A 57671-nucleotide genomic window follows, 5' to 3' on the forward strand; every position below is an offset into this window, starting at 1 on the left:
TACTATTATCGTCAACACACTACCAGAATTTGGTACAATTTCTACGTTTATTCGATGTGAAAGTGATGGTAATCAATTCGCTGATTTTTTATTTTCAGAAAAAGACAATGAAATATTAAACGGACAGTTAGGAAAAGAGGTGTTGTATTTTGAAACTCAAAACGACGCTATAGCTAGAACTAATGCGATTAATAAAAATGAAGTATATACGAACACCTCTCAATCACAAACAATTTATGTTCGCGTTGAGAACACAACCGACAGCTCGTGTTATGGTGTATCGTCTTTTAACATAGAAGTCCACGCTTTACCGGTTTACAATACCCCATCAGATTTAAATCTATGCGACGATATTTCGAATGATGGCGTTGAGGAATTTTCATTATCTCAAGTTGTTAATGAAATTGCACTAAACATCGCAGACACTTTAAATATTAGCTTTCACCTCACTCAAGAAGATGCGGAAAACCAAGTAAACCCACTACCAAACACCTATACAAATACCGTTAATCCGCAAGAGATTTTTGTGAATATCGATAACAATTCTTACTGTAATGGAATCACTTCATTTACATTAAGCGTGATACAATCTCCTGAAATTAACACGGCATCAGATATGGTTGTATGTGACACAAACATGGATGGTATTTCTGTATTTGACTTAACACTAGCAGAACTTGAAGTACTTCAAATACGTCAACACAATACGGTCATATCCTATTATGAAAATACAACAGATCTAGAAAATAATACAAACCCAATTAGCGACCCTACACAGTATAGCAACACTTCGAATCCGCAAACGGTTTATATTGAAGTTACAAATACCATTTCTAATTGTTCGGTATCTGTACCTATAGAATTAATTGTTAATCTTCCGCCTACTATTGCTACATTACCAGTAATAGAAGCCTGTGAAAACTATTATAACGCCTTCGATTTAAACACGGTAATCCCAGATCTCATTGGAAACCAAGAAGGTGTTGACTTATCCTTTTATGCGACTCAAGAGGATGCTGTATTGGAAACTAACCCGTTAAGCAGTTACTATCAATATGAAACCAACTACGAAACGATATATGTTCGTGCAGAGTTTATGGATACACATTGTGTTTCTTTTAATAGTTTCAGTTTTAAAGTAAACCCTTTACCACAAGCTCAGACAGTTCCTGATCTTGAAGCCTGTGATGATGATTTTGATGGGTTTTTGGTCTTCGATTTGTCACAACAAACTGCACTAGTTTTAGGGAATTTAAACCCCAACAACTACACGGTAACTTATTTTGATACTGAAGAAGATGCAGAAAATGGTACAAACCCGATTACAGATACCATATATGCGGCAGCTCATAACCAAACCTTCTATATTCGGTTAGAAAACAATACAACACAGTGTTATACCATAACGACCTTTACTACCCGTGTGCATCAAAGACCTCAGGTAGACATTACAGATCAAGTGATTTGTTTAGACAATTTACCACTGACAGTTTCGGCAGACACAGGGTACAGTTCAGATACGTATTTATGGTCTACAGGAGAAACCTCAGCAGATATAATTATAGAACATATTGGAAGCTATTGGGTAACCGTAACAACAGCTTTTGGATGCAATGAAACCTCAACCTTTAATGTTCAAGAATCTGAGAGTGCCGAAATTCACTTTACAGAAACCATAGATTTTAGTAACCCTAATAATATAACTGTAAGCATTTCTGGGATTGGAAACTACCTTTACCAATTAAATGATGAAATACCTCAAGAATCTAACCTTTTCACCAACGTTCCATTGGGTCTTCATACCATTACAGTTATTGATTTGTATGGCTGCAACTCTACAACAAAAGAAGTTGCTATAATTGATGCTCCACAATTTATGACCCCAAATGGTGATGGCTATTTCGATACTTGGCATATCTCTGGTGTTAGTAGACTGCAAGGAACAGTCGTTAAAATATTTGATCGCTATGGTAAATTATTAAAAGTATTAAAGCACAATGACCGTGGTTGGGATGGTAATTACAATGGCCACGCTATGCCAGCAACAGATTATTGGTTCCTTGCAGACGTGTTGAAAGACGGGATTTCTTTTGAGGTGAAAGGCCATTTTGCGCTACGCCGCTAGACAATTGCTTTAACATATATTTAAAAAAAAATACTAAAGAGTTAACTATCTTTGCAGACTAATGCCTTGAGATGAATAAATTCTTTTTTATAATTTTGGTTTTACTAAGTGTTACAGTAAATTCCCAAAATATTACGGTCGATAGTCAAACCTATTCTCCACAACAGTTAATTGAAAATATTTTAATTGGAAACAGTTGTATTTCAAATGTTCAGGTCACTAATGCTGTCGGAGGAGATTTTAACGGCTCTGATCAAAGTTATGGCTATTTTGAGGGAAACAACTCGACATTTCCATTTCAAAACGGGATTGTTTTAAGTACTGGTAAGCTAGGTAATGTTCAAGGTCCAAACACGACATTGAGTGATGACAATGCGCCGAATTGGATTGGAGATACCGACTTAGAAAACATTTTACAAGAACCAAACACGACCAATGCGACTATCATTGAGTTTGATTTTACTTCTCCAGCAAGCCAAGTGAGTTTTAGGTATATTTTTGCTTCAGAAGAATATCAGGAAGGCGATTCAAGTACCTGCCAATACTCAGATCTATTTGGTTTTCTAATTCGCCCTACGGGATCTAACGAGCAATATACTAACATCGCTGTTGTTCCTAACACCCAAACCCCAGTAAAAGTGACTACGGTACACCCTGAAATTCCTGGTAGTTGCGAAGCGATAAACGAGGACTACTTTGATAGCTTTAATGATGCTACTGCACCGATTAATTTTAACGGACAAACAAAAATATTAACAGCAACCGCGACCACCATACCAAATCAAAGTTACCATGTAAAATTGGTTATTGCAGACGAGCATAATTACCGTTACGATTCTGCTGTTTTCCTAGAAGCCGGAAGTTTTGAATTAAACACCAATTTAGGACCTGATAAAGTATTAGTAAACAACAATCCGGCTTGTGAAAACGAAACGGTAATCCTTAATGCTTACGAATCTGGAACACCCACCTACAAATGGTTTAAAGATGGTGTAGAACTTACCACTGAGACTAACGCTACTTATGAAGTGACCACACCTGGAGTCTATAGTGTGGAAGTCACATTGGATACCGGATGTATTTCTACAGGATCCATTGAAATTGAATATGTCCCAAACCCTGTGGTTAACAACACAACGCTTATCGCATGTGATATTGATCAAAACGGATTAACAACTTATAATTTGTTTGACGCCAACCAAGGCATCACCAACAACGACCCAGAATTAAGCATCGATACATTTTACACATCGCTTACCGATGCTCAGGATGAAATAAATGCTATTCCAAACCCCGCATCGTACAATAATAATTCCCCACAACAAGTGGTATATGCTACGGTATACAGTCAGAACACATCGTGTAGCTCCATTGCTGAAGTAACATTAGACATCTCAACTAACACCTTAAATTTAAATGATTTTGACACCTGTGATGATGCTGTTATTGATGGATTTACGAGTTTCGATCTGGATGCTATTCGAAGTGAAATAGAACCATTAATACCAGCAAATTATACCATTTCATTTTATGAAAGCATAGAGGATGTGTTTTCAGGGGCAAATGAAATTATAAACAGCTATACGAATTTGACAGTTAATACCGATCAAATCTATGTTGAAGTGACTACGGATAGCGGACAATGTTATGCCATTTCCGAACTCACTTTAAACGTATTATACACACCGGCTGTAGCAGAAGACGAGACCTTTATTTACTGTTTAAACAGCTATCCAGAACCCCTTACATTATTAGGAGGTGTCTTAAACGACTCCCCTAGTAATTATTATTACCAATGGTTTTTAAACGGTGTAGATACAGGAGTAAACACAAGTTTTATTGATGCAAATGAAATTGGCGTTTATACGGTTATTATTACCGACCCTAATGGGTGTTCAAACACACGAGATATTACATTAATCCCGTCTGACGCTCCTGTTATAGAAACGGTAACCCACACAGAACTCACTACAAATAACACCGCGACGGTGACGGTTTCCGGTCCTGGAGACTACGAATATGCTATTAATAATGAATATGGCTATTACCAAGATAGTAATACTTTTGAAAATTTAGCTCCCGGATTCTATACGATTTATGTTAAAGATAAGAACGGGTGCGGTTCTAGTGAAACCCATTTTTCAATTTTAGGATTCCCTCAATTTTTTACCCCTAACGGTGATAGCTATAATGATTTTTGGAAACCCCAGGGTGCTAATGCAGAATTTAATGCTAAGCTAAAAATTCTTATTTTTAACCGTTACGGAAAACTCATCACGGAAACGACTCCTGTAAAAGGATGGGATGGTACTTTAAACGGAATGCCACTACCTAGCGACGACTATTGGTACCGTATCACACATCCTAATGGCACTGAATATCGAGGACATTTTTCATTAGTGAGATAGTTTAAAAGATTATGAAGTTTAAAATACAATCTGAATTTAGCCCAACGGGAGATCAACCATCAGCAATTAAACAACTTGCCGAAGGATTAGATGCCAAAGAAAAATACCAAACCTTACTAGGGGTTACTGGTTCGGGAAAAACCTTTACAGTAGCGAATGTTATTGAGGAGGTTCAAAAACCAACTTTGGTATTGGCACATAATAAAACCTTGGCCGCTCAATTGTATTCAGAATTTAAACAGTTCTTTCCTAACAATGCCGTAGAGTACTTTGTGTCTTACTACGACTACTACCAGCCAGAAGCATATATCCCTACCTCTGGCGTGTATATAGAAAAGGATTTATCTATAAACGAGGAAATAGAAAAAATGCGTTTAAGCACGACTTCTTCCTTATTATCTGGTCGTCGTGATGTTATTGTGATTGCTTCAGTATCTTGTTTATATGGTATTGGTAACCCTGTTGAGTTTCAGAAAAACGTGGTTACTTTAGAACGCGAGCAAGAAATTTCACGTACTGAATTATTACATCAGCTAGTTCAAAGTTTATACTCGAGAACAGAAGCTGATTTTAGACATGGAAACTTCAGGATTAAAGGTGATACCGTAGATATTTTTCCTAGCTATGCTGATGACGCTTTTCGCATTCACTTTTTTGGTGATGAAATTGAAGAAATCGAACAGTTTAATGTACAGACTAATGAGGTTTTAGACCAATATGACCGCCTTACGATCTATCCGGCAAATATGTTTGTTACTTCTCCTGACGTCTTACAAAATGCGATTAAAAGCATTCAGGACGATTTAATGAAGCAGCATGACTACTTTATTGAAATCGGAAAACATTTGGAAGCAAAGCGTTTAAAAGAACGTACGGAATTCGATTTAGAAATGATTCGGGAGTTAGGTTATTGCTCGGGTATTGAAAACTACTCGCGCTACTTAGATGGTCGTGATCCGGGGACACGTCCGTTCTGTTTGTTAGATTATTTTCCTGATGATTATTTAATGGTAGTCGACGAGAGTCACGTGACCATATCTCAAGTTCACGCCATGTATGGCGGCGATAGAAGTCGGAAAGAAAATTTAGTAGATTACGGATTTAGGTTACCAGCAGCTATGGATAACAGGCCTTTAAAATTCGAAGAATTTGAAGCCCTACAAAATCAAGTTATTTATGTTAGTGCGACACCTGCCGATTACGAATTACAAAAAACAGATGGTGTTTATGTGGAGCAGGTAATTCGACCAACAGGGCTTTTAGACCCTATAATCGAAGTGAGACCCAGCCTAAATCAAATCGATGATCTTATAGAAGAAATTCAAATTCGCGTAGAAAAAGACCAACGTACATTGGTGACAACACTTACCAAGCGTATGGCTGAGGAGTTGACTAAATACCTCTCGCGAATAGATATACGCGTACGCTATATACACAGTGATGTAGATACTTTAGAACGTGTTGAAATCATGCAAGATTTACGTAAAGGGATTTTTGATGTCTTGGTTGGAGTCAACTTATTACGTGAAGGATTAGACTTACCAGAAGTATCACTAGTAGCGATTTTAGATGCTGATAAAGAAGGCTTTTTACGTTCGGCAAGGTCTTTAACACAAACGGTAGGACGAGCTGCAAGACACCTTGAAGGTAAAGCCATTATGTATGCTGACAAAATTACGAAAAGTATGCAAAAAACCATGGATGAAACAGAATACCGAAGAGCCAAGCAAATTGCCTATAACACCAAACATAACTTAAAACCAAAAGCTTTAAATAAAAGTTTGGACAGTGCGCTTTCTAAAAACTCTGTTAGCACATACAGTTACGAATTGGAAGCGTTAAAAGCTGCAGAGCCTGAAAATGAATACTTATCAAAACCCGAATTAGAAGAAAAAATAAGAGAGAAAAGAAAGATAATGGAGCAAGCTGCAAAGGCTCTAGATTTTATAATCGCTGCTCAACTACGTGATGAGATTAAAGTGTATCAAGAGAAATTAGAAAAATTAAAAGTTTAATTATACTGTATTTTAATAGCATCAATTAGCACTTCTTTTGGCACTCGCCTATTCGGAAAGCTATCGATTAGATAGAGCACTTTAGTTAAGGATTCATAGCCAAGGGACATTTTTATCCCTAAGGTAAATAGTTTTTCCGGCTCCAAAAAAACAGACGCCCTAGGAAGCAAACATACTAAATTATAAAATTGAATAATACGATCGTTATAGTGACCAATATCTGTTCGAGAGATAGAATTAGATAAGGCATACTCAAAATCTTCGTTTGAAACCTTTAAAAGTTGCGCAATATCCACTATAAACCCATAATTTAAACAAGGCTTAGCCTTATCTGGCTTTAACAAAACCATCATATCGGATAGTAAACATATTTTCTCCCCTCTAATTGACATACAATCAGCAATTTAGCCAGAAAGTAAAGTTATGATAAATCATAAATATATAATCGTTGAAACCACGTAACTTGTCGAAAAATATGTAGATTTACATCGTATTTGACAGTTATTTCATGAATTAAAAGAAAAAAACACTCAGAAACATATTCATTATCAAACAGTTAACCAATGACAAACAACGATATTTTTAAAAAATTAAGAGTTGCACACCAACTAAGAGACGACGATATTATAAAAATTTTAGAACTGGTAGATTTTAGAATTTCTAAAAGTGAATTAGGTGCATTTTTTAGACGTGAAGACCACCCTAAATATATGGAATGTGGCGATCAGATTTTAAGAAACTTCTTAAATGGTTTAGTCATTCATCTTCGTGGACCAATGCCTCCAAAAAAGGGTAAAGCTAAACCGGCGGTTAAAAGTGACAACAAAACCAAACCAGACTCATAAAGTACAAACAAAAAAAGAGCAACTTAAAAGTTGCTCTTTTTTTTTGGTGTATAAATAATATACACTCTATATGATTTAAAGAATTAAGCTAATACAGCTTGAACTTTATCTGCAGCTTCTTGGAATTCAGTTGCACTCATAACATCTAATCCAGAATTATCGATTAAATCTTTAGCGATGTCTGCGTTTGTTCCTTGTAAACGTACAATAATTGGCACATTAATAGCATCTCCCATATTTTTGTAAGCATCTACAACACCTTGTGCCACACGGTCACAACGTACAATACCACCAAATATGTTAATTAAGATTGCTTTTACACCAGAATCTTTTAATATAATTCTAAAGGCAGCTTCTACACGAGCAGCATCAGCAGTACCTCCAACATCTAAAAAGTTTGCTGGCTCACCACCTGCTTGCTTAATTAAATCCATAGTTGCCATTGCTAAACCAGCACCATTAACCATACACCCAACGTTACCATCAAGATCTACATAGTTTAATCCTAGTTCACCAGCTTCAACTTCGATTGCGCTTTCTTCACGTAAATCTCTTAATGCAGCTAAATCTTTATGTCTGTATAATGCGTTTGCATCTAAAGTTACTTTAGCATCAACAGCCATTATTTTATCATCACTAGTTTTTAAAACTGGATTGATTTCAAATAAAGAAGAATCAGATTCTACGTAAGCTTTATATAAGTTAGTTACAAATTTTGTCATTTCTTTAAATGCCATTCCACTTAACCCTAAGTTAAAAGCGATACGACGTGCTTGAAATGGTAAAATTCCTGTTGAAGGATCAATTTCTTCAGTAAAAATTAAATGTGGTGTTTCTTCAGCAACTGTTTCGATATCCATTCCACCTTCAGTAGAATACATAATCATATTACGACCAGTACCACGATTTAATAAAACAGACATGTAATATTCTTCTGGTTCATTATCGCCAGGGTAGTAAACATCTTCAGCAACTAAAACTTGGTGTACACGCTTACCTTCAGCCGAAGTTTGAGGTGTTACCAAATCCATACCTATAATTTGTCCTGCAATTTCTTTAACTTGGTCTAAGTTTTTAGCTAACTTAACTCCACCACCTTTTCCGCGTCCTCCTGCGTGAACTTGTGCCTTAATAACGTGCCAGCCTGTTCCTGTATCTTCAGTTAATTTTTTTGCAGCAGCTACAGCTTCTTCTGCATTTTGGGCAACAATACCACGTTGGATACGTACTCCAAAGCTGCTTAATAGTTCCTTTCCTTGATATTCGTGTAAATTCATCTTTTAAGAATAAAAAATTAGTTGTTCTTCGTTATAATTTGGTGAAGAATTTTAATTCCACAAAAGTAATTAACATTAAGCTTTTTACCAATATTTTTTAGAGTTGTTTATCCACAGTCATACAGATTTAAGGAAAGTTTACTAATTTCAACAAATACAACCATATCAAAATAGAAGTGACCGACTGTTTTATCAGCTCAGACTTTAATAAAAACGACAACTACTCTTGTTAAATCTAAGTAGTTAAAGTAAGGCCAACGACTAAAAACGCCTACAATTACATATCAAAAGTACCGTTAGACTATTAATTATACATCATAAAGCTACTTGTACTAATATTAAGGTTGTATTACAATAACAAAGACTCGAAAAGTAACAACACAATATTTTGTAAATCTTAATAATAAACGATATATTCTATTATATAATTTTAAAACACTAAAAGTCATCCAATTATTTTTAGCTATTTTTGTTATCTTATTAAATAAACTCACAATTTTTTAGCACCTAAAAGGGGATTTACGAATGAAGAACGTAGACAAAAAAATATTTTCACTAGAGGACTCACCTAGTAGCTTTAGCGAAACTAACAGGTTTCTAAATGTTGTTCAAGACGCTATTGCTATAGGATCTTGGGAATTAGATTTAGTAAAAAAATCTCTGTATTGGAGTCCCGTGACTAAAAAAATTCATGAGGTTTCCCAAGATTACATGCCGAAATATGAAAAGGCCGTTGAGTTCTATACAGCTTTTAAGGAAAGAGAATTACTAGAAAAAGTAATAGAAAAAGCAATCGCTACAGGGGAAAAATACGATATCGAAATCCAATTATCCACAGCAAAAAACAATAAGAAATGGGTTCGTGCTATAGGCTATCCTGTGTTTAAGGCAGGAAAGTGTATAAAATTAATGGGGATTTTGCAAGATATTACCGCAAAAACGAATGTATATAACGAGACAGCCCTTAAAGAAAAACAAGTTCGAACTATTTTAGAACACGCTCCCAATGGAGTTGCTGTGGTAGATTTAAATGATGAGTTTTTATTTGTTAATAAAAGTTTTTGTGAGTTTTTAGGCTATACGGAAAAGGACTTTTTAGAATTAAAATATGAAGAGGTCATTATTCCTGAACTACGCAGTGAATGTAAAGATTTAACGCAGAAAATGGTAGACGGCACGCTTACTAATTTTCAAATGGAAAAACAGTATCTCCAAAAAAATGGGGACTCTGTTTACGGACTAACTTCTACCTCATTACTTCGAGATGAAAACAACGCCCCATTATACTTTATAAAAAATATAATAGATATAGGACCTACTAAAAAAGTAGAGAAAAGAATTCAGCAACTCCATGAAACTACTGAAGAACAAAACTTAAGACTTTTAAATTTTGCCCATATCGTTTCTCACAATTTAAGGTCGCATTCGGGTAATTTAACCATGCTTATTGACCTTATGCAAGAAGATATTCCCGCTGCAACCCAGAACGAATACTTCCCTTTTATACAAGAGGCTGTAAAAAACTTATCAGATACTATAGATAATTTACATGAAGTCTCTTTGATTAATAGCAATATAAATGTAAATTTAGAATCATTGAATTTGCTAGAATACACTAAAAAATCTCTAAATAGCAGTCGAGCACTCCTTTTAGAAACAGATGCTGAGGTTGATGTAAATATTGCAAGTGACCTTACCGTTTTAGCTATTCCCGCGTATTTAGATAGTATTTTGTTGAATATTATTACCAACGCTATAAAGTACAGACGAAAAGACAGTAAACCAAAAATAAAGATTACAGCTACCGCAGAAGAAAACCATATTAAATTAGATATTTCGGATAACGGACTGGGAATTGATTTAGGATTACACAAGGATAAAATGTTCGGATTATACAAAACATTCCATAGTCATAAAGACTCTAGAGGTTTGGGGCTATTTATTACAAAAAATCAAATTGATGCTATAGGAGCACGTATTACTGTTATCAGTACTGTTAATAAAGGCAGTACCTTTACAATACACTTTTTATATGAACAGAATTAATTTAACTTACATAATAGATGATGACCCCATTTTTATCTTTGCAGCAAAGAGGGTTCTTAAGTCTTCAAATTTATGTGATAATTTTGCTGTGTATAACAATGGATTAGAAGCTCTAAATAGCATTAAACCTTGTGTTTCATCTGATGATGAATTGCCTGATATTATCTTTTTAGATATAAACATGCCTATTATGGATGGATGGCAGTTTTTAGATGAATTTATAAAACTAAAATTTAATAAGCTTATTACGGTCTATATTGTAAGCTCATCGGTTGATCCTGCCGATATTAAAAAATCTAAAAGCTATAGTGTAATCGACGACTTTCTAGTAAAACCCTTAAAAAAAACAACGCTACATAAAGCGGTGAAACAGGTCGTTGAAAAGCAACCTTAACCATTTTCTAATTTACCCCACATGACACGAATAGTTTATAGAACATAGCACTATTCACTTCATATATCGCTTTGCATTACACTAATTAAACGCACGACTGACTTACTGAAACTAAGTCTCCCCTTCTCTTTTAAGAACACATCGCTTACTTGTCTGTTTTTCAAAAAGTAGTGCGATGAATTCCAATAGCCGCTCTATGGGGTTAAAATAATTAAATAAGCACCCACTGAAAGTGAGTTTTATTTTTTTACGGTGCCTGTAAAATGCTGTACCCTAGCATCTATTGGATTTCCACTAACACGGCGAGAAGTCGCTATTTGTCCGCAATGCCAAATAGCATCTGAAATGGGTCCGTTAATAGCATTCCAAAATTCATACTCTTTATCTCCAAAAATGATTTTAAACTTGGAGATATCGTCACTTGCTCTTAACAAATCCGATGCTTTTTTTAGATTATTCAGGGTCGCACTGCGCAAGTCCTCGTAAGTCATTCCTTCACTATTTACCTTAATATGCGGTTGTTGCAGTGTGGCATTTAAAACAACATGACTTAAATCGTAAATATGCGCTAGTGTTTCATGAACCGTTCGCGACTCGGGAGTGGGTTTATGTTCTAGATCGGTCGCGTTTAAATCTTTGGTTGACCAGTACAATCTAAACCCTAGGGCATCTACTTGTCGGGAGGCTACTGTTCCTGCCGTAAATAGTGTCGCAGCTTCTGGCAACTCATAATACGGGAGTGTATTCTCTGTTTGTTGTGAAAAGGCGAGGGTAGTAATTAGCATAACTCCTAAGGTTATTTTTTTCATTTTTTCTGACTTTGCGTTAGCGGTTGTAGTGGCATCCTTTTTTTGCTTTACTAAATGGCAAAAAAAGATATAACGTAAAACGCGCCCTTTAGGGAACGCCCAAAACCATATACTATTAACTATTATGCAACTCTTTGTTTAGTTCTTTTTTGTAAGCTTCTAAATTAGATTTTGTGTCCTCATCCAATTCAGGCTCCTTAATATCGGTATACGTTTTTAGGGTGTCGTATAAAATTTTAGCTACTAAATACCGGGCTGTTTTTTTATTATCGGCAGGAATATTAAACCATGGTGCATGGGCTTTGGACGTTCTATTTAGAGCATCTTGATAACATGCCATATAATTATCCCACAGTTTGCGCTCTTCGAGATCGCCCGCTGAAAACTTCCAATTTTTATCTTTTTTATTTAAACGACGTAATAAGCGATTTCGTTGTTCGTTGATAGAAATATTTAAAAAGAATTTAAAAATAATGGTGCCATTGGCGGCGATATGCTTTTCGAAATTATTAATTTGCTCGAAACGTCTATCCCAAAACTCAGGAGTTATATCGTTTAAACTACTAACATCTGGTAACTGCTCTCCCAATATGTACTCTGGATGAACACGTGTAACCAATACATTTTCGTAATGGGTACGGTTATGCACACCAAACTTACCTCGGGCTGGCAGTGCAATATAGTGACGCCATAAATAATCGTGATCGCGCTCTAAACTGGTAGGCACTTTAAAACTATGCACCACTACCCCACGCACATTAAAATCTTTAAACACTTCGCGTATTAGACTGTCTTTACCGGCAGTATCCATGCCCTGCAAGCAGACTAAGACCGCATATTTATCATGTGCGTACAAGGTATCTTGGAGTTTACCTAGTTTTTTGCGCACCTTTTTTAGCTCTTTTTTTAAGGTATCATCATCGGCGTCCATTTCGATATGAGTTGGAAGCGTTTTAATGTTTATAGGGTCGGTGATTTTGAAATCGGATATCGTGATGTTTTTCATAATACAGTCGTGTTATTTTGAAGCAAACAATTTAACATCTTGCTCACTTACTTCTTTACTTCCAAGAATAATTAAGCGCTCGACAACATTGCGAAGTTCCCTAATATTACCTGTCCAATCATATTCTTGAAGTAATTGAATGGCTTTAGTTGAGAATTTTTTTACAGCCGTGCCTTGCTCGCTAGATATTTTTTCGGCAAAGTGTTTTATTAATAACGGAATGTCTTCTCGCCTATCATTTAAAGCGGGCACCTTTACTAAGATTACCGCTAGTCTGTGATATAAATCTTCTCTAAAGTTTCCTTTTTCTATTTCAGCTTTAAGGTCTTTATTGGTTGCTGCAATAACGCGTACATCGACTTTAATATCTTTATCACTACCGACGCGTTGTATTTTACTTTCTTGTAAAGCACGTAATACTTTAGCTTGTGCCGATAAGCTCATATCCCCAATTTCATCTAGGAAAATAGACCCTCCATTAGCAGCTTCAAATTTTCCAGCACGCTCTTTTACGGCACTTGTAAAAGCACCTTTAACGTGACCGAAGAGTTCACTTTCTATTAATTCACTAGGAATTGCTGCACAGTTGACTTCAATCATATTTCCTTTAGCACGATCACTTTTTTCATGCAACCAATGGGCCACAAGTTCTTTCCCTGTTCCATTAGGCCCTGTAATAAGCACTCGAGCATCGGTGGGTGCTACTTTATCTATAATTTGTTTAATATGAGAAATGGCTTCACTCTCACCAATCATCTCATATTTTTTACTTACTTTTTTCTTTAGAATCTTGTTCTCTGTAACCAGTTCTTTTTTATCTAAAGCGTGACGTACAGTATTTAATAAGCGGTTTAAATCTGGCGGTTTTGAAATGTAATCAAAAGCGCCTAAACGCATCGTATTCACGGCTGTATCTAAATCACCATGTCCAGAAATCATAACAATTGGAATTTCTGGTTTTATCTTTTTTATTGCTTCTAATACTTCAACACCATCCATTTTAGGCATTTTAATATCACAAAGCACCAAATCGAAATCTTCTTTTTTAATTTTTTCTATTCCTGCTAGTCCATCTTCGGCTTCGAACAACTCATACTTATCATTTTCTTCGGAAAGAATTTTAACTAATACACGTCTTATCGCTGCTTCGTCTTCTATTACTAATATTTTGGACATCATATTTTAAATTTTATTCCTGTTCGTAAATATAGGGCATTGTCGTTGTCTAAATTATAAACATCATTGCGATCTTTATCGCGTAATCTATTATTAATACTTAATGTATACCCCACGTAACTGTACCATACCAAGTGTTCTGTAAAACAATGCTCATAACCCAATCCTGCAACTATAACAGACATAGACAAGTTTTCGGCTGTTTTACCATTAACAAGAAAAGCATCTTGAGCATTGGCAAAATATCCATCCATACTCACGTAGGTTTGCACGATATTCTTATCATTAAAAAAGTACTTTACATTTGTTTTAGGGATCCCCAAATTATAAGACCAATTTTGATTTACGCGTCTAAAATAGCTCACAAATGGCAATGGTAATGGTATTCCTGTAGTACTATTATAGGTCAGTCCTAAAATTAAACGGTAGGGTTTATCTAAAGATTTATCATCTCTACGATCGTTAATAGCATAAACACCTCCATTAATAAAGAGATCATCGGAGGTAATACTACGTCTCAAAGTAGATGCAATTCGAGGGGTTATTTTAGCTCCCAATCGCCAACGCTCTGAAGCTTTAAAGGTATACGCTAAATTAAAATCTATGATGTGTAATCGGTTAAAGTTAGAAGTCGGAAATGGATATTTATCTTCTAAATCCAAAGCGATACGACTGTACTCACCCCCAATGACTATATAGGCATCATTTTTTAACTTTATAGGGTAATTAATTAAACCGCGAAAGCGATCAAAACTGTCTTCAGATTTTGACTTTGGAAGGTAGGTATATTCCAATCGCGCTAAATCAGTTAACTGAGCGTTAGCGAACTGAAACGATAAAAACGTTAATAAGATAATTAAATATTTTAAACCCTCTTTAATTCGTATAGATTCTATCATTGGATTATGATTTTTAATTAATTATTCTGTTGAACTAGATTCTGTTTCCCCATTATTCATCTTTAATTTAATATCCTGATCTGATTGCTGAATAATATGGATATCGCGTTGTGGAAACGGGATACTAATATTATGTTCTCGAAACAATCGGTCTATTTCAAAGCGAATATCACTTTTAGGTATTCTTACATTAAAACTATCTTCGACTGTAAAAGCGACTCTAAAATTTAGAGAACTATCTCCAAAATCTGTAAAAGTGACCCGAGGTGGTGGCGATTTAAAAACTAGGTCGGAAGACTCTGTGGCTTCAAGCAATAGTTTTTCTACCAGTCTCAAATCACTTCCATAAGCTACGCCGACGTCTATCCATTCTCTAGTATTTTTTCCGTTTTGCGTCCAATTATATAAACTATTGGTTAAATACAAGTGATTGGGAATAATCATGACTTTATTATCCACGGTAACCGCACGTGTTGTACGCAATTTTATTTCTTCGACGCGCCCAACTTTACCGTCCAATTCAATAATATCACCCACATGAACAGATTGGTCTATAAGTATAAAAACACCTGAAATTATATCTTGAAATAGGGTTTGCAAGGCTAAACCAATTCCTATTAAAAGTCCTGCTGATGCCGCAATGATTGCTGTGACATTAACTCCAATTCCAGAAAGCGCTACTAAGAGCACAACGACATATATAAACCATCGCGTAAATGAAAATACGGTATTAAATTTCGCTTTATCTTCATCGGGTAAACGTCGAGATAGTAAGCGTTTAATCATACCCAAAATTAAGGTGGTAATAATTAAAACAACCCCAACAACCATTAGCAACCCTACGGTTATTCTAATCGTGTCTGCTTCATTTTGATACAATTGAATTTCGAGAAACTTAATAAACTGTTCCCAAATAGAGCTCTCGGTTATAGCGTCTTCAATTTTATCTAATTTTTCCCCTACTTTATCTTGCATATTAGTATTTCATCCATTTTAATAGTTCGCGATAGCTTGCTTTTTTCCCATACATTAAAATCCCTACTTTATAAATCTTCGCTGCAAACCAAACAGCTAATATAAATGTAATAATTAAAATAATTAAAGATACAATTTGTTGCCAAATTGGCACTCCAAAGGGGATACGCATTAACATCACTACTGGTGATGTAAATGGAATAAACGAAAATAATGTTGAAATCGTACCGTGAGGGTCTTCGATCACCGTAAAAAAGCCAACATATACTGATAAAACTAATGGCATTAATATAGGAAACATAAACTGTTGCGTATCGGTTTCACTATCTACTGCCGCTCCAATAGCAGCATACAACGAGCTATACAATAAATACCCACCTATAAAAAACATAAAGAAGGCAATAATTAAGTTTACTAATGGTAACCGCTGTATAGCAGCCATTGCTAATTCTACTTGTGTATTGATATCCGAATCGGATAAAGACTGTTGTAGTAGTTCTTTTTGTGGTGTTTGAATTTGTGACAAATCGATATCAAAAATCAAGGAAACACTAGTAAAAAGTACAGCTCCTAATACAATCCATATTACAAACTGAGTAACACCAGCAAGCGATGTTCCTATAATTTTCCCTAACATTAATTGCATTGGTTTTACCGATGAAATAATAACTTCGATAATACGGCTTGTTTTTTCTTCGATTACCGAGCGCATAATCATATTTCCATAAATAATGATAAACATAAATAGCAAATACCCGGAAGCCCCACCAAATATAAGTTTCACAAAACTATCTAATGTAGATGTTCTTTCTCCATCAAAATTTTCTTGATTCACAGTAATATCTATCGTCGACGATTTTATAAGTGAAATATCCACCTCTTTCTCGATTAAATTCAAATCGGTTAAACGGCTTTCGATTGCCGTTTCTAAATCTGAAATTACAGATATTGAAGGCGATTCTTGTGAATAAAATTTAATACCATTAGTTATCGATTCAGGTTTATCGAAGGCTGATATATACAATAAGCCATAGGCATCCGATGCTTTAACGACCGTTTTAGCAGTTTTTAAGGTCATATTATCCAGTATGGTATATTTAGTAAACTCCTCATCTGTAAACTTATCGTAAACCAAACCTGACTCGTCCAAGATGGAAATATGCCGAACCTTGTCGTTATTAATTTGTGATAAATAAGCTACTAGTGTGACTAGGGCAATCATAATTAACGGACTTAAAACCGTCATGATTACAAACGATTTGTTGCGCACCTTAGTTAGGTATTCCCGTTTTATAATAAGTGGTAAATGATTCATAATTTACTAATTGCTTTTTACTGTTTTAATAAAAATATCATTCACACTAGGTATAAGCTCTACGAAATGAGAAACTTCTCCTTGACGCGTTAAATAGCTTAGCAGGTCGTTAGAAGATTCGTTTTCCCCCACTTTAACATTCAGTTTTAATTCGTCGCCAAGCGTTCTAAATTCGGCAGGACTCACTGCAAAATGTTCCGTAAGATTTTGACGCACTAGCTCTGGATTGGTTGTTTTTAAACCCACTTCGAACGTATTGGTTTTAAATTGTTTTTTAATATAAATTAAATTACCATCAAGAATTTTATTCGATTTATGAATTAAAGCAATATGATCACAAAGCTCTTCTACCGATTCCATTCTGTGTGTTGAAAAGATAACAGTTGCTCCATTATTTTTAAGTCTCAAAATTTCGTCTTTAATAATATCGGCATTAATAGGATCGAAGCCTGAAAACGGCTCATCAAAAATTAAAAGTTTTGGTTCGTGTAATACGGTGACAACAAACTGAATTTTCTGCGCCATTCCTTTGGATAGCTCTTGTATTTTTTTGTTCCACCAATCTCCAATTTCTAAACGCTCAAACCATTCATGAAGTTTTTTTTTCGCTTCTGCCTTTTGCATTCCTTTTAGTTGTGCTAAGTACAAAGCTTGCTCTCCTACTTTCATCGATTTATACAAACCGCGTTCTTCGGGTAAATAACCAATATCTTTAATATGGGCATTTTTAAGGGGCTGACCATCTAATAGGATATGCCCACTGTCGGGCATGGTGATTTGGTTTATAATCCTAATTAAGGTTGTTTTTCCCGCACCGTTGGGTCCCAACAGTCCAAATATACTCCCTTGAGGGACGGTAACAGACACCTTATTAAGAGCGACATGATTACCAAAAGATTTAGAAACTGAATGCGCTTCTAATAGATTATTCATAAAATTAGTATTGCTTGAATATATTACAGTGTAAATATAAAAAAAGGAATGTTGGCAATTTCACTCTAAAACATATTTTATTGTAATCTATCCGATTATTCCGATTGTAGCAGCCTGGGCTTGAAAGGGCGCTATAGCTAGCCCTTAAAATAGCAAAACCCACCCTTAAAAAATAAGGATGGGAAAAAATTGCTATGAAAAAGAAAAATTACTGCTGGCACAAAACCAGCAATATTCCAAATATACTATTTTTTAACAAAAAAAGCTCCAAAGCATTAAATAACTTCATAAAAAATAAAAAATCCTGTAAAAACAGGATTTTTTATAGTAAAGGTATTTAAACCTATACAGAATTATATTTTGCTTAAGAAAACATATCTTTTACTTTCTCAAAAAAGGACTTGTCTGAATTCTCAGGTTTTGGCTGGAAATGCTCATCATCTTTCATGGTTTCGAAAAATTCCTTTTGCGTTTTATTTAATGTTTTTGGTGTCCATACATTAACATGCACTAATAAATCTCCTTTACCATAGCCATTAATATTCGGTATTCCTTTTCCGCGTAAGCGTAAAATTTTACCTGATTGCATTCCTGCTTCAATTTTTATACGGACTTTACCTGTTACGGTATCGATTTCTTTAGAGCTTCCTAGAACAGCATCTGGCACACTAACATACAAATCATAGTGTAAGTTATCGCCTTCACGCTGTAACGTTGGGTGATCTTCCTCTTCAATAGCCACTAATAAATCTCCAGACACACCATTACCGGGCGCTTCGTTACCTTTACCTGAGACTTTAAGTTGCATCCCATCGACAACTCCTGCAGGAATTTTCACTGGAATGGTTTCTTCTTTCACTTTAAACCCTTGCGCATCGGCATCGGCAGGTTTTTTATCTATAATTTGACCTGCTCCACCACAGGCTGTACAGGTACTTGCTGTTTGCATACGTCCCAAAATAGTATTGGTCACACGCATTACTTGTCCGGCACCATTACATGTAGAACATGTTTTATAGGTTGTTCCAGAGGCTTGTACTTTACGCTTTACCTTAATTTTTTTCTCTACACCGTTAGCAATTTCTTCTAAGGTTAGTTTTAGGCGTACTCGTAAATTACTTCCTTTCGTGCGTCGTTGACCACCGCCACCTCCAAAGCCAGAGAAACCGCCGCCAAAGCCACCACCAAAAATATCACCAAATTGGCTGAATATATCATCCATATTCATACCGCCTCCGCCGCCAAAACCACCGTTGCCGTCGAACGCTTGGTGACCAAATTGGTCATATCGCGCTTTTTTATCTGCGTTACTTAAAATTTCATAAGCTCCAGCCGCTTCCTTAAATTTAGCCTCAGCTTCTTTATCATCCGGATTTTTATCAGGGTGAAACTCTATCGCCTTTTTGCGATACGCTTTTTTAATTTCGGCTGCTGTTGCGTTTTTTTGTAATCCTAGTATTTCGTAATAATCTCTCTTTGCCATCGTCTTGTTTTATTGGCCTGTCACCACCTTTGGGAAACGAATTATTTTGTCTCCTAATTTATATCCTTTCTCTAAAACGTCTATAATTTTACCCTTAAGCTTATCATTAGGTGCTGCCACCTGAGTAATCGCTTGATGTAAATCGGCATTAAAGTCGTCTCCCGATCTCACTTCTACTGGAGATAACCCTTGTTTTTCTAGAGTGGTTTTTAATTTTTTACTAATTAATTCAACTCCTTTTAAAAGCTCTTTCTCTTTCGTCTTAGAAATCTCTACATAAGCACGATCAAAATCATCAAGCACTGGAAGCAATGATAACATTACATCTTCACTTGCTGTTTTGAATAGCTCTACACGCTCTTTCGAGGTTCTTCTTTTATAGTTTTCAAATTCTGCAAAAAGACGTAAGAACTTATCTTTTTCTTGATTTAATTCTTCTGTAAGCTTTTCTTCTATAGAAAGCGTCTCGGTTTCATTAACTTCGGTAGCATTAGTATCTGTTGACTGATCTACTGCTTCTTCGTTTTTATCTATGTCTTTACTCATTTTTGAATTCTTTTTAAACACATTCTACTTGTGGCAAAAGTGTTGCCATTCTAAAAAAAATGCCATAATGTCACTTTCTTATTTTAAGTTTTTTTTTTGATATGTAAACGGCTTATTATTTATCTTTGCCCCCAATTAATCATTTAACTATAAATTAAAATTATGAAAAGAAGTTTTTTAAATATTTTCGCTGTAGCAGCGATTGGTTTAGCGGTAGTAAGCTGTAAGAATAGCAACGAAACTAAAACCACTGAAGCAGAAGTTGTTGCAGTACCTGAGGCAACTGCACAAAAATACACAGTACTTACTGACGCTTCTACAATTGAGTGGAAAGGGTCAAAACCAGCGGGAACACATTTTGGAACGATTAACTTAGAAAGTGGAGTTCTTAATGTTTTAGAGAATGAAATTCAGAGTGGAACATTTTTAATCGATATGACTTCAATTGAAGTTAACGATTTAGAAGGTGACAAAAAAGCAAGTCTTGAAGCACACTTAAAAGGAACTGCTGAAGGACAAGAAGACCACTTCTTTAATGTTGCAAAATTCCCTACAGGTGCTTTTGAAGTAACAGGAGTAACTACTGATGCTGAAGGAAAAATGATGTTATCAGGAAACTTAGCTTTAAAAGGAAAGAAAAACAACATCACTTTCCCTGTAAGTTTAACGACTAATGGAGATGACTTAACATTAACAAGTGAGTCTTTTAATATTGATAGAACAAAATGGTCTGTAAACTACAGTTCTAAAACAGTATTTGGAGATCTTGGAGACAAATTCGTTAATGACGAGATTGAATTAAAAATCGTTGTAAAAGCTAAAAAAGCTTAATTTCTAAACGTTTTATACTATAAAAGCCATTCTTTAATTAAAGAATGGCTTTTTTATTTGCAATCATTTTTCTTTGTGTCGTTGCCTTTTATAACAAGGCATTTAAGGCTGAATTTAAATTATGGTATTTAAAGTGAAAGCCTTTATTTTCAATTTTTTTCGAACAGACGCGTTGACTTTCAAAAAGGAGAATATGCATCTCTCCCAATACCAATTTCATCACAAATTTCGGAATGTTTGGCAGAAATAACGGAGCGTCTAATTTGTTAGCAATAGCTTTCGTAATATCCTCATTTGTTTTTGGATTTGGTGCCACACCATTATACACACCCTCCAATTTAAACTGAGTAACATACAGAAAAAGGCGTGCTAAATCATGGATATGAATCCAAGAATTCCATTGCTCTCCCGACCCCATATTTCCTCCTAGTCCGTATTTAATAGGTTTCTTCAGTTCAGGAAAAGCACCACCATCATTAGAAAGCACCAAACCTATGCGCACTTTAGAAACTGTAATATCCAAGTTAGAGAAGGTATCGACTGCTTTTTCCCAAAGCGATACCACTTGTCCTAAAAAAGAGTCACTTACTTCCTGTTCCGCTTCAGTATAATAGTTCGTTAAAGAATCTGGATAGATACCAATAGCACTTGCTGACACCACGTGTTTAACGCCATGTGAATTATTGGCTAATGTTTTATATAGTAAAGCCGTTGTTTTAGTCCGACTATCTATACTTATTTGTTTTTGTTTTGCCGTCCATCGCTTAGAAATACTAGCACCCACTAGGTGAATAATAGTATCCACGCCCTTTAAGCAATTCTCATCAATCTCGTCGGTGTTGGGATTCCACAAAAACCCTCGATAAGACTCTTTAGTCGAAATTTTAGAAGCACTCGTTGTTAAATAGTTGACTGATATACCTTTATCATGGCACTGTTTAACAATCTCACTTCCTATTAATCCTGTGGCTCCGGTAATTAGTACGCGCATTTAATTTTTTTATTTAAAGTACAAAATATCACGTCTCAAACCGCTATGTTTAAGTAAGGTTTAACAATTAAAACACTTACATTTTAAAAGCGCGCAGCATGTGTCGTTTTCCTGGAGGCCCTTGAAGTTTTTCAACTTTAAAACCAGCACTTATCATGGCACGTCTGGCATGTCCTTGCGCACAATAGGTTACTAAAACACCGTTAACCTTTAAAGCGTCATACATAGTTTTAAACACCGCTTCCGTCCACAATTCTGGCTGTACCCTAGGCCCAAAAGCATCAAAATAAATGATATCAAATTCTGATTGGTCACGAATATCAAGGAAGCTTTTCTTTTGTTTTTTAAGCTTAAAATGCTGTGAAACGACTTCTAAAGTTTCCCAAGGTTGCTCATGCATATTTTTAAGCCATAATGACTCATTTTCAGCAGTAAGTTCTGTGTAATTTAAGGATTGTAACTCTTCGGGTGAGATCGGGAAGGCCTCAACACCAACATAGGTTATCGCTAATTGATGCTTTTCGGCATAGTGTAAGGTTAAAAAAGCATTCAAGCCCGTACCAAATCCTATTTCTAAGACAGACACCTCTTGAATGCTTTTTTTATTGTTATCAGAAGATAAAAAACCGACTAACCCTTTGTCAATATATACATAATTGGCTTCTTGAATTGCGCCATGCTTAGAATGGTATTGTTCGTTCCATTCTGGAATATGTATGGTTTTAGAACCATCTTCGGTAGTAATTATTTCTCTTTTCAATTTACTTCTTTAAAAGTACACCATCTGCTTCAAATGAGTAAGTACGTTTAGGCTCTGTAATTGCCGCAATAGCTTCTTCAGATTCACCTGCATCTTCAGCATAGTGACGTTGGTCTTCAACAGACATTTCTTCAACAAAAGCTTTTCCATTAATTATAACCTCTTTTCCTTGAATATCTTTTGGCATAAAGAAACCGTAATCCTTAAATTTAACCATCGCTTGTTCTTCTCCACCTAGATCTAATTTCATCCAGCAGCCTTTAGACTGGCAAACCTCATTTACTTTAGCAATAAGTTTAGAATTTACGCTATCGCCAACCTTCATTGTTTTGTAATGCTCGGCCATAGAACTTGCTGCAATAGCATCATCGGCTACAATCTCTTTACCAAACGATTCATAATCGCCTTCAGCAGAATTTTCTGGAGTTACCATCTCGGTTACTGTTTCAACAACCTCAGCTTCTGTTGGTTTGTTTTCTTCTTTACAAGCGACTAATGAAAGTGCTAATGCAGGAATAAGTAAATAGTTTTTCATCTTAATTATATGGTATTATGATTTTTTTAACAAGTTCAAAGATACTATTTTAAGTGTTAAATCCATTTTTATACACCTAAATTCTGTATTTTTGCCCCTGAAAATAACGACTAATGAACACAGAAAAAAAACATAAATTAGAGATAACTAAAGCTAAAGAGTCTAAAATTGATAGCGTTGATTTTAATAACTTATCGTTTGGACGTGCTTTTACCGACCACATGTTCTCTTGTGAGTTTAAAGATGGAAAATGGCAAGTAGGTAAGATTACGCCTTACGAACCTTTAACCTTAGACCCATCGGCAAGAGTTTTTCATTATGGCCAAGCGGTTTTTGAAGGTATGAAAGCCTTTAAAGACCAAGATAACCAAGTTTGGTTATTTAGACCTGAAGACAATTTTAACCGTATTAACAAATCGGCTGCCCGATTGGCGATGCCAGAATTCCCAAAAGACATTTTCTTTGAAGGCTTAACCGAGCTATTAAAGTTAGATGATGCATGGATAAAAAACACTAAAGGTAGCGCAATGTACATAAGACCATTTGTTATTGCTACCGAGCCTGCTATATCTGCGTCACCGGCAAGCGAGTATAAATTTATGATTATAATGTCGCCTGCTCAAGCTTATTACGCTGGAGAAGTCCGTGTTCTTATTGCTTCTGAATACAGCCGTGCTACCGATGGTGGTGTTGGTTTTGCTAAAGCTGCAGGAAATTATGCTGCACAGTTTTACCCTACAAGTTTAGCTCATAAAGAAGGTTACCAACAAGTTATTTGGACCGATTCTAACTCGCATGAGTATTTAGAAGAAGCTGGAACGATGAATATCTTCTTTAGAATAAATGACACCTTAATTACTGCTCCAACAAGTGACAGAATTTTAGATGGTATTACAAGAAAAAGTGTCATCCAACTCGCAAAAGATAACAACATAGACGTTGAAGTTAGACCTATTAAAGTTGAAGAATTGGTTAATGCTGCTAAAGACGGAAGCTTAAAAGAAATTTTTGGTTCTGGAACAGCTGCGGTAATCAACCCAATTTTAGGATTTAAACATAAAGACTTTAAACACGAATTACCAAAACAAGAAGCTCCTTATTCGGCCTTCTTTAAAGAGAAACTAAATGCCATACAGTACAATTTGGCAGACGACCCACACCAGTGGCGTTATAAAATTTAATACTAAAAGGGACTAATTTTTAATTAGTCCCTTTTTATTTCACTCCTTTTTTGAGAGCTTTTGCTCATTAAATGCATGAAGCCTTTATGTTATTATTTCAGATCTAGAATCTTAGCAATATCAGGCTTAAAATACGCTGGTCCTTTAAGCACTTTTCCATCCTCTCTGTAAATAGGCTCTCCATCGTCACCCAATTTACTCATATTACTCCGTTGTATCTCGTTAAACACCTCTTCAATTTTATGTTGCATCCCGTGTTCTATGATCGTCCCACATAAAATATAAAGCATATCACCTAAGGCATCGGCAACCTCAACCAAGTCATTATTATTGGCTGCTTCAAGGTATTCTTCATTTTCCTCTTTCATCAAGTTAAACCGAAGGGTATTTTTGGCCACTCCTAAATCGGCTTTTGGCGTCTCCCGATATCCAATTTTAAAGGCGGTATGGAAATCTGCCACTGCTTTTATTTTATTTTTCATACTTATAAAAGTAATTATAGTTTGTAATGGTTATTTTTGCATAAAAATAAGAATATGTTTAGTACAGGGCAATTAGTTTTTGGTGTTTTATTTGCGATCGTCTTTATCTTTGTTATCGCTTATATGTATAGAAAAGATCTTAATTTACACCGTCAGCATTACAAAGGTACACTTTGGGTACTGCTCGCTTTTATAGGTTTTATAGGTTTTATTGCCGCCATAAAATTTATATTCTCATAATTTAACTCTGTTTTATTTAGCGCTTCTTAGTTCTAAAATAAAACAGTAATACTTATTTAATTTTAGTAAATTTGATTACTAACTAATCATAAATCATGAAAGCATTTAAATATATTTTTTTTCTTCTACTCATTGTCATTATAGCACTGTCTATATACATTGCGGTACAACCAAACTCTTTTAATGTCACTAGAACGCGTACTATTAATGCGCCTGCAGCAGTTATATACGACAATGTGATCGATTATAAGAATTGGGAGTCTTGGTCTTCTTGGGCCGAAAAAAATGAAGATTTAAAAATCATGCTACCGGAAAACACGCATGGAACAGGTAGTTCGTACTCATGGGAAGACGCCGATGGTGTTGGTACTATGCGAACTATAGCCGCTTCACCACACACCTCTATTACTCAAGAAATGGAATTGGGTGAAGATTACCCAAAATCTAATGTCAATTGGTCGTTTACTCCTAACGAACAAGGTGGGACAGATGTTACTTGGTCGATTGCGGGTGATAACTTACCATTTATGTTTAAAGCATACACGGCATTTTCAGGCTCTATGGACGATCAAATCGGACCAGACTACGAGCGTAGCTTAGAAAAACTTGATAGTTTAGTTGTGGCTTCCATGTCAAAATATAGCATTACTACAGATAATGAAATCACGATGCACAGTGGTGGTTTTTACTTATATAACACGACCTCAACAAAATTAAGCGACTATGCATCTAAAATGCAAGAGATGCTACCTAAGGTCATAGCCTATGCTAAAAACAATAACATTACTATGGCTGGTGCTCCTTTTATTTTGTATCACAAATGGGACGAAGAAAACAATGCTGTTATGTTTTCTTGCGCTGTACCAACAACAGCAAAAGTTATTACAACAGAAACGGATATATTAACGGGACAAATTCTTCCTTTTTCGGCAATTAAAACAACGTTAAAGGGTGATTATAGCAATCTAAAAACCGCTTGGGATAGCACACTAAAATCAATTAGCGAGAAAGGCTATGTAGCTGCAGAAAACGGCCCGATGTTAGAGTATTATTTAAACACCCCTATGAACACACCAAATCCAGCTGATTTGGTTACAGAAATATATGTGGCTGTAGAAAAGAAACAAGACGAAGTCGTTGAGTAAAAGCGATTGCCAATACCTAAAATAAAAAAGCAGTTCTCTACAGAGAGCTGCTTTTTGTTTATACCAATAGCACTTTAGTTTTAAGCGTCTTTTAAACAAATAATTTCAGAATCATGAACTCCGGTATGCATCGTAACACTATTTACAATTGTTCTTGGAACGGCCTTTAAAGTAATAGATCCGCAGTTTTTGGTTTCAGAACTTGTAACTGAAAACTCACCTATTTTTGATGTTTCACCACGTTCAATTTCAAAAACATTAGCATCGGTAATAGTAGTAGTTAACAGATAATAATCAAGAAACGCTACGGCCACCTCAAAGGATCCGGAAATTTCCATCCCCTTAACAAAATGAGAGCAATCCCCATAATTATTGATCGTTAAAAGAGCTTTTGGTCGCGTACTATTCATTTGAATCACGGTACTATACGATGTGTCGTCTGGATGCTCGATGGTAATACGAAGTTTATCATCGGTTCCAGGGCTAAATCGCGCTAAAATATTATTGGAATTATTAGAAGAATCACCATAATAAGTAAAATAGCCATCATCATCTACTGTAGAGAACAGGTCGTTATCTAATAAAAATCGCTTGGTAATATATTGCTCTTCGCTAGTATTTAAGTTTGTTGTTTTAATTTTATACTTCAGGCCTTCAAACTCATTCGTTAGCCCTTTTACAACAATCACTCCGCTAAACCCACTGTTCTCTTTTGTAGGTAAAGCATTATAATCAAATCTTGCATTAGCCATGGTTAATCCTGTTGACGGGTTTATTTTCTCTACAGAAATACCTCCAACATACTTAAGTTTTGGTCCAACACCACTCCAGTCTGTTTTAGGTTGAATAGGTATATAAGACTCTACAACATTACCAAAGTTTACACAATCCATTCCTGTTGGCGCCACACTCCATGATAATACAGCACGAACTTTTAAGATTTGTGCTTTAGGTTGGTCTTTTTTTAGTCCTAAAAAAGAATACGGTAATACTGCGGAGTAGAACAATCCGTCTTCGGGAACATTTTGAATATCATACACATTTACAGTCGTTGTTCCGGCATGGGTCCATTCGCAATCGTCGTCGTTTTGCACCCAAAAAGACACAAATTCTTTACTTCCCGCACTACATAAACCACCACTATATCCGGACGATTTTTTTATTTTAATAGTCCCCACTAGTGCTTCACGATGATAATCGGCACCCACACAAATAAGCTCTTCATATTCGGTATTACATTTCAATTTATTGAGTTGTGCCAGAACTTCTGCAATGGAAATATTATTGATCTCAAACAAGCTAGAAAGGTCTTTAAAATTGGACAAAAAAGGTGAGTTACTCACTTGTTTCAAAAAGGAATACCCAAAACGCTGCGGAGCTACTTTTTCTTTTTTGTAATGCTTAACCAGCTCACTAAAACTTAACGATTTAGGAGCCATTTTAAATTGAGCATTTTTTATAATATCAGAATATTGCGGCTTGATTTGCGCAATTTGATTTAATGATAAACTCGGATTAAAAATCGCTTTGCTTAAAATATCATCCAATTCAAACAAAGGAAAATCTGGAAAGAAAAACTTACGAGGTTCAATCTGAATTTGAACGTCCTTTTTATCACTCCATACATAGGTTCCCTTTGTTAACTCTGGATCGTTTTCTTCCGGAATAGTATTCCACGACAAAACAGCTCTCACTAGTGGTAAGTTAGGAACAGAACAAAACTCCCTTTTAGGTTCAATCATTAGTTCCACGACATAATCTATGGGCTTTCCAGGTGCATCACTACAATCTTTTTGCGTAGGTATATCGTTAACATTAACACCTACAACCCCCATGTCTTCCCAACCGTCTCCATCTTGGTAATCTAAATAGAAACGCACATACTCGTACGTCCCTTCTACACTTCCTCCAGAATACCCAATTGCACGTTTAATATGAATGGTAGCTGTTAGGGACTTAGAAGCCGCATGGTAACCCACACACCCCAAAGCCTCATAAGTTGTATTCATTTTTTGTTTAAAAAATGCTCCAGGTGTTTTCAGTTTTAATTTTGATAATTCAGCACCTTTTAAAGACATAAAAGATGTGAATTCTTGACGTGCAACTAGTAGTTGCTTTTCATTTAGTGATTTCATAATTATTAAATTAATAGCGTACCTACTCTATTTTGGCTTTTCGGTATCCGCACCTAACAATCGCAAGTATTCATTGCTGTTATTACCTTTTAATAATCACACTTAAAAAAAGTTAACATTTAAAATTTTAAAATATAAATCACGGATTATCTCTAATTTTATAATCAGATTAAAAAAAATTAAATAATATTGTACTTTACTAGTTATACAGAGGTAGACAAATAAGGTATGAAAAACGTAATACTTGTTTTTATAGGAGGTGGTTTTGGTAGTGTGTTACGCTATGGGATAGGGAAATATTTAAATCCTAACACAGGTATTCCCTATGGCACTTTTGCAGCCAATATAATAGGTAGTTTATTAATAGGTCTTATTTTAGGCTTAGCAGCCAAGAACATGTTATCAGACAATCAGGTGCTTCTTTTAGCAACAGGTTTTTGTGGTGGTTTCACCACTTTTTCTTCTTTTGCATACGAAAACCAAGTGTTTTTAAAATCTATGGATTTTAGCAGTTTCGCAGTGTATACTATAGCTAGTTTTACCGTTGGTTTTTTAGCGGTTTTCGGGGGGCTATTTATAGCTAAAAGCTTTTAGTAGTTATTAAATTTTTTAACTCCTGCTTCAATTTCAGTTGCTAAATAATTTTCATTCGGTACTATCGGACACGAGTATTTTTCATCATAAGCGCAATACGGATTATAAGCCGAATTAAAATCGATAGTTATCGTATCCCCCTCTGGTATTTCTAAATCAATATAGCGTCCTGCGCCATAGGTCGTTTCTCCATTAGTATGATCTAAAAACGGCAGAAACAAATAGTTTTCAAAACCTTCAGTAGTCAGTAAATCTTTATCCTGATATACATTTAATTTGAAGGTCTTTCCTTTAAGCTGAAATGTAAGTACGCCATACACACGGCTTTTAGTTAAACGGTCTGTAGTGGTTTTCATATCAAAATATTGAGATTCTGGTGTGCGCTTTAATGTGGCAGCAACCACATATTCGTCATTATATTTAAAAAAATCTAAGGACTTAAAGGACTTTCTATCTTTTGCTTTTAATGGCGACGTGGTTGCATCTTTAAAATCTGCATTTATTTTTTTCTGAAAAGGAGTCTCTCCTACTACGGGTGATTTATTTTGTGAGCAGCTAAACATAAAAACAGCTAGAATAATTAAGGCACCAAGATTTTTCATTTTATTACTTTTATTTCAATTGAATCCAAAAATACAATATAAACATTTTTTTGTTTAGCTTTACCTAATCAAAGGTATAAATATAATGACGTTGGTGTCCTCGTTTGATGACACACTCTTCATTGTAATAGGTTTTTATTAATGACCTTTAAGTGACTTATATCCTATTCGTTTTTATGGACTTAAGTTGTAGTTTCATACTATGATTGGCTTTTAACCTTTAGTATTACCTTAATCATCCATTACCGATTTATTAATAATGAAATTTTATCCAAGAGTTACACCAAGGCTATGGGAGCGCTATATTGAAACATTTAGCGGACTCTCTAAGGAAGTGTGGTGGTTGGCTTTGATAACATTAATTAATAGAGCAGGAACTATGGTTATTCCCTTTCTCTCTATTTATTTAACCGAAGAGCTGCATTTTGAATTTAAAGAGGTCGGCACCATACTCTCTGCATTTGGTGTCGGTTCGGTTGTTGGTTCATGGCTTGGCGGAAAATTAACTGATAAATTGGGCTATTACAAAATCATGGTGTTTAGCCTAGCGACTTCGGGTTTGATGTTTATAGGTTTGCAGTACCTCACCACTATAACAGCGCTAAGTTTAGGTATCTTTTTTTTAATGGTCGTTGCCGACATGTTTAGACCTGCAATGTTTGTAGCTTTAAGTGCCTATAGCAAGCCCGAGAATAAAACGCGAAGTGTAACCTTAATTCGACTAGCCATTAATTTAGGCTTTTCGGCGGGACCTGCCTTAGGCGGACTAATTATTACAACCTTAAGTTATAGTGGACTATTTTGGGTCGATGGGATAACATGTATTTTAGCGACTCTACTATTAACTCGTGTATTACACCCTAAGAAAACTAAAGTTCAAGACGAAATACTCGTACAAAACCCCATATCTGTTTACAAGGATTTTCCGTTTATTATTTTCTTTTTTGCCATGTTATTGTTTGGCATTATCTTTTTGCAATACTTTTCGACGGTACCCATCTATTATAGAAGAGCACATAGTCTTAGTGAATTTGAAATTGGCTTATTAATGGGGTTTAATGGTTTTTTTATCTTTCTATTTGAAATGCCACTAATTGCGTGGCTAGATAAATCGAAATTTAAAAAGGTCAACCTTATTGTGTTTGGAGCCGCACTAACCTCCTTAAGTTTTCTTATTTTAAACAGTACATCATGGGTAGGGATTGCTATAATAGGTATGTTATTCATGACGATAGGAGAAATGATTGCCTTCCCTTTTTCTAATGCGTTTGCTTTACAACGCGCTAAAAAAGGAAATCAAGGTGAGTATATGGCACTATACTCTATAGCCTTTTCGTTTTCTCATATTTTTGGTCATAATGCAGGTTTACGACTGGTAGATTATTTTGGCTTTGATAAAACTTGGGTGGTTATGACAGCTTTAGGCGGACTCTGTGTTTTACTACTACTAGTATTAAAAATTTATATGACTAGGAACAACGCGTAATAATTAACTTAAGACCTTAAACTCCTGCTTTTTTTATACTATTATTTTTAACGACATGCGATAACACAATTTGTGTTTTAGTCTCTCCGTAACTAATTAACTGATCGATAAAAAGCTCCAAATGCTTTTGGTTTTTTAAAACGACTTCCATTACAAAGTTTTCATTTCCTGTAATGCGATAACAATTAACTACCTCCTCATAGGTTTTTACTTTTTCTAGAAACGGTTTTAATTTCCCCATAAAAGCACGTAGGGTAATTAAAGCTTTTAATTGGTATCCGGCTTCAAAAGAAGATATTGTAGTATGATAGCCTTGTATAATTCCGAGATCCTCCATTTTCTTTATACGCTCTGAAACTGCAGGAGAAGTTATACCTACACGACGTCCAATTTCGGCGTTTGATAACCTTGCATTATCCTGTAAACAATTCAATATTTTCCAATTAAGTGAGTCGACACTCATATTAAAGATTTTTTACAAATATTAATTAATAATTAAAGCAAATATAAGCATATGCTTTAAAATAAAAAGTACTTCTTGCAAACTTGTACCTATTTTTGAGTAAAATTGATTCTGTAATAATGTCTACACTACTGCCTGCTCACCTTTCTGAATTGCCTGTATATCAAAAGGCCTTAGAAATTTTTATTTTATCACGTAGTATTTCCTCGTATTTAAATCAAGACTTATCACACTTAAAACCAGACGGTTCTGAAGACGAGCATATTTACTTTAGTGGTGATATCGTGCAACAATCTGTTTCACTTGCGCCAGAAATTATAAATGTAGAATTAGAGCGTTGTGCTGTAAAAAAGCAAAAACATATCGCTTCCTTAGAACGTCTTACCAATGCTTTATATAGAAACTGTTACCGATTAGAGAAATCTAGAAGTAATGGTAAGGATTATTTACCGGTATTAAGAAAGGAATTACGAAAATTCAGAGCGATTAAAAACCACTGGATGTTAACACTTTAGTGTGCACAAACCTTACAGTCTGCTTTATCTTGTAATTCACCCACCAAATAACCTTCATCATTTAATTTAAAACCGCAACACTCCATAAATCCTTTTGTGATTAGTGTTCGTGCACGTTGTATCTGAGACTTTACTGTAGGTAAAGGCAATTCCAATTCCTGGGCAATTTTTGCTTGCTTCATACCCTTTATATCCGCTAAAAATAATGGTGTGCGGTATTTTTTAGGCAGATTTTTTATAATTCCACGTAAACAATCTTGCTCGGTATGTGTTCCTTCTTTAGTCTCTTCAATACAAAGCAACTCCTCCTTATCAATAGAAGTTGATAGTCGGTTTTTTCTAAAGTAGTCATAAACCGTATAACGGGCAATAGAAAACACCCATGCTTTTAGTTTACTATCATCACGAATACTATTGTGTTTGGTATGTATTTTAATAAAAGTATCTTGTAATAAATCATCGGTCACGGTGTCATCTTTCACTTTACTTAGTATAAAGTGTTTAAGGTCTTGCGCATAAAGTTTCCAAATGGCTTTTGTTGTCATACAGTGAGAATAAAAACAGCGTTTATTTAGATTAAAGTTACTAAATGAAACGCTGTTAAGCATCATATTTAATACAACTTAACAGTTGCAATTTTGACAAGTACAATTATCACAGGTGCAGTTTGCACAATTTCCGGCTTTACAATTCGTACAGTTACAAGTACATTCGGTAGTTTTCATTGGTCTATTTTTTAATGTTCATATAATAGACGACACCTTCTCTAAAAAGATGCATTTTAGATGTTATTATTTTTAAAACGGAATAAAACGCATCTCTACGCCTTACATTTCACAGACTTTTATCGATCTTTCACGCCTTCTAAACCGACTATTAATCTACTTAATTAATGACAATCTCACTTAAAATAGTCGTCTTTTTGATTGTAAATGACCACTAATAGCCACCGTTTTAATGTTAAAATAGTTACGCTGTTTTCGTAAAGTTTTCAATATTCAAAAGCCTACCCAAACCATAGACAGCTGATAATAAGGCAATAAGCCTACGTTTAGAATTACAGCCTTAATTCGTACATTTTATTTTAACTATTTACCGCCTTAAGATTTCTTTAACAGTGTTGTTTATGTGTATTATTAACTTTAAATTGCCCCAAATTTAAAATCAAAAATTATGAAACAAAAACTAGTACTTTTAGCAGTGTTTTTAATGAGCACAATGTCTTACGCACAATTTGAAATTTCTGCTAGCACAGGTTACGCACTTAGTAGTGCAGGAATGAAATTAGGTGAAACAGTTACAGCTTCAGGAACAGAAAACTATTACGGAAGTTATGGTAATGGTGCTAATGTACAACTAAGAGGTACCTATTTTTTTAATGATACGTTTGGAGCTGATTTAGCTTTTGGTTACTTACAAGGAGATGACCAAACAATATCTGATGTAACTATGCCAGGTCTTGAAGTAGATGCTGTAGCTAGAGCACGTGCTTTTGGAGCATCAGCTTCTATAGTATACAAGTTTACAAACAATATTTACGGACGTTTCGGAGCCCTTTTAAAATTAGGAGGAAAAACGGAAGCTGTAGTAAACCAAAAATCGACGTTTTCTGATGCTGAAGCAGCATTCTTAGGTTTACCTCAAGGATCTTATTCTGAAACAGATTATGTTGAAGATTACCACGGGCAATTCCCATTAGGATTTGTTGGAGCTTTAGGATACAAATTCGACTTAGGTGGCAACTTTGGTTTATTTGTTGAAGCAGAATACTACGGTATTAGCTTAAAACGTAAAGATTCTGAAATCGTAGAATTTAACACAGACTTTAAAACGGCAGACGGAACTGTTGTTGCAGAAGGTGTTTACACTATCGATAACTTACCAGCAGGTTACAACAAGAAAACAACTTACGTTGATGAATTATCTCATACAGAATCTGACGATTCTAAAGAATTATCTCAGAAAGTACCTTATTCTTCTTTCGGACTTAATGTTGGTGTGACATACAAGTTTAACTAAGCAAATAAAAATAAGGATTTTAGTTTATTTTTTAAAAAGCTGATACCATGTGTAACAACATAGTATCAGCTTTTTTTTGCTCCTTATTAAAATATAATTCAGCCCTTACTTCAATTACAAAGTAAATAATCAAAACATCGTATACAAATTGGTTACTACACGACCTTTCCCTTTTTTTAATTGCACTGTAAGCAACTGTTGAACGGCTTGTGGTTTTAAACTAAACGGTGCTGCCAACACCTCTAATCCGCTTTGTTTTTTTATGCGAATGCCCTGACCAGATATAATGTCTTTATTAGGAATGAAATCGCCCTCAGGGATATGCTCGGTCAAAACAACGTACTTAAAAGCTTTAAGCTTAACTAAAACCTGTTGGACTTCAGCATTGGATAGATGCTGTAACACTTGACGTACTAATGCACAGTCACCAGAAGGCAAATCATCTACCGCAATATCTAAACAATGAAATTCTAAATTATCAGCTTTAAATTGTCTTGAATTATGGGCTACTAAATCGGGAACAATATCAACAGCAACATACCTTTTGGTAAACCCTATTAAAGCTTTACCTACATTAAAATCTCCACAGCCCAAATCACAAACCGTTAGTGGCTTTTCAAAAGACTTAAAAAAAGTAGTCACCACCTCCACATAAGGATTTACGAGCTCCGAGCTATGCGACCCTTCACCCGAATAAAAAGGTGAGCCATTAGTCCCCCAAAGATTAATGTCGTAAACCTGTTCCATTACTTTTTTTGTCGGCCATGGTGTCTTATTTTTTTCTCTATTCTTCTCCTCTTTCTTCATAAATTGTGCGTATTCTGGTACTAATTTAAGAGTGAGTTATTAAGTCTATAACACCTCTTTAATTCCCCACAGCAGAGACGGTCGCTTCTACAGTGATAGGAAAATTACACGAATTAGCAATAAAACACAACTGATGCGCGTCTTGGTGTAAGCGTTTAGCCAAATCAATTTGTGAGCGCTCTTTAATTAAGACTTGCGGTTTTAAAAGGGCCCGACTAAAAGAGCCTCGTCCGGAAAACTCAACCTCTAAAAAAGCTTCTGCATTATCGGTATACTTGACGACCTCAACTTTATGTTGAGCGCACACATATAAATAGGACATTAAATGACATGATGCCAAAGCCGATAACATAAGATCTTCAGGATTATATAAGCTATCCTCTCCACGAAAGGCTTTTGCTGCCGAAACCGGTAAATCGGGTTTAGAATCTGAAATATGAATGGTATGATTACGACTAAATGCACGCGGGTTATTGGTCTGCTCCCCCTCGTTTACTGTCCAATTTACCAAAGCTTTAAAAGTATGTTGCATTATCTATTTGTTTAATCTCGTAAAGTTAATAAAAGTACCTCATAAAAAAAGGCAGCTCGTAAGCTGCCTTTTCAATAGTATACTGTGACAAGTATTACATATTTCTTCTATACTGACCTCCAACTTCAAATAATGCAGCGGTAATCTCACCAAGAGAACATACTTTACACACATCCATTAAAGCTTCGAAAATATTTTCGTTTTTAATCGCTCTATCTTGAAGATCTTTTAATAAGACTGTTGTATCATTTGCCTGATGTAAGTTACGAAGTGTTTTAATTTGATTTTGTTTTTCTTCTTCTGTTGCTCTAATCACCTCTGCTGGTTGTACTGTAGGAGAACCTTTAGAACTTAAGAAGGTATTCACACCAATAATTGGGAAATCACCGTTGTGTTTTAGTGTTTCATAATACAAGCTTTCTTCTTGTATTTTACTACGTTGGTACATTGTTTCCATTGCACCTAACACACCTCCACGCTCGGTAATTCTATCAAATTCTAATAAAACAGCCTCTTCTACCAAGTCTGTTAACTCTTCAATAATAAACGATCCTTGAATAGGGTTTTCGTTTTTCGCTAGTCCTAATTCTTTATTAATAATTAACTGAATAGCCATTGCACGACGTACAGACTCTTCGGTTGGCGTTGTAATCGCTTCATCGTAAGCATTTGTATGTAGTGAGTTACAGTTATCGTAAATCGCATATAACGCTTGTAGCGTGGTTCGGATATCGTTAAAATCAATTTCTTGAGCATGTAAACTACGCCCTGAAGTTTGAATATGATATTTAAGCATTTGTGCTCTCGCATTCGCTCCGTACTTATTTTTCATTGCTTTTGCCCAAATCTTTCTGGCCACACGACCAATCACCGCATATTCTGGATCGATTCCATTAGAGAAAAAGAATGATAAGTTTGGTCCGAATTTATTAATATCCATTCCGCGACTTAGGTAATATTCTACGTAAGTAAAACCATTAGATAAGGTGAGCGCTAACTGTGTAATTGGGTTAGCTCCTGCCTCGGCAATATGGTATCCAGAAATAGAAACACTATAAAAGTTACGCACGTTATTTTCGATAAAGTACTCTTGCACATCCCCCATTAAACGCAAGGCGAATTCTGTAGAGAAAATACAGGTATTTTGTGCTTGATCTTCTTTTAAAATATCGGCTTGAACTGTTCCACGCACTTGAGCTATCGTATTCTTTTTAATCTCGGCATAAACGTCTGCAGGCAATACTTGATCTCCAGTAACCCCTAATAACATTAATCCTAAACCGTCATTACCTTCTGGTAATTCGCCATTGTACTGCGGTCTTTCGACACCTTTATCTTTATAAATCTTAGCTATTTTAGCTTCGACCTCTTTTTCTAATGCATTCTCTTTAATATAAATCTCACACTGCTGATCGATTGCCGCATTCATAAAGAACCCTAATAACATAGGAGCTGGACCATTAATAGTCATACTCACTGAGGTTAATACGTGGGCTAAATTAAATCCTGAATACAGTTTTTTAGCATCGTCTAAACAACAGATACTTACACCGGCATTACCAATTTTACCGTAGATATCCGGACGTAAATCTGGATCGTTACCGTAAAGCGTAACACTATCGAAGGCTGTCGATAAACGTTTTGCGGGTAGTCCTGCACTTACATAGTGAAAACGTCTATTGGTACGCTCTGGCCCTCCTTCACCGGCAAACATACGTGCTGGATCTTCTCCTGTACGTTTAAACGGATATAATCCTGAGGTATAAGGAAATTCTCCAGGTACATTTTCTTGTAAGCACCATCTTAGTATATCTCCCCATGCTTGATATTTAGGAAGGGCTACTTTTGGGATTTGTGTGTGTGATAAAGACTCGGTATGTGTTTCAATTTTGATCTCTTTATCACGGACCATAAAGCTATAAATAGGATTTTTGTATTTATTTACTTTAGCGTCCCATCCTGTAATAACTTCCCAATTATAAGGGTCTAAATTTAATTTTACACGGTCAAATTCTGCGATAAGTAATTTTACAAAATCAAGATTTTGTTCTGTTACATGTTCTAAAATAACATCACTTATCCCTGCTTTATCTAAAACTGGAGTGCTCTTAACAACTGACTCTATAGTTTTATACAAACCATAAAGAGTTTGCGCTACTTCTACTTGTTCTGTGGCTGTTTTATCGTAAGCACGGTTATTCTCGGCGATTTCTGATAAATATCGTGTTCTACTCGGCGGAATCACGAATATTTTCTCGCTCATTTCCTGAGAAATTTCGAAGGTAGACTTTAATATTGAATCTGCTTTCTCTACTAACTTATCCATAATCGCTTTGTAAAGCGTATTCATTCCTGGATCGTTAAACTGAGAAGCTATAGTACCGTAAACTGGTAACTCATCTTGAGGAATATCCCATAGATTATTGTTACGCATATATTGTTTTTTCACATCGCGAAGCGCATCGAGCGAACCGCGTTTGTCGAATTTATTTATCGCTACTAGATCGGCGAAATCTAGCATATCTATTTTCTCTAATTGTGTTGCTGCTCCAAACTCAGGGGTCATCACATAAAGTGCCACATCAGAATGCTCCATAATCTCAGTATCCGATTGCCCGATACCTGAAGTTTCTAAAATAATTAAATCGTATTCCGCGGCTTTTAAAACTTGAACGGCTTCGTTTACATATTTTGACAGGGCTAGATTAGATTGACGTGTTGCTAAACTACGCATGTAAACACGAGGTGAATTAATGGCATTCATACGAATACGATCACCCAATAATGCCCCTCCAGTTTTACGTTTTGAAGGATCGACAGACACCAATCCAACTGTTTTTTCAGGAAAATCGATTAAAAAGCGACGCACCAATTCGTCTACTAGACTTGATTTACCAGCTCCCCCTGTTCCTGTAATTCCCAGTACTGGAGTTTTAGAATTTTCATTTTTTGTATGGATTTTATCTAAAGCAGATTTTGCGACTTCCGGAAAGTTTTCTGCAGAAGAAATAACACGCGCAATCGCTTTTGGGTTTTTATCGGCTAGATGCTCGACCTCGTCGTTTAGCACATCTCCAATAGCATAATCCGATTGTTTTACTAAATCGTTAATCATGCCTTGTAATCCCATGGCACGCCCATCGTCTGGCGAGTAAATTCGAGCGATACCATAATCCATTAACTCTTTAATCTCTGAAGGTAAAATAACACCACCTCCACCACCAAAAATCTTGATGTGTTCGGCCCCTTTTTCCTTTAAAAGGTCGTACATATACTTAAAATACTCGTTGTGCCCACCTTGGTAAGAGGTTAAACAAATAGCATTAGCATCTTCTTGTATTGCAGTATTTACCACTTCCTCTACACTACGGTCGTGACCTAAATGAATCACTTCGACCCCCGTAGACTGAATAATACGACGCATAATATTTATAGATGCATCGTGTCCATCAAATAATGAAGCTGCAGTTACTATTCTAACTTTATATTTTGGTTTGTATGGTGTTGCTTGTTTCATTGGTATTATTATCAAAAAATTAATAGTTGCAAATTTAAGGAATATTAAAAAATTATGAGCTACTATCTTAAAATATCTATAGCTATCCTCCAAGAGCTTCAATTCACCATAACCAGTAATAAAAAGTGAAATTAGAGCACATAACACCCACTTTTTAGAGCACTTTTAAAATAGGTAGCGTATAAGTTTTAATGCTAATAATATTTACCGTGTTATTAAATACAAAAGTCTAAGCAGACTCCCCTTTGATAGCGTCACGAACACAATCTAACTACAGATGAAATTCATTTTTTACCGACAAATAACACAACTATCTAAAATCTAGCGATTTATGAAGCATATTTTTTTATTTTACACCTAATATGTTAAAAAATTATGTTAAATTGAATGGCATACAATCAACTTTAAACTATTTCTAAACAACATCTTATGAAATATTAATGTAATCAATGTTTTAATTAACCCCTTAAAAAATCATTTACGAATACACACTATTATCAAATAATTAATAACCAAAATTCCTTTTTAAATATGAAACTAAAAATACTATTTAGCTTGTGTTTTATTGCAAGCTTATCGGCCGTTTATGCTCAAGACTTACCAACAAATCCAGAACCTGGAAAGTGTTATGTAAAATGTATAACCAAGGATGAATTTAAAGAAGTTCAAGAAACGATTCAATCGTACCCTGCGTATTCCTCGTTAGAAGTTATTCCTGCAACCTACAAAACCGTAGAAGAAACCGTACTAATTAAGGAAGAATCTAAGAAGTATGTTTATGTTCCTGCGGTTTACGAAACTATCGATGTACCCTATGTAAAAAAAGAAAACAGCAATAACTTACGTGTTCTACCTGCTGCTTTTGGAACAGACTCTAGAACTTTTGAAATCTACCCAAAAACGTCAGGATGGGAATACAGGGTGTTAGAGGATTGTCCTTCAATAAACAAAGAAGACTGTGTTGCAGCTTGTTTTGTAGAGTACCCAGCACAACACAGAGACATATCGTTTACAACCTTAGTTTCTGATGCTAAAACTGAAAGTGTACCGGTACCAGAACAAACAGCGACTTACAAAAAACGTGTTATTAAAACACCTGCACGAATGGAAGAAATTATTATTCCAGCAGAGTACACAACCATTAAAAGACAAGTAGTAGATACACCTGCATCTACAAGAACTGTTAACAATCCTGCAAGACAAGAGACTGTTACTAAAACCGTTTTAGTTAAAAAAGGAGGTATTACAACTTGGGAAGAAGTAGATTGTGAGTTATTAAACCCTACAGCACTTCCTATCTATTACGAACTTGCAAGTGCGCGTTTAACAGCGGCTTCTAAGAAAACTATTGACGAAACATTATTACCGATGCTTAATGAAAAACCTATTAATATCGAAATCATGTCTCATACAGATTCAAGAGGTAATGACGATTATAATATGTCTTTATCACAACAACGTGCAAATGCAGTTGTTAACTACTTAGTATCTAAAGGTATTTCAAGAAATAGATTAGCTGCAAAAGGTTTTGGAGAAACACGATTAACAAACCGTTGTTCTAATGGTGTTGACTGCTCTGACGCAGAACACAAAAGAAACAGACGTACAGAATTTAGAATTTTAGGTAACTAAAAGCTATAAAATAGCTATAGAAAAAAGACTCCTACTAGGGAGTCTTTTTTTTATCAAATATATAGCTATCAAAAGGCATATTCTTTTTTTCGGCTTGAATGCCATAAGTATCCAATAATTCCGATTGCATTAACTCAAAGAATTTATAATGCATTTGCCAATCATGACGTGTCGAAGCATTTATTGTGGACTGAGACACCACTGGCAATTCTAATAAGATCCCCAACTGATACATTATATCTGCTAAAGACACGTTATCACCTTGTAATTGTAAATCATCAATTAAATAATGTGGCGCATTCTTACCCCAATCTATTTGATGGGTATCCCAAAATGTAGGATGGTTGATCGTTAACGATAAAACCGGTCCATTTACTTTTCTCTGAGTCATTTGTAAGTTAAAGGCGTTCAAAATTGCCGACAATATATTAGTATACTCTACTGTATTCTTTTTAACAAACACGTGATATTGAGAATCACTAGATGATTGAAGTTCTATTTGGCTTGTATGCACTTTTAAAGCGTACGCTAGGATATCTTGAAGACCTCCTTTTATGTCAATATAGTCCTGTTTCTCATCCACTTGAAGCGTTTCAAAAGACTCCCCTTCCCATTTCATAAACTCGAAATCCTTTGTGGGTATATAATCTTGATTCTCGTTATTTTGATTAACATCCTCTAATACTACAAACAACTCATCTAATGCTATTTTATTTCTATTTTGCTTAGCAATACGTTTTAAATCATGTGGTTTAAAATCCGCTGGACTTCCCTTCCAAACCACTTTTCCTTTTGCATTTAGCACAACCCCGTAAGGCAGTGAACGAATAGAATATTTTTTAAAGGTCTCCCCATTATAATCCACAAACACAGCTAACTCAGTAGGTCGTTTTTTTACAAAACGCTTTACTTTGTCGGCATTCTCTTCACTTAACGACACAACATAAAACTGATCGGGATATTGCTTTTGCAACACACTTAAGTATTCTGAAGCATAAACACATGGGCCACACCATGTCGCCCAAAAGTCAATAAAATATAACGCATGTTCGGATGACGATGCTGTTTTAGACAACTGGACTTTTTCCGACACATTAATTTGAGCTAACAACAGTGTTGGAATAAACAAACACATTAATAATACAAAACTTCTATTTTTAGTATTCCTCATTTTTTACAACTAACTAATCTAATAACTATTTTTTAATACAAGTATTATGCTAAAGTACTCGTTTCTATTTATTTATTTTAAAAAGAATGCGAATTTGGGGTTACAGACTAGTGTCTTAGACGATAATATTAAAATAAAAGTAAAAGCATTTTAATTGGCAGCGCGTTAGCCCTTAGCCCGAATGCAGACATTATAATGAACAATCTGAATAAAATAGATACTTATTTTTTATCTTAGCACAAACTAAAAAACTCTTATAATGAAAAGAATAATCGCTATAGTATTACTTTTAAATTTCACGGCTTGTGCAGAATTACAGCAAGTAGTTAACCAACTTCCACAACAAACTGGTGGCGTTTTAACAAACACTGATATCGCAGCTGGTTTACGCCAAGCTTTAGATTTAGGAATTGACAAACAGGTTTCTAAATTAACAGCGGAAAATGGGTTTTACAACAATGAATTAGTAAAGATTTTATTACCTGAAGAATTACAAAAAGTAGACAAAGCGTTACGCGATATCGGATTAGGAAACCTAGCTGATGAAGGATTAAAAGCTATAAACAGAGCGGCCGAAGACGCTGTTGGTGAAGCTACACCTATTTTTATTAATGCTGTAAAAGGTATTACTTTTAATGATGCCAAGTCTATTTTGTTAGGCAATAACGATGCTGCGACACAGTATTTAACTAACAAAACCCAAACAGAACTTTATGGTAAATTTAATCCTGTTATAAAAAACTCTTTTAGCAAAGTGGGTGCAGATAAAATTTGGGAAAACCTGATTAATAAATATAACGCCATTCCATTTACGAGTAATGTTAACCCTGATTTAACGGATTACGTCACCAACGAAGCCTTACAAGGGGTCTATAAAATGATTGCCGTAGAAGAGCAAGAAATAAGAACTAAAGTAGGCTCTAGAACGACTGATTTATTACAACGTGTTTTTGCCTTACAAGATTAATAAAAAGGGGATTATATTCGCTACAAAAGGATAAGGTGCCCGCTGATTTTAGTTAAAAATAGTGGTCTGAAAATTAAACCCGAATCCGCCAATTTACACATAGTAACTTCATATACAAACACTTACAAAGCCAATCTTTTAAAAGATTGGCTTTTTTTTTAATGTTTACACTTGGCAACTAACTAAAATGTTAAAATTTATTTGAATTTCAAAATTTGCCTAAATCACAATAGCCTAGTATTCAATTATTTATTATATTTAAATGATTGATAATCTAAAAGACAGGATAAAATGAAACAAAAAAATCTCCTCAAAAGCAGAAAAAAGCTTGATTTACGGTACAAGCAATTAATGGAGCAAGCTTACAATTTAAGACAAACCGATCATGAAATGAGTGATATTTCGGAGTTTAGAGCTTTAAAAACACTTAACAAGCTCAATCGGTTAAAGTTTTTAGCCCGTGGAGAGCATTTACAATCGATTTCTTAATGTTTTAAAATAATCGAAGGCATTTATTAATCGTGATCCATACCAGGAGAAATATTCTCCATCAACAAACACTGTTTTTGCGTGATGAGAAAATCGTCCCAATTCGAACGCATGTTCTTCCTTAAAGGGATAGGGTTCGCTAGACAACAATATGAGATCCGGATCTCCTTGTAGGCGTAATTTTTTTATTTCTACTTCGGGATAACGCTCTAAATTGGCATAAATATTCTCAAAGTTATTAAGCTCTAGCAAATGGTTGATAAAGGTATTATTTGCAGCCACCATCCAAGGTGCTCTCCAAATAAAATAAGCCACTTTTAACACGGGCTTATCCTTAATAAAGTCTTGAAAATCTCTTAGGTTATATTCTATTTTATTGATAATTTTTAAAGCATCGGTACGCTTGTTAAACAAAGAACCATATTCTTTAATTAAAGCTATAGTATCTTGAATTGTATATAATTCTGAAACATGTACTTTACAGATTTCAGAACAAGCGTCTACAATCTCTTTTGTATTCTCCTCCTTATTACATAATATGATATCTGGATTAAGCCCTTTTATCTTATCAATATGGATTTGCTTGGTGCCTCCCACATTTGTTTTAGTCCGTTTAAAATGTACAGGATGTACACAAAACTTAGTAATCCCGACCACATTATCTTCCAAACCCAAATCGTATAACAATTCGGTTTGCGACGGTACTAAAGATACAATCCGCAAGGGTGTTTGCTTTAAAACTATCATAGCCTCAATAATTTAAAATTAAACGGTAATCAACTGTTTCATAACCCTAAAATCATTTCCATTTCTTGTTGCAGGTCTAATGCCTTAGAAGCAGCTTCAGCAGCAAAATCAGTACCGTTTGAGGCATATATGATTCCTCGAGACGAATTGATAAGCAAGCCTACTTGGTTATTCATTCCATATTTGCAAACATCTTGCAGGTTCCCGCCTTGCGCACCAACTCCAGGTACCAGTAAAAAACTATCTGGCACAATGGTTCTAATCTCTTTAAAATATTCGGCTTTTGTTGCCCCTACCACATACATTAAACGCTCGGAGTTCTCCCAGCTTTTAGATATTTCTAAAACATGTTTATACAGCGCTTTGTCGTCTATATTCTGAGTTTGAAAATCGAAAGCTCCGGTATTTGAGGTAAGTGCCAACATTATAGTATGTTTATTATCGAAGGCTAAAAAGGGCTCTACCGAATCCTTACCCATATACGGGGCCACGGTAACACTATCGAAAGCCAAATCTTCAAAAAAAGCTTTGGCATACATTGTACTTGTATTTCCAATATCGCCACGCTTAGCATCTGCAATCGTAAAAATCTCAGGATATTTTGTGTTGAGATAATTAATGGTTTTCTCTAAAGCTTTCCATCCTTTTAAACCATAAGCTTCATAGAAGGCTGTATTTGGTTTATAGGCGACACATAAATGATGTGTAGCATCAATTATTGCTTTATTAAATTCAAAAATAGGATCCTCTAAATCTAATAAATGAGCAGGAATTTTATTTAAATCGACATCTAATCCAATACATAGAAACGATTTTTTTTTACGGATTTCGTTAGTTAGCTGTTCTGTTGTCATTACTAAATCCCCAAAAACAGGGTAGTTTTATCTGTTTATTTTGAAGTTAACCTAGTCTTAGGTTTTGTTACATTAATAAAAAAGCCTCAAAATTAGAGGCTTTTTTTATTATAACATATCGTTGTTTGCTTTCAGTTTCTCGGTATTTTCTGCTAACATCAATTCATCAAGGATTCTTTGAATATCTCCATTGATAATATTAGACAGATCGTAAAGTGTTAAACCAATTCTATGATCGGTAACACGTCCTTGCGAGTAGTTATAAGTTCTAATCTTTGCACTACGATCTCCCGATGTTACCATAGTACCACGTAGAGCAGAATCTTCCTCTTGTTTTTTAGCCAATTCCATATCATAAAGTCGAGAACGCAATACTTTAAACGCTTTTTCTTTATTTTTATGTTGTGATTTTTGATCTTGACATTGCGCCACTAATCCTGTTGGGATGTGTGTTAAACGCACTGCAGAATACGTCGTGTTTACCGATTGCCCACCAGGTCCTGACGAACAGAAAAAATCTACACGAACATCTTTTGGGTTAATCTCTACATCAAATTCTTCAGCCTCTGGAAAGACCATTACGGTTGCCGCACTAGTATGCACACGTCCTTGTGTCTCAGTTTGTGGAACACGTTGAACACGGTGAACACCTGCTTCAAATTTTAAAGTTCCATAAACATCATCTCCTGTAACTTCAAACTGAATTTCTTTAAATCCACCATTGGTACCTTCACTATAATCTACTGTGCTTACAGTCCAACCTCTACTCTCACAATATTTAGAATACATTCTAAATAAATCTCCAGCAAAAATACTCGCTTCATCTCCCCCTGTTCCGGCACGCAATTCTACAACTGCATTTTTAGAATCTTGTGGGTCTTTAGGAATCAACATGACTTTTATTTCTTCTTCTAAAACAGGAATTCCTTCTTTAGCTTCATCATATTGCATTTTAGCCATATCCACCATTTCTGGATCACTACCGTCGGAAATAATCTCTTCAGCTTCGGCTAAATTATTCGTTAACTCCAAATATTGCTCACGCTTATCCATAAGGCGGCGTAAGTCTTTATACTCTCTAGTAAGCTCTACATATCGCTTTTGATCTGAAATAATATCGGGTTGAATGATTAAATCACTAACCTCATCAAAACGCTGCTTTACTATTTGTAATTTCTCTAACATATAACTTCTAAAATAATGTCTGCCAAAAATACGATAATTTATGGATTTTTAGCATGGGTTTTACGAGCAATATTACAGCTGAAATAATTTTTACAATTTTACGTTTTAATACTACTTATGAAATTGCTAAAAAGCCTATTTGCTTATTACAAGCCCGTTTTCCTGTGGTCCTTCTCTATTAACATCCTGATTTTAATAGGAAGTCAAGACTTTGTGCATATTATTTTCACTAAACTTTTTTTAGTCATTATGTTCTGGCTATTACTCAAAGATGCTCGGGTTCGAAAAAAAATCGGGTTTTATAAAATGGTTGGTTTTTCCAACCTAAAGCTTCTTAGCCTTTTATTTTTAATGGATTGCACAACCTCTTTTATATTTATATTCTTACTAAAAGGCTTTGTTTGATTGGAGCAGAATAAACGACAAGCAACAGCTCCGTTTTCTAAAACAAAAAAAGGGAAACTGTTTCCAATTTCCCTTTTTAAACTTTTATTTTTCAATTATACTATCCGCATTTAGAAGACCCACAATCTTTACAGGTTAAACAGCCTTCTTGGTAGATTAAGTTAGTAGAACTACAACTAGAGCAGGTTTGCCCTTTGGCTTGAGTTCCATCTTCCACATAGCGTTTTAACGCGCGTACCACACCATTTTTCCAAGTATTAATAGATTCACTATCCAATTGCAGACTATTGATTAAATCAACAATTTTATCTATTGGCATACCATGACGTAAGGTACTAGAAATCAATTTTGCATAGTTCCAAAATTCCGGATTAAACTTATGAGAAAGCCCTTCGATGGTGGTTTTATACCCTCTTTTGTTTTCATATTGAAAATCGTAACGCGACGAACCGTCTTCGTTTCGGTTTTTCATAATCACACCTTTACTTACCCAGCGCGGTATTAAAATACCATCCTCATCATCTGCCAAACCGGTAAATACTTCGTATGGTTTTCCATCAATCAGGCCAATAAAAGCGATCCATTTTTCTTTACTATTCTGAAAACGAACAACATCTGCTTCTAATTCTTCAGGGCGTTTTGTTGGAAAAGCGGTTAACAATTCTTGATTATCATCTTCGGTTTTTTCTTCGTTAGATATTAAAACTCCTGAACGCGAACCATCTCTATAGACAGTTACCCCTTTACAACCTGCTTCCCAAGCTTCAAGGTACAATTGTCCTACTAATTCTTCAGTGGCATCGTTTGGTAAGTTAATAGTTACACTAATAGAATGATCTACCCATTTCTGAACAGCACCTTGCATAGTCACTTTACTCATCCAATCTACATCGTTAGAAGTCGCTTGGTAGTATGGTGATTTTTTAACAATGGTATCAAGTTCTTTTTGGTCATATTTTTTTGACACATCATAGCCATTCACTTCCATCCATTGTTTAAATCTGTGATGGAATACCACGTACTCTTCCCATGAATCTCCTACCTCATCAACAAAATCGACTTGAACATTCTTATCATTAGGATTTACTTTTCTTCTACGCTTATAAACTGGCATAAATACAGGCTCTATTCCAGATGACGTTTGCGTCATTAAACTCGTTGTTCCAGTTGGAGCAATTGTTAACAATGCAATATTTCTACGTCCGTGCTCCAACATTTCATAATACAACTTATCGTCGGCCTCTTTAAGACGTTGAATAAACGGGTTGTTTTTTTCACGTTCTGCATCAAAAATGGCGAAAGCTCCTCTATCTTTTGCTGTATACACAGAAGCTCTATATGCTTCTATACCTAGGGTTTTGTGTACTTCAACAGAGAATGCATTACCTTTTTCGCTACCATATTTAATACCTAAAGCAGCAAGCATATCACCTTCTGCAGTGATACCTATTCCTGTTCTTCGACCTTCATTGGCTTTCTTCTGGATATTTAACCATAGGTTTCTTTCGGTTGCCTTCACCTCAGCAACCTCTGGATCGGCGTCAATTTTAGCTATAATAGCATCGATTTTTTCTAATTCTAAATCGATAATATCATCCATGATACGTTGAGCAACATGAATGTGTTTTTTAAATAATTCGAAATTAAATGTCGCTTCATCGGTAAACGGATTTTCCACATATGAAAACAAGTTTATAGCTAATAAACGACACGAATCGTATGGACATAACGGTATTTCTCCACAAGGATTTGTAGACACTGTTTTATAGCCTAAGTCTGCATAACAATCCGGAACAGATTCATTTATAATCGTATCCCAAAATAAGATTCCTGGTTCTGCCGATTTCCATGCGTTATGAACAATCTTCTTCCAAATTTTATTGGCTTCGATAGTTTGAGTAAACTTCGGATTATCGCTAAAAATTGGATATTTCTGGGTGTATTGGGTATTGGCTTTAACCGCTCGCATAAACTCATCGTCAATTCTAACAGAAACATTTGCTCCTGTAACTTTACCTTGCTCTAATTTAGCATCTATAAAATCCTCAGAATCTGGATGATTAATAGAAACTGACAACATTAGGGCACCACGACGGCCATCCTGAGCTACTTCGCGAGTAGAATTAGAATAGCGCTCCATAAAAGGCACAATCCCCGTTGAAGTTAATGCTGAATTTTTAACTGCCGATCCTTTGGGACGGATGTGAGACAAATCGTGACCAACCCCTCCACGACGTTTCATTAATTGTACTTGTTCCTGGTCAATTTTCATTATACCGCCATAAGAATCAGAGTCACCTTCATTTCCAATAACAAAGCAGTTAGAAAGCGATGCTATTTGATAAGGGTTACCTATTCCTGCCATAGGACTTCCTTGTGGCACGATATATTTAAAATCTTTTATAAGGTCGAAAATTTCTTCTTCAGAAATTGGATTTGGATAACGCGATTCGATTCTTGCTATTTCTTTAGCAATACGGCTATGCATATCGTTTGGCGTAAGCTCATATAAATTACCTTCTGAGTCTTTTAACGCATATTTATTTATCCATACGCGAGCAGCTAAATCGTCGCCTTTAAAATACTTGACAGAAGCTTCAAATGCCTCTTCTTGGGAATATGTTTTAGGTTGTGCAATAGGGTGTGTTTGCGTTGCCATATTTTAGATTAATTTTTAAAAATTTACATTCTGCTACGAAGGTGTAAAGAACGTAAATTTTTACAACATTAAACATGACGAAAATCATAAAGTTTTCCATAATTTCATTTAAAACACTATAAATCAAGGTTTTAATTATTTATCAACACGAGAAAGTTAACAAATTTTGAAAATTATTTCTAAAAGTCAAAAACCACACCGACGCCCAGAATTTGCTTCCATTGCATTTTAGGCCCTTGCTCTACTTGCATCCCATCGACCTCCTTAAACGTGCTAATATCGTCATCATAAATGATATGAGATCCCAAAGCTGTTCTCACATGATCATTAACTTTAAAATTGACTAACAATTCCCAATTTATATCCACATTTCCAAAACTATTTACATAGTCGGTATACAGCTCTATCAAACTTTTAAAATCAATATTTTGAAATAAATTTGTTTCATAAGAACTTGTAATTAGGATTCCTAATTCTGAACGCACACGCTGACCATCTTTTATCACGTTTCCTTGTTCATCTTTTACCGCAGGCTCAACACCATAAGCTCCGGAGTCTGCCAATTTATCATCTAACACGATAGTCCCTTTATACGTAAGTGGTGATAAGTAAAGCGACATTTTGTCTATATTTTTACCATACTCAGCTCCAGCACCGAGAAAAGTATAACCGGGAGCCATAAACTTAGATATAGGATTATCGCGATTCGGGTAACTGTACCCGTAAAGAAATTGAGATTTAAAATTAAATCGCGCTGAATAATACCAATTAGAGACGGTATCCTTTTGGTACCCCATTTTTGATGAAATTTCTAAAACATCATCTGTTTTACGCAACTTTTGAGCCTCTTGCTTATTAGCACCTAGCCTTATTAACACCTTGTTTTTCCAGGTCAGGTTATTTTTCTTAAAATCTGCTGCTGTCACAAAACTAGTTAGTGCAGAGATAGAATTACTTCCCCCTGCGTTCCAATTCACAAAGGTCACCTCGCTCAAGTCTAAACCTGCTTTATTTTTAATAGTCCAAGGCTTTATACTGTCTTTTGCAACTATAGAATCCTGTTCGCTTTTTACAGTAATGGTATTTTGCTGAGCAAAAGAATGCACACTAAAACATAAGGTTGCTAATAAAAAAATAACTCTCATAAGATAATCGGCTATATGTATTTAGTACGTAAACGTCCCAAATTCACTTTTAATTGTAAGTTTTTTTGTTTCCGACGCCTCAACACGACCAATAATTTGAGCATCAACATTATAGCTTTTAGAAATTTTTATAATTTCCTCAGCAACCTCAAGATTAACATATAATTCCATACGGTGACCGCAATTAAACACTTGGTACATCTCTTTCCAGTCTGTTTTTGACTGCTCCTGTATCAATTTAAATAATGGTGGCACAGGAAACATATTATCTTTAACAATATGAAACTGATCTACAAAATGAAGAATTTTAGTTTGCGCTCCTCCAGAACAGTGTACCATACCATGAATATCATCGCTCGTGAATTTAGACAGTATGTTTTTAATAATTGGCGCATAGGTACGTGTTGCAGACAACACTAACTTTCCTGCATCTATTGGTGAATTCTCGACAGCATCTGTTAACTTCACTTGTCCTGAATACACTAAATCGCTAGGCACAGCTGCATCGAAACTTTCCGGATATTTTTCTGCCAAGTACTTATGAAACACATCGTGTCTTGCTGAAGTCAATCCGTTAGACCCCATACCACCGTTGTACTCCTTTTCGTAAGTCGCTTGTCCGAAACTCTCCAATCCAACGATAACATCACCAGCTTTTATATTGGCATTATCAATAACGTCACTACGCTTCATTCTTGCGGTAACTGTGGAATCTACAATTATAGTTCGCACTAAATCACCAACATCGGCAGTTTCACCTCCCGTAGAGTGGATTGTCACACCAAAACCTTGTAACTCTTCAATAAGTTCTTCTGTACCGTTAATTATTGCTGAAAGCACCTCTCCAGGTATTAAATTCTTATTTCGCCCTATGGTAGATGACAGCATAACATTATCGGTAGCCCCCACACAAAGCAGATCGTCAATATTCATTATTAAGGCATCTTGAGCAATCCCTTTCCATACAGAAATATCGCCAGTTTCTTTCCAATACATATAGGCCAAGGCACTTTTAGTACCTGCCCCATCGGCATGCATTATTAAACAATAATCGGTATCGTTTGTTAAATAATCGGGTACGATTTTACAAAACGCTTTAGGAAACAATCCTTTATCGATGTTTTTTATAGCATTATGCACATCTTCTTTCGAAGCTGACACCCCTCTTTGGCTGTAACGTTTACTTATTTCAGAACTCATAGTATGTTGTTGAATTGCAAAGATATTTATAAATGAAAAGCACACAAATATATTGTGTGCTTTTAGTCTTTATTTATGATAAAAGTTATAATTACTTCCAATCCGGCATTGATGCTGCACTAAAAAGATATTTTTCTTGTGTTGATCCACCAAATTGAAAACTATAAACTCCAGGAATAGCCCCCATATTATTACCTTGTCGCGTGAATATAACACCACCTTCAGTTGGAGAGAATTTAACATCTAAATCATTTTCACCCGGCAAAACATTAGTTAATACTTGACTTTGGGTCAATGATGGAATATCAAAAATAAATATGCGACTTTCAAAGATTCTGTAATTCACATTTTCACTTCCCGAAACATCTCTTGTATATAAAACCAAATCGCCATTTGCAGTAATATCTATACCTCCAATAGCTCCCGCGACATTTTCTATTATAACAGTTTCTTCCAAACTGGTAGATATACGATACGTAAAAAGCCTAGCATTGTAGCCAGCGGAATCATTTGTTTTAATCAATAATAGGTCTGTATCAAAGGCAGATTCTTCCACTTCTGAAATAAAAGATCCGTCGACGGTTTGAAACACCAATACCAAACCACTCCCATCTGAGTTTATGCGATATAGTTTATCTAAGTTTGGATAGTATAATTGACTCCCATTTTGAGCCCAACAGAAATCGACTTCATCCATTCTAAATCCGTTAATTGGAATAGCTGAAGTTACTTGAGTTTTATTTCCTCCCCCAGAATTCATTGTGAAAATATGGGTATTACCACCTACATTTCTCAAATACGCAATTTTATCTATAACTGGATTTGAACGCGGCCTAAAACTATTATTACTTGAATTAGTAAGCTTTAACAAACCTACATCTATTTCTGACTCACTATTATTCGCACTATCTTCATTTCCTGAATAAATAACACTATTTCCATCTTCTTGTTTTACAAAAAAGTAAGGATTATTAGGAGAAGCAATAGTAGTAAATTGACTTATTTGAGAAGCAACATCATCATTCACACCGTCATTTACTTTAACTTGCCAAAAATACGTAGTAGCTAAATCTAAATTAGAGGCTAGGTAAAAAGTATCTTGAACAGTTTCATAAATCTCAATATCATTGGTTGTCCCATTTCTTAACTCAAGCACGTAACTTAAATCGTCATCTACATTAGGATCTGAAGCCTCCCAAGTAAATTGAACCTCAAAGGACACCTCTGTCTCCAAATCTTCAGGCGCAACTAATATAGGCACAGCTGGTGGCTGATTGTTTGAATTTGACAACATCAATTCAAAAGCCACCTCTGCGGGAGCATCTTCAACTACCGAAACCGACTCAAAAGCGGTAACATAACCATCTAATTCCGCTTGTACCGCATAGGTTTTAACACCGGCATTTCTTATCTCAAAATGACCTTCTTCGTCAGTAAACACAGTACTAGTAACAGGGTTTGTAGAAACCTTAACATTCTCTAAAGGCTCATTAGACCCCGTTTTTACTACCTTCCCCTCTATTGAACCAAGCCTATTACCATCAATTTGCTCTTCACTACACGTTGTTAGCACTAGAAACAAAAAAGGTAAAAATATTATGGTTTTTAACTGTTTCATCATCATATCTTTTTAATTAGTTACCACCCTGTCTTTCAACATTAACTTCATTTTCATCCATAACGTCTTTATATAAGCTTTTCTTTAGGTTCTCTCTTTTAATTTGCCTCAATTCTTTCTTTCGAGCTCTTTCAGCTTGTTTTTTAAGATTGTTGTTTCCTATATAAAAGTTAATACCAACACCACCCCGCAGATACATGTCGTCTCGTTCACCTCTAATTTCCCCATCCAAATCATCACTAAACACAAAGTTATTATCAAGAAACAGAGAAAACCCAATATGTTCAAACGCTAAATATTCAACCCCTCCACCAAAAAAGACTTTAGGGTGCACATTATTAAAATCGCCAGAAATATTTGTACCTACCCCTGCAAATATAAAAGGCGACAGCTTATCAAATGGCAGCACATTATATTCAAGGTTTGCATCTAAAGCATAAAAACTTTGATTAAAAATATTTTCGTTTGCAAGCTTAAATCGATTTAAATTTAAATTTAAATTAAAATGATCATCGAAATAACGTTTATACCCAAATCGCGTGTTAAATTCCCATTGCGGATTTACATAATCACCATTAATAAAAGCTCCGCCTAACGCTACCTGAACAGCACTTTTTGAGCGCCTGTTAAAGAGTTTTCTATTATATAGATCTGTTATTTTGGAATCATCTAACTCTACAATATAATTATCAACCAACTCTTTATCAACCTCAGGCCCAGCTTTAGTAGTCCAATACCCATCTTTAATTCCTTCAACAATTAAGTCGTGAACAGCCTTTTCAACTGCATCTTTAACCGCTAATTGTACAGGCTCATTACGCGTAAATCCGGTTTCAGCTTCCAGAAGTCGTTGAAACTTCACAAAACGAAATAAACTCACATCTACCGCTTGTGATAAAATAGTTTTAGAAACATAAATAGTTTTTAAAATCTCACCATTACTTGTTGAAACCGCTCTTAAATAGACAGTGATTCGATCTTGCCTGTATTTGGCAGCACCGCCAACACCAAAATATCTCGCACCTGCCCCTCCTGTTATAATATTGGTATCATATGACACAATACCTCCTTCTAACATTAACCCGGCATACAAAAGAGGTGGCAACGGCGGTTCGTTAGGATTTAACCCTTTTATATATTCTTGTTTTGTATTGCGAATAATATTTCTTTCTGTAGATAAATTACTTAAATTCTCCCGTTCAATGGGAATAAACCACCCTGAATCACCTAAAGCTTTGATCAATATTGTAGTAGCACCTTGAGTTACAGCGGTACTAAACGTAGATCCGTTTTCAACAGCTTTATACTGCCCTGTTTGATCACTAAAATTATAGACAGCCACTTCAACAGGAGTTTTTGCCGGTGGTAAACTGGTTAGAAGATTAGAAGATTTTGAATGCTCTCCAACCCTAGCTGCTTCTTGTGTTAAGGGTTGATTAAAATATGCTCCACAAGAACACATGAGAATACAAATAGATAAGTAGGCAATAAATTTGTGATTAAATAGCATAAGTGGTATTCTTAAATTATGGATTTGGAACAATGACTTGGGTTTGCTCGCCATTTGAAGTATCTAAAATATTAATAACTAAACCTTCATCAGACTCAAAAACTTCGACATTTAAAGTACCAAAGGTAAATGTTCCCTCCTCATTAAAGTCGCCTACAGCTTGCACTTGCTGCGCCAGTAAAGCTCGAGATATCTGACTTAAAACTTGCTCATTCAATCTTTCTCCAAACTGCTCTAATTCCGATTGTTGCACGCTTTTCGCCCTTGGAGCCGTAAGTCCATTCTGGGCGGTTGCCGAACTTAACAACCAATTATAATTAAAAGTATCTCCTCCAAATGCGGGATTTAAAGGTTTATAACTGAATTGTTGTGAAAACATGAACGTTATGGAACCAAAAAATAATAATACAAACAGTTTGAGTCTCATAATTAATAATGTGTTATAGTCTGTTTTTGTTGTGCTAATTGCTGTAAATAGGCGATACTCCTATCTAGAGCTCTATTTGCCATATCCATTAAAAACTTTTTTTGTGGTCTCGAAAAAAACTGCCAAACCAATTGGCCATCTACCTTAACTGAAATCCTTGTGCTTCGTCGCTGACCCGGCACTTCTTCAATAAGGATATTTTTACCACTTTTAATTTGCTTATTATAATATTCAGAATAAAAGTAACGATAGAAATCCCTTCCTGGTTTTGTTAATGTCTTCTGAATTACCAAACCTTCTAAAAACAATCCATCTTTTTCCGAAGTATCTTGATCTCGAGGCTCTTGAATTTCAACTTTCTTTTTCTCATTATCCAACTCGATTTTCAAACCTCCTTGCCCATCGGAATATACCACGATACGATCCTTTCCTATAGCTCCCTGATTGTCATCTGACGATTCCAAAGGATAAATCAAAAGTAAAAGAATAGATTTATCGTTAGAATTATTATTTACTGTTACTGAAGATAGTATTTTTTTTTCATTCCCTTTCAAAAAGAAACGATTAGCCTGTGAAGTTTTCGACGAATTGTTATTTCCATCGACTTTAAACACCATAAACTCATATCGCAGACTTAAATCCGATAACATTAGGTTTTCCGCTGTTGCCGTGAAAGTTACAAACTCGCTAGTTTTCTCTATATTAATTTTAGCGTTTACCTCTGTATTGTATATGTTTTGTGCCCACAAAACATTACACACAAAAAACATATTTAAATAAAATACTAAGGCCTTAAAAGTAATTTGCATAGGATACTTTTATTTAAAACTTCTAATTATTATAGTTGGTGAAGCTTCGGTTTGAGTGAATTTAATGTTTCTCGAGATTTTATTTGCTCCAAAACGTTCAAATTTCAAATCATCACCATTTTGAGTTAAATCTAACGAGATTTCCGCATTAGTATCAATAACATAGTCTTTAATTTCATTTTCATTTCCATTTTGAGCTAAATCTGCAACTACTTTATCCACTTCATATACAAGTTGTACCTTATTTAAATCTCCATTTTGAGCAATATTAATATCACTAGCGTTAGTAATCACACTTGCAGCCACTTTGTTATATTCTCCTATTTGAGTAACAAACACCGAATTACCTTGTACTGTCGCCAATTTAGTATTGACAGTAGTATTAAAAAATGAATTAAAAACTTCTGGCGAAACATTTTCACCATTTAATTCTGTAACCGTCGTAGTTTCACTTCCTGACTCGTCCTCGCTATAATTTTGAGAAAAACTTATTTGAGATAAAGTCATAAAAAGAACAAAAGCAACTAAGGTCTTTTTTGTTAAAATTGTTTTCATAATAATTTAAATTTATAAAAAAAGGAAGGTCACTTGCTATATAGCTAACCCTCCTTTTTATGTTGTAATTAGATTAAAGCACAAACTTCAATCGGAATTGGATCTTAACACCCACTACCTGTATCAACACAAGGAGCATCTAAATCAAAATCGTTTAATCCTGGAGGACAAACTAAATCTTGAGGCGCTTGGAAATCACAGTTTTCAGCATCTGCAGCAAAATCGCCATCTGGTCCTAACTGTAAGATATTTGCTTGGTTTCCACTATGAGGTGAACCACCTAATCCTTGTTCTACAGTATAACTATGCCCACCAGAACTATACATTCCAGTTTTCTGCACTAACAAAATTTGGTTGTTTTGACCTCTCTGAGCTGTGTGTGCAGCATTCCCTTTTCCCGGATCTGCATCTTGGTAAGTACTTACTAAATTAGAGTTCCCTCTTTGAGTAGAATACACTGTATTGTCATCTCCAAATTGTCTTTGGTAAAGTTTATGATTAAAACCTAACTGAGCTGCCCCAGCCATATTGTTTTCACCTGACTGATCTTGACGACCGTAGTTATTACCTCCATTAGCATTACCATAAGCATTTTGAATTAAGGCAGCACTATTATCTTTACCTGATTGATTTTGCTCACCATAGTTACCATCTCCATCTCCCCATTGTCCTATGAACGCATCATTATTTTCACCAGATTGATTTTGTAACGCTAAATTATCATCAGATGGATTCACAACATTCATAGATCCATTTGTGATCATATCAACATTAGAATTCATAAATAAATATGCACTGTTACCTAAAGCATTAGCTGTTGGCTTACCCTGTGTCACTTCTGCATTGTTACCAACACCAGAAACAGCATTAGAGGTTTGGTTTTGATTCACCTTATTGTTATCACCTTCCTGAACCGAAACAGAAACATTTCTAGCAGAACCGTATTGACGCACTCTAGAAACGTTGTCGTCCCCATACTGCTCAGTAGTCGCTAAATGTCCTGCCGATTGATTAGGACCTGCATCTTGACGAATATCTGAAATGTTATCATCACCTTCTTGGATTGAACGCGCTTCACTGTTGTCATAAATCTGAACAATTCTAGATGAGTTATCCTCCCCATCTTGCTCGATCATTGCATAGTTATCTTCTCCTTGCTCTCCAATTCCATGATCGATTCTCGCTTTGTTACCAGAACTCGCATCATCTTT

52 protein-coding genes (2 of these 52 running past the window's edge) are annotated in these 57671 nt (G+C 35.3%); 16 read left to right on the forward strand and 36 right to left on the reverse strand.

Going from position 1 to position 57671, the window contains the following annotated elements:
- The 3 genes from BLV64_RS00755 to uvrB form a co-directional block, all read left to right on the forward strand.
- On the forward strand, window positions 1-2125 hold the final stretch of the coding sequence (locus BLV64_RS00755; protein WP_092131161.1) for a T9SS type B sorting domain-containing protein. It extends 2687 nt beyond the left edge of the window; 2125 of the gene's 4812 nt are visible here — the last part of the coding sequence; its start codon lies beyond the left edge, outside the window; it ends in the stop codon at window positions 2123-2125.
- Between the two features lie 71 nt (window positions 2126-2196).
- Entirely contained in the window at window positions 2197-4533 is a 2337-nt protein-coding gene (locus BLV64_RS00760; protein ID WP_092131163.1) for a choice-of-anchor L domain-containing protein, read from the forward strand.
- 11 nt (window positions 4534-4544) lie between these two features.
- Window positions 4545-6548 (forward strand): excinuclease ABC subunit UvrB, encoded by a 2004-nt coding sequence (gene uvrB / locus BLV64_RS00765; protein ID WP_092131165.1) that lies wholly within the window; start codon window positions 4545-4547, stop codon window positions 6546-6548.
- Here uvrB and BLV64_RS00770 read toward each other — a convergent pair.
- A complete protein-coding gene (locus BLV64_RS00770) occupies window positions 6545-6940 on the reverse strand; it encodes a TerB family tellurite resistance protein (RefSeq protein WP_143034112.1) in 396 nt (131 codons plus the stop codon). The two genes, uvrB and BLV64_RS00770, sit on opposite strands and share 4 nt — an antisense overlap.
- Before the next feature lie 171 nt (window positions 6941-7111).
- Between BLV64_RS00770 and BLV64_RS00775 the strand changes: the two genes are divergently transcribed.
- On the forward strand, window positions 7112-7393 hold the full coding sequence (locus BLV64_RS00775; protein WP_092131169.1) for a DUF1456 family protein: 282 nt from the start codon (window positions 7112-7114) through the stop codon (window positions 7391-7393).
- Between the two features lie 83 nt (window positions 7394-7476).
- Here the strand turns inward: BLV64_RS00775 and sucC are convergent, their stop codons facing one another.
- Entirely contained in the window at window positions 7477-8670 is a 1194-nt protein-coding gene (gene sucC, locus BLV64_RS00780) for an ADP-forming succinate--CoA ligase subunit beta (RefSeq protein ID WP_092131171.1), read from the reverse strand.
- Between the two features lie 525 nt (window positions 8671-9195).
- Here sucC and BLV64_RS00785 point away from each other — a divergent pair.
- Together BLV64_RS00785 and BLV64_RS00790 are read left to right on the forward strand one after the other, a co-directional pair.
- On the forward strand, window positions 9196-10716 hold the full coding sequence (locus BLV64_RS00785; protein WP_092131173.1) for a sensor histidine kinase: 1521 nt from the start codon (window positions 9196-9198) through the stop codon (window positions 10714-10716).
- Complete coding sequence (locus BLV64_RS00790; RefSeq protein WP_092131175.1) at window positions 10703-11110, forward strand: response regulator; 408 nt, start codon at window positions 10703-10705, stop codon at window positions 11108-11110. The genes BLV64_RS00785 and BLV64_RS00790 overlap by 14 nt, the downstream gene beginning before the upstream one ends.
- A gap of 239 nt (window positions 11111-11349) precedes the next feature.
- Here BLV64_RS00790 and BLV64_RS00795 read toward each other — a convergent pair whose 3' ends face one another.
- The 9 genes from BLV64_RS00795 to BLV64_RS00835 form a co-directional block, all read right to left on the reverse strand.
- On the reverse strand, window positions 11350-11919 hold the full coding sequence (locus BLV64_RS00795; protein ID WP_092131178.1) for a hypothetical protein: 570 nt from the start codon (window positions 11917-11919) through the stop codon (window positions 11350-11352).
- A 115-nt stretch (window positions 11920-12034) separates the two neighbouring features.
- Entirely contained in the window at window positions 12035-12925 is an 891-nt protein-coding gene (locus tag BLV64_RS00800) for a PPK2 family polyphosphate kinase (RefSeq protein WP_092131180.1), read from the reverse strand.
- 12 nt (window positions 12926-12937) lie between these two features.
- Window positions 12938-14101 (reverse strand): sigma-54-dependent transcriptional regulator, encoded by a 1164-nt coding sequence (locus tag BLV64_RS00805; protein WP_092131369.1) that lies wholly within the window; start codon window positions 14099-14101, stop codon window positions 12938-12940.
- On the reverse strand, window positions 14101-15000 hold the full coding sequence (locus BLV64_RS00810; protein ID WP_092131182.1) for a DUF6268 family outer membrane beta-barrel protein: 900 nt from the start codon (window positions 14998-15000) through the stop codon (window positions 14101-14103). Before BLV64_RS00810 ends, BLV64_RS00805 begins: the two co-directional genes overlap by 1 nt.
- A gap of 21 nt (window positions 15001-15021) precedes the next feature.
- On the reverse strand, window positions 15022-15975 hold the full coding sequence (locus BLV64_RS00815) for a mechanosensitive ion channel family protein (protein WP_092131184.1): 954 nt from the start codon (window positions 15973-15975) through the stop codon (window positions 15022-15024).
- A gap of 1 nt (window position 15976) precedes the next feature.
- Window positions 15977-17290: an ABC transporter permease gene (locus tag BLV64_RS00820; RefSeq protein ID WP_092131186.1), complete on the reverse strand. Its 1314-nt coding sequence runs from the start codon at window positions 17288-17290 to the stop codon at window positions 15977-15979.
- Window positions 17291-17296: 6 nt separating this feature from the next.
- Window positions 17297-18223 carry an ABC transporter ATP-binding protein gene (locus tag BLV64_RS00825; protein WP_092131188.1) on the reverse strand — a complete coding sequence of 309 codons (927 nt, stop codon included), beginning with the start codon at window positions 18221-18223 and terminating at the stop codon, window positions 17297-17299.
- Between the two features lie 364 nt (window positions 18224-18587).
- On the reverse strand, window positions 18588-19706 hold the full coding sequence (gene dnaJ, locus BLV64_RS00830) for a molecular chaperone DnaJ (protein WP_092131191.1): 1119 nt from the start codon (window positions 19704-19706) through the stop codon (window positions 18588-18590).
- Window positions 19707-19715: 9 nt separating this feature from the next.
- Window positions 19716-20252 carry a nucleotide exchange factor GrpE gene (locus tag BLV64_RS00835; RefSeq protein ID WP_092131193.1) on the reverse strand — a complete coding sequence of 179 codons (537 nt, stop codon included), beginning with the start codon at window positions 20250-20252 and terminating at the stop codon, window positions 19716-19718.
- A gap of 162 nt (window positions 20253-20414) precedes the next feature.
- Here BLV64_RS00835 and BLV64_RS00840 point away from each other — a divergent pair, with 162 nt between their 5' ends.
- Window positions 20415-21083 carry a YceI family protein gene (locus BLV64_RS00840; protein WP_092131195.1) on the forward strand — a complete coding sequence of 223 codons (669 nt, stop codon included), beginning with the start codon at window positions 20415-20417 and terminating at the stop codon, window positions 21081-21083.
- Window positions 21084-21171: 88 nt separating this feature from the next.
- On the opposite strand, the gene BLV64_RS00845 is transcribed toward BLV64_RS00840, so the two are convergent.
- From BLV64_RS00845 to BLV64_RS00855, 3 genes are all read right to left on the reverse strand, one after another.
- Window positions 21172-22074 (reverse strand): TIGR01777 family oxidoreductase, encoded by a 903-nt coding sequence (locus tag BLV64_RS00845; protein WP_092131197.1) that lies wholly within the window; start codon window positions 22072-22074, stop codon window positions 21172-21174.
- Window positions 22075-22150: 76 nt separating this feature from the next.
- Window positions 22151-22834, reverse strand: coding sequence for a tRNA (5-methylaminomethyl-2-thiouridine)(34)-methyltransferase MnmC2 (gene mnmD / locus BLV64_RS00850; RefSeq protein WP_092131199.1), 684 nt, complete (start codon window positions 22832-22834; stop codon window positions 22151-22153).
- Between the two features lies 1 nt (window position 22835).
- Entirely contained in the window at window positions 22836-23369 is a 534-nt protein-coding gene (locus BLV64_RS00855; protein ID WP_092131201.1) for a DUF4920 domain-containing protein, read from the reverse strand.
- 113 nt (window positions 23370-23482) lie between these two features.
- Here BLV64_RS00855 and BLV64_RS00860 point away from each other — a divergent pair, with 113 nt between their 5' ends.
- The gene (locus tag BLV64_RS00860) at window positions 23483-24550 is read left to right on the forward strand and encodes a branched-chain amino acid aminotransferase (protein WP_092131203.1); all 1068 of its coding nucleotides are present in this window, start codon (window positions 23483-23485) and stop codon (window positions 24548-24550) included.
- Window positions 24551-24642: 92 nt separating this feature from the next.
- On the opposite strand, the gene BLV64_RS00865 is transcribed toward BLV64_RS00860, so the two are convergent.
- Entirely contained in the window at window positions 24643-25032 is a 390-nt protein-coding gene (locus tag BLV64_RS00865; protein WP_092131205.1) for a pyrophosphohydrolase domain-containing protein, read from the reverse strand.
- Between the two features lie 335 nt (window positions 25033-25367).
- Here BLV64_RS00865 and BLV64_RS00875 point away from each other — a divergent pair, with 335 nt between their 5' ends.
- Entirely contained in the window at window positions 25368-26417 is a 1050-nt protein-coding gene (locus BLV64_RS00875; protein WP_092131209.1) for an SRPBCC family protein, read from the forward strand.
- A gap of 80 nt (window positions 26418-26497) precedes the next feature.
- On the opposite strand, the gene BLV64_RS00880 is transcribed toward BLV64_RS00875, so the two are convergent.
- The gene (locus BLV64_RS00880; protein WP_092131211.1) at window positions 26498-28552 is read right to left on the reverse strand and encodes a hypothetical protein; all 2055 of its coding nucleotides are present in this window, start codon (window positions 28550-28552) and stop codon (window positions 26498-26500) included.
- A 228-nt stretch (window positions 28553-28780) separates the two neighbouring features.
- On the opposite strand from BLV64_RS00880, the gene crcB reads away from it, so the two are divergent.
- Window positions 28781-29146, forward strand: coding sequence for a fluoride efflux transporter CrcB (crcB, locus tag BLV64_RS00885; RefSeq protein WP_092131213.1), 366 nt, complete (start codon window positions 28781-28783; stop codon window positions 29144-29146).
- Here crcB and BLV64_RS00890 read toward each other — a convergent pair.
- Entirely contained in the window at window positions 29143-29748 is a 606-nt protein-coding gene (locus tag BLV64_RS00890) for a DUF1684 domain-containing protein (protein ID WP_092131215.1), read from the reverse strand. The two genes, crcB and BLV64_RS00890, sit on opposite strands and share 4 nt — an antisense overlap.
- Window positions 29749-30007: 259 nt before the next feature.
- Here BLV64_RS00890 and BLV64_RS00895 point away from each other — a divergent pair, with 259 nt between their 5' ends.
- Window positions 30008-31234 carry an MFS transporter gene (locus BLV64_RS00895; protein WP_092131217.1) on the forward strand — a complete coding sequence of 409 codons (1227 nt, stop codon included), beginning with the start codon at window positions 30008-30010 and terminating at the stop codon, window positions 31232-31234.
- A 16-nt stretch (window positions 31235-31250) separates the two neighbouring features.
- On the opposite strand, the gene BLV64_RS00900 is transcribed toward BLV64_RS00895, so the two are convergent.
- A complete protein-coding gene (locus BLV64_RS00900; protein ID WP_092131219.1) occupies window positions 31251-31697 on the reverse strand; it encodes an Lrp/AsnC family transcriptional regulator in 447 nt (148 codons plus the stop codon).
- A gap of 119 nt (window positions 31698-31816) precedes the next feature.
- Between BLV64_RS00900 and BLV64_RS00905 the strand changes: the two genes are divergently transcribed.
- Window positions 31817-32212, forward strand: a complete 396-nt coding sequence (locus tag BLV64_RS00905; RefSeq protein ID WP_092131221.1) for a hypothetical protein — start codon at window positions 31817-31819, stop codon at window positions 32210-32212.
- Here BLV64_RS00905 and BLV64_RS00910 read toward each other — a convergent pair.
- Window positions 32209-32757, reverse strand: a complete 549-nt coding sequence (locus BLV64_RS00910) for a sigma-70 family RNA polymerase sigma factor (RefSeq protein WP_092131223.1) — start codon at window positions 32755-32757, stop codon at window positions 32209-32211. The genes BLV64_RS00905 and BLV64_RS00910 overlap by 4 nt on opposite strands.
- A 628-nt stretch (window positions 32758-33385) precedes the next feature.
- Here BLV64_RS00910 and BLV64_RS00915 point away from each other — a divergent pair.
- Entirely contained in the window at window positions 33386-34231 is an 846-nt protein-coding gene (locus tag BLV64_RS00915; protein ID WP_092131225.1) for an outer membrane beta-barrel protein, read from the forward strand.
- Window positions 34232-34360: 129 nt separating this feature from the next.
- Here the strand turns inward: BLV64_RS00915 and BLV64_RS00920 are convergent, their stop codons facing one another.
- The 3 genes from BLV64_RS00920 to BLV64_RS00930 all read right to left on the reverse strand — a co-directional run bounded on the left by BLV64_RS00920 (window position 34361) and on the right by BLV64_RS00930 (window position 39087).
- Complete coding sequence (locus BLV64_RS00920) at window positions 34361-35038, reverse strand: class I SAM-dependent methyltransferase (RefSeq protein ID WP_092131227.1); 678 nt, start codon at window positions 35036-35038, stop codon at window positions 34361-34363.
- A 58-nt stretch (window positions 35039-35096) separates the two neighbouring features.
- Window positions 35097-35570, reverse strand: a complete 474-nt coding sequence (locus tag BLV64_RS00925) for an OsmC family protein (RefSeq protein ID WP_177165278.1) — start codon at window positions 35568-35570, stop codon at window positions 35097-35099.
- Window positions 35571-35664: 94 nt separating this feature from the next.
- A complete protein-coding gene (locus BLV64_RS00930) occupies window positions 35665-39087 on the reverse strand; it encodes a methylmalonyl-CoA mutase family protein (protein ID WP_092131231.1) in 3423 nt (1140 codons plus the stop codon).
- Between the two features lie 531 nt (window positions 39088-39618).
- Between BLV64_RS00930 and BLV64_RS00935 the strand changes: the two genes are divergently transcribed.
- On the forward strand, window positions 39619-40719 hold the full coding sequence (locus BLV64_RS00935; protein WP_092131233.1) for an OmpA family protein: 1101 nt from the start codon (window positions 39619-39621) through the stop codon (window positions 40717-40719).
- 34 nt (window positions 40720-40753) lie between these two features.
- Here the strand turns inward: BLV64_RS00935 and BLV64_RS00940 are convergent, their stop codons facing one another.
- Window positions 40754-41890 carry a TlpA family protein disulfide reductase gene (locus BLV64_RS00940; RefSeq protein WP_092131235.1) on the reverse strand — a complete coding sequence of 379 codons (1137 nt, stop codon included), beginning with the start codon at window positions 41888-41890 and terminating at the stop codon, window positions 40754-40756.
- 259 nt (window positions 41891-42149) lie between these two features.
- Here BLV64_RS00940 and BLV64_RS00945 point away from each other — a divergent pair, with 259 nt between their 5' ends.
- Together BLV64_RS00945 and BLV64_RS00950 are read left to right on the forward strand one after the other, a co-directional pair.
- Window positions 42150-42857: a DUF4197 domain-containing protein gene (locus tag BLV64_RS00945; protein ID WP_092131237.1), complete on the forward strand. Its 708-nt coding sequence runs from the start codon at window positions 42150-42152 to the stop codon at window positions 42855-42857.
- 291 nt (window positions 42858-43148) lie between these two features.
- Window positions 43149-43346: a Lacal_2735 family protein gene (locus tag BLV64_RS00950; RefSeq protein ID WP_092131239.1), complete on the forward strand. Its 198-nt coding sequence runs from the start codon at window positions 43149-43151 to the stop codon at window positions 43344-43346.
- On the opposite strand, the gene BLV64_RS00955 is transcribed toward BLV64_RS00950, so the two are convergent.
- From BLV64_RS00955 to BLV64_RS01015, 13 genes are all read right to left on the reverse strand, one after another.
- Window positions 43329-44093, reverse strand: a complete 765-nt coding sequence (locus tag BLV64_RS00955; protein ID WP_092131241.1) for an ABC transporter substrate-binding protein — start codon at window positions 44091-44093, stop codon at window positions 43329-43331. The two genes, BLV64_RS00950 and BLV64_RS00955, sit on opposite strands and share 18 nt — an antisense overlap.
- A 38-nt stretch (window positions 44094-44131) precedes the next feature.
- Window positions 44132-44947 carry an orotidine-5'-phosphate decarboxylase gene (pyrF, locus tag BLV64_RS00960; RefSeq protein ID WP_092131243.1) on the reverse strand — a complete coding sequence of 272 codons (816 nt, stop codon included), beginning with the start codon at window positions 44945-44947 and terminating at the stop codon, window positions 44132-44134.
- Window positions 44948-45055: 108 nt separating this feature from the next.
- Window positions 45056-46132, reverse strand: coding sequence for a peptide chain release factor 1 (prfA, locus tag BLV64_RS00965; protein WP_092131245.1), 1077 nt, complete (start codon window positions 46130-46132; stop codon window positions 45056-45058).
- Window positions 46133-46431: 299 nt separating this feature from the next.
- Complete coding sequence (locus BLV64_RS14495) at window positions 46432-46632, reverse strand: hypothetical protein (protein ID WP_177165279.1); 201 nt, start codon at window positions 46630-46632, stop codon at window positions 46432-46434.
- Between the two features lie 5 nt (window positions 46633-46637).
- Window positions 46638-49196 carry an adenosylcobalamin-dependent ribonucleoside-diphosphate reductase gene (locus BLV64_RS00975; protein WP_092131249.1) on the reverse strand — a complete coding sequence of 853 codons (2559 nt, stop codon included), beginning with the start codon at window positions 49194-49196 and terminating at the stop codon, window positions 46638-46640.
- A gap of 179 nt (window positions 49197-49375) precedes the next feature.
- On the reverse strand, window positions 49376-50341 hold the full coding sequence (locus BLV64_RS00980) for a DUF3078 domain-containing protein (protein WP_092131251.1): 966 nt from the start codon (window positions 50339-50341) through the stop codon (window positions 49376-49378).
- A 21-nt stretch (window positions 50342-50362) separates the two neighbouring features.
- A complete protein-coding gene (locus BLV64_RS00985; protein WP_092131253.1) occupies window positions 50363-51541 on the reverse strand; it encodes an AIR synthase related protein in 1179 nt (392 codons plus the stop codon).
- A gap of 91 nt (window positions 51542-51632) precedes the next feature.
- Window positions 51633-53159: a carboxypeptidase regulatory-like domain-containing protein gene (locus BLV64_RS00990; protein ID WP_092131254.1), complete on the reverse strand. Its 1527-nt coding sequence runs from the start codon at window positions 53157-53159 to the stop codon at window positions 51633-51635.
- Window positions 53160-53175: 16 nt separating this feature from the next.
- The gene (locus BLV64_RS00995; RefSeq protein ID WP_092131256.1) at window positions 53176-54669 is read right to left on the reverse strand and encodes a CsgG/HfaB family protein; all 1494 of its coding nucleotides are present in this window, start codon (window positions 54667-54669) and stop codon (window positions 53176-53178) included.
- Window positions 54670-54685: 16 nt separating this feature from the next.
- Complete coding sequence (locus BLV64_RS01000) at window positions 54686-55096, reverse strand: curli production assembly/transport component CsgF (RefSeq protein WP_092131258.1); 411 nt, start codon at window positions 55094-55096, stop codon at window positions 54686-54688.
- 2 nt (window positions 55097-55098) lie between these two features.
- Window positions 55099-55905, reverse strand: coding sequence for a CsgE family curli-type amyloid fiber assembly protein (locus BLV64_RS01005; protein WP_092131261.1), 807 nt, complete (start codon window positions 55903-55905; stop codon window positions 55099-55101).
- 9 nt (window positions 55906-55914) lie between these two features.
- Complete coding sequence (locus BLV64_RS01010; protein ID WP_092131263.1) at window positions 55915-56460, reverse strand: hypothetical protein; 546 nt, start codon at window positions 56458-56460, stop codon at window positions 55915-55917.
- A 104-nt stretch (window positions 56461-56564) separates the two neighbouring features.
- A protein-coding gene (locus tag BLV64_RS01015; protein ID WP_092131265.1) for a hypothetical protein crosses the window boundary here: on the reverse strand, window positions 56565-57671 show its 3' portion. The gene runs 423 nt beyond the window's last position; 1107 of the gene's 1530 nt are visible here — the last part of the coding sequence; its start codon lies off the right edge, out of view; the stop codon is at window positions 56565-56567.

This window comes from Bizionia paragorgiae (assembly GCF_900107625.1).
Classification (GTDB): Bacteria; Bacteroidota; Bacteroidia; order Flavobacteriales; family Flavobacteriaceae; genus Bizionia; species Bizionia paragorgiae.

What these genes read in the sequence shown, in the direction of transcription:
- BLV64_RS00760 (WP_092131163.1), top strand. Translation starts at nt 2,197, where the DNA reads ATGAATAAATTCTTTTTTATAATTTTGGTTTTACTAAGTGTTACAGTA.
- uvrB (WP_092131165.1), top strand. Translation starts at nt 4,545, where the DNA reads ATGAAGTTTAAAATACAATCTGAATTTAGCCCAACGGGAGATCAACCA.
- BLV64_RS00770 (WP_143034112.1), bottom strand. Translation starts at nt 6,940, where the DNA reads ATGTCAATTAGAGGGGAGAAAATATGTTTACTATCCGATATGATGGTT.
- BLV64_RS00775 (WP_092131169.1), top strand. Translation starts at nt 7,112, where the DNA reads ATGACAAACAACGATATTTTTAAAAAATTAAGAGTTGCACACCAACTA.
- sucC (WP_092131171.1), bottom strand. Translation starts at nt 8,670, where the DNA reads ATGAATTTACACGAATATCAAGGAAAGGAACTATTAAGCAGCTTTGGA.
- BLV64_RS00785 (WP_092131173.1), top strand. Translation starts at nt 9,196, where the DNA reads ATGAAGAACGTAGACAAAAAAATATTTTCACTAGAGGACTCACCTAGT.
- BLV64_RS00790 (WP_092131175.1), top strand. Translation starts at nt 10,703, where the DNA reads ATGAACAGAATTAATTTAACTTACATAATAGATGATGACCCCATTTTT.
- BLV64_RS00795 (WP_092131178.1), bottom strand. Translation starts at nt 11,919, where the DNA reads ATGAAAAAAATAACCTTAGGAGTTATGCTAATTACTACCCTCGCCTTT.
- BLV64_RS00800 (WP_092131180.1), bottom strand. Translation starts at nt 12,925, where the DNA reads ATGAAAAACATCACGATATCCGATTTCAAAATCACCGACCCTATAAAC.
- BLV64_RS00805 (WP_092131369.1), bottom strand. Translation starts at nt 14,101, where the DNA reads ATGTCCAAAATATTAGTAATAGAAGACGAAGCAGCGATAAGACGTGTA.
- BLV64_RS00810 (WP_092131182.1), bottom strand. Translation starts at nt 15,000, where the DNA reads ATGATAGAATCTATACGAATTAAAGAGGGTTTAAAATATTTAATTATC.
- BLV64_RS00815 (WP_092131184.1), bottom strand. Translation starts at nt 15,975, where the DNA reads ATGCAAGATAAAGTAGGGGAAAAATTAGATAAAATTGAAGACGCTATA.
- BLV64_RS00820 (WP_092131186.1), bottom strand. Translation starts at nt 17,290, where the DNA reads ATGAATCATTTACCACTTATTATAAAACGGGAATACCTAACTAAGGTG.
- BLV64_RS00825 (WP_092131188.1), bottom strand. Translation starts at nt 18,223, where the DNA reads ATGAATAATCTATTAGAAGCGCATTCAGTTTCTAAATCTTTTGGTAAT.
- dnaJ (WP_092131191.1), bottom strand. Translation starts at nt 19,706, where the DNA reads ATGGCAAAGAGAGATTATTACGAAATACTAGGATTACAAAAAAACGCA.
- BLV64_RS00835 (WP_092131193.1), bottom strand. Translation starts at nt 20,252, where the DNA reads ATGAGTAAAGACATAGATAAAAACGAAGAAGCAGTAGATCAGTCAACA.
- BLV64_RS00840 (WP_092131195.1), top strand. Translation starts at nt 20,415, where the DNA reads ATGAAAAGAAGTTTTTTAAATATTTTCGCTGTAGCAGCGATTGGTTTA.
- BLV64_RS00845 (WP_092131197.1), bottom strand. Translation starts at nt 22,074, where the DNA reads ATGCGCGTACTAATTACCGGAGCCACAGGATTAATAGGAAGTGAGATT.
- BLV64_RS00855 (WP_092131201.1), bottom strand. Translation starts at nt 23,369, where the DNA reads ATGAAAAACTATTTACTTATTCCTGCATTAGCACTTTCATTAGTCGCT.
- BLV64_RS00860 (WP_092131203.1), top strand. Translation starts at nt 23,483, where the DNA reads ATGAACACAGAAAAAAAACATAAATTAGAGATAACTAAAGCTAAAGAG.
- BLV64_RS00865 (WP_092131205.1), bottom strand. Translation starts at nt 25,032, where the DNA reads ATGAAAAATAAAATAAAAGCAGTGGCAGATTTCCATACCGCCTTTAAA.
- BLV64_RS00875 (WP_092131209.1), top strand. Translation starts at nt 25,368, where the DNA reads ATGAAAGCATTTAAATATATTTTTTTTCTTCTACTCATTGTCATTATA.
- BLV64_RS00880 (WP_092131211.1), bottom strand. Translation starts at nt 28,552, where the DNA reads ATGAAATCACTAAATGAAAAGCAACTACTAGTTGCACGTCAAGAATTC.
- crcB (WP_092131213.1), top strand. Translation starts at nt 28,781, where the DNA reads ATGAAAAACGTAATACTTGTTTTTATAGGAGGTGGTTTTGGTAGTGTG.
- BLV64_RS00890 (WP_092131215.1), bottom strand. Translation starts at nt 29,748, where the DNA reads ATGAAAAATCTTGGTGCCTTAATTATTCTAGCTGTTTTTATGTTTAGC.
- BLV64_RS00895 (WP_092131217.1), top strand. Translation starts at nt 30,008, where the DNA reads ATGAAATTTTATCCAAGAGTTACACCAAGGCTATGGGAGCGCTATATT.
- BLV64_RS00900 (WP_092131219.1), bottom strand. Translation starts at nt 31,697, where the DNA reads ATGAGTGTCGACTCACTTAATTGGAAAATATTGAATTGTTTACAGGAT.
- BLV64_RS00905 (WP_092131221.1), top strand. Translation starts at nt 31,817, where the DNA reads ATGTCTACACTACTGCCTGCTCACCTTTCTGAATTGCCTGTATATCAA.
- BLV64_RS00910 (WP_092131223.1), bottom strand. Translation starts at nt 32,757, where the DNA reads ATGACAACAAAAGCCATTTGGAAACTTTATGCGCAAGACCTTAAACAC.
- BLV64_RS00915 (WP_092131225.1), top strand. Translation starts at nt 33,386, where the DNA reads ATGAAACAAAAACTAGTACTTTTAGCAGTGTTTTTAATGAGCACAATG.
- BLV64_RS00920 (WP_092131227.1), bottom strand. Translation starts at nt 35,038, where the DNA reads ATGAAGAAAGAGGAGAAGAATAGAGAAAAAAATAAGACACCATGGCCG.
- BLV64_RS00925 (WP_177165278.1), bottom strand. Translation starts at nt 35,570, where the DNA reads ATGCAACATACTTTTAAAGCTTTGGTAAATTGGACAGTAAACGAGGGG.
- BLV64_RS00930 (WP_092131231.1), bottom strand. Translation starts at nt 39,087, where the DNA reads ATGAAACAAGCAACACCATACAAACCAAAATATAAAGTTAGAATAGTA.
- BLV64_RS00935 (WP_092131233.1), top strand. Translation starts at nt 39,619, where the DNA reads ATGAAACTAAAAATACTATTTAGCTTGTGTTTTATTGCAAGCTTATCG.
- BLV64_RS00940 (WP_092131235.1), bottom strand. Translation starts at nt 41,890, where the DNA reads ATGAGGAATACTAAAAATAGAAGTTTTGTATTATTAATGTGTTTGTTT.
- BLV64_RS00945 (WP_092131237.1), top strand. Translation starts at nt 42,150, where the DNA reads ATGAAAAGAATAATCGCTATAGTATTACTTTTAAATTTCACGGCTTGT.
- BLV64_RS00950 (WP_092131239.1), top strand. Translation starts at nt 43,149, where the DNA reads ATGAAACAAAAAAATCTCCTCAAAAGCAGAAAAAAGCTTGATTTACGG.
- BLV64_RS00955 (WP_092131241.1), bottom strand. Translation starts at nt 44,093, where the DNA reads ATGATAGTTTTAAAGCAAACACCCTTGCGGATTGTATCTTTAGTACCG.
- pyrF (WP_092131243.1), bottom strand. Translation starts at nt 44,947, where the DNA reads ATGACAACAGAACAGCTAACTAACGAAATCCGTAAAAAAAAATCGTTT.
- prfA (WP_092131245.1), bottom strand. Translation starts at nt 46,132, where the DNA reads ATGTTAGAGAAATTACAAATAGTAAAGCAGCGTTTTGATGAGGTTAGT.
- BLV64_RS00975 (WP_092131249.1), bottom strand. Translation starts at nt 49,196, where the DNA reads ATGGCAACGCAAACACACCCTATTGCACAACCTAAAACATATTCCCAA.
- BLV64_RS00980 (WP_092131251.1), bottom strand. Translation starts at nt 50,341, where the DNA reads ATGAGAGTTATTTTTTTATTAGCAACCTTATGTTTTAGTGTGCATTCT.
- BLV64_RS00985 (WP_092131253.1), bottom strand. Translation starts at nt 51,541, where the DNA reads ATGAGTTCTGAAATAAGTAAACGTTACAGCCAAAGAGGGGTGTCAGCT.
- BLV64_RS00990 (WP_092131254.1), bottom strand. Translation starts at nt 53,159, where the DNA reads ATGAAACAGTTAAAAACCATAATATTTTTACCTTTTTTGTTTCTAGTG.
- BLV64_RS00995 (WP_092131256.1), bottom strand. Translation starts at nt 54,669, where the DNA reads ATGCTATTTAATCACAAATTTATTGCCTACTTATCTATTTGTATTCTC.
- BLV64_RS01000 (WP_092131258.1), bottom strand. Translation starts at nt 55,096, where the DNA reads ATGAGACTCAAACTGTTTGTATTATTATTTTTTGGTTCCATAACGTTC.
- BLV64_RS01005 (WP_092131261.1), bottom strand. Translation starts at nt 55,905, where the DNA reads ATGCAAATTACTTTTAAGGCCTTAGTATTTTATTTAAATATGTTTTTT.
- BLV64_RS01010 (WP_092131263.1), bottom strand. Translation starts at nt 56,460, where the DNA reads ATGAAAACAATTTTAACAAAAAAGACCTTAGTTGCTTTTGTTCTTTTT.